Genomic DNA, 57671 nt, shown 5'->3' with positions numbered 1-57671 from the left:
GGCGCGCTCAACGGCGTTGGTGCCGCTCTCGTCGCGCTCATAGAGCGTGCGCTCCGAGAACCACACGTCAAAGGTGCAGTTGGCGTCGGCGCAGGTCTTTTTGATGTCGTCGAGCATGTGGGCGTAGCCGCGCTCGCGGAACTCGATAAGGCGTTCGTCCTCGTCGGCGCCGACCCAGCGGTCGCCGTCGTCGGCTACAAAGCGCGCGGCCTCGTCGATGATGTAGGCGCCGCCATAGGCGTTGCCGCCGAGCGTCTCGTTAAAGGCGGTGGCGTAGGGGTGCTCCTCGGGGTGTGCGCCCTCCTCGTCGTCCACGTAGGCGACGCGGTCGGCCTCGAGCGCCTCGTGGGCCTCGTCGAGCGATATGCCGCGGGTGCGCATGAGCTCCTCGAGTTGCAGGTAGCGGGTTACGAGCGAGCGACCAAAGACGTCCATCTGCGAGCCGTGGTCGTTGATGTAGAACTCGCGCTCGATGTCGTAGCCGGCATGCTCCATCACGCGGCAGAGCGAGTCGCCGAGCGCCGCCCAGCGCCCGTGGCCCACGTGCATGGGACCAACGGGGTTGGCCGAGACAAACTCAACCTGGCACTTCTGGCCGCCGCCCACGTTGGAGCGCGCAAAGTCGGCACCCTGTGCGCGAGCCTCCGCAAAGACGGTGCAGCGGGCGCCAACGGTGAGGTAGAAGTTGATGAAGCCAGGGCCCGCAACCTCAATATGGTCGATGATGTCGCCCTGCGGCAGATGCCGAACGATGGCCTCGGCCACGTTTCGGGGCGCGGTGTGGGCAAGCTTGGCGGAGCGCAGCGCCACGGTGGAGGTCCACTCGCCATGGCTCGTGTCGGCCGGGCGCTCGATGCCGCAATCGGGCACATCGAACTCGGCCAGCTCGCCGGCTTCCTGCGCCGCCTTGAGCGCAGCGCGCACCAGCTCCTCGATCTTCTCGGGCATGCATCCTCCTCGAGCATCGCAACCGCGAGCGGCCTTCCATCATTGGCAGTTGAATCCGCAGCTCGCAGCCTATATCCATACGCTCGCATACTCTAGCACATCTTGTGCGGAGCGCGTGCGCTGTGGCACGCCCGGAATGCCGGGAGCGCGGTGCGGAAGGTGGGTCTATGAAAGAGAAAGCGCAGCTCAAATGTGCGCAGAATGTGTAGCATATCATCAAAAGAGCACGTAAACGTGGTATTCTTATATGACTGAGCTTATGAGACGGAGGCAGCATGTTTTCAATCGGTGAGCACGTTATCCACCCGGGGCAGGGCGTTTGCACGGTCATGGGCTACGAAGAGGGCGGCCCCGCGCCGATGCTCGTCCTGGAGTGCCGGCAGGGACATGCCAAGACGCGCATGCTCTACCCCGTCGCGCAATCCGACCGGCTGCACCCGACCGTCTCGCGCGAGGAGGCCGAACGGCTCATCGAGGGGTACGACTCTATGGAGTGCGACTCCTTTACCGAGCGCAACAGCTCGCTCGAGGAGACGCACTTTAAGCAGCTCATCAAACATGGTATGCCCGATACGCTGCTGGTTGCCAAGACTATGCGCCATCGCATCCGCGAGGCCGAGCGCAACGCCAAAAAGCCGAGCAGCTACTACACGCGCGTCCTCAAGGAGGCGCATCGCCGCTCCGTAGAGGAGCTTGCCGTTGCCTTTGATTGCTCCGAGGAGGACGTTGAGGAGCGCTTTGCTTATCTGGTGGAGGAGCCGAGCGACAACTAGGCGTGTTGCTGGTGGGGCAAGAGTTCGCTCCAGCGGATTATTCGGCTGCCATTTGCCTGCTGTTCCTTTTCGGCTGCTCCTGTTGCCCCATTGTTGTTGTCCTGCGGTCCAGTTATTTCCGTCATTCCGCTGTCTAATTCCTACTACTAGATAGAATCGGTCGATTTGCCGCTGTTTTTCGACTGATTCTTTCTAGTAGAAAGAATTGGACCCCTGTTAGCAGAAGGAATCGGACGCAAGGGTTTGGGCGAGTTACGTGTTAGCAGAGGGAATCGGACAGAGCGATTGAAGCAAGGGGACCGCGGACAAAACGTTGGACGCCCCCGGCGTCCGGACGGGAGGTCCGCGTGCACGACAGGGAGACGGTGGGTCTGTACCTACGGGCCAGGGAGGGCGGCACGAGCGTCCGCCGGTCGGAGCAGGCCAGGCGCTAGGTGACAATCTGTGACAACGCCATCACCGCCCTCGCAGTTGCTGCGGATTGTCGCATAAGGAACCGCTGGGTGGTTCTCCGGGGAGCGCCCGATAATACATCAGCTTTTTTCTAGAAGCTTGTGGTACAATCGCCCAAAGTGCCCAAGCACCCCTGTTTACAGCCTAATCATCGCACCGCATCGTTGTGTATCTGTGTATCTATCGTACCAAGCGGGAGTCAGGTTGCATGAATTGGCGCGGGAATGCTCCGCGCTGCGGCGGTCTTGGGCGTGTTGCAGCTGTCGGCGGTTGCGCAGTGCAATACAGCCGACTGAGAGAAAGTAGAGCAGATACAAGTGGCAGACGAACACGAATCCACGCAGGTATCGGCTGAGGGAGCTTCTGCGCCCGCCCCGGTTGAGGGCACGCCCGCACCTGCCCCGGCTGCGCCTCGTTCCACCTCGCGTACGAAGGCAGCTCCGGCTGCCGCGGAGGGGGAGGCCGATGTTGCGTCGCACACGTCCGATGCAGCCGCGCCCGAGGCATCCGAGCGTCCGCGCCGCCGCGGTCGCAAGCCCGCCGCGGTCGCAAGCGCCGAGACCTCCGATGTGCCTCAGGCGGGGGATGACGCCAAGCCGGCGCCCAAGCGCACGCGTCGCACCCGGAAGGCAGCCTCTGCGGCCGATGCCTCCGCTGCCGCTCCCGAGGCCGAGCTCAGCCCCGAGGTTGCCCAGGCCCGCGCACTCGCGCAGGTGTCGCAGGCCTCGGTGGTGCGTCGCCAGCGCCGTGCGGCCGAGCAGGCTGCCGAGATGATCGCCGCGCCGACTCGCAAGAAGGCGGGGGAGCGGGCTGCCAAAGCGCCTGCCGCTGCCGACGCCGCTGCACCCGTGGCGCCCGTTGCTCCGGGCGAGATAACCATTCCCCTCGTCGATCCTGCGCTGCGCCCACACCGCCGCGGTCGCAAGCCCAAGGCCTATGTAGAGGCCGAGCGCGCCGCCGCTGCTGCGGCTCTCGCTGCTGCGCGCGCTCAGCAGGAGGCCACCGCGAATCAGGGCGAGGGTGATGCCAAGCAGCAGGATTCTGCCGCATCGGAGCGTACTCGCGGCGAAGACCAGGCTGCGCCAACGCCCGCGGCGGATGTTCGCCCGGGACGCGGCCGCCGCGCCAAGGCAGCCAAGGCTGAGCAGGCTGCCGAGGGCAAGGCGGCGGAAAAGCGGACCGACCGTGATGCCTCTGCCAAGACGGACGCCCCGGAGTCCCACCGCGAGCCCGCCTCGGGCGACGAGGGCAAGCCCGCCCAGGATGGTGCCGGCCACCGACGCGCCAATCGCCGCACGCACGCGGCGCAGGGTTCGCAGGCCGGCTCCGAGAATGCCGGCGCCGGCCATAACGATCGCCGCGACAAGCGCCAGCAGCGCAACGGCAAGCAGCGCAACAACCGCTACGGTGTGCCCACCGAGCCGAGCCTCTCGCGCGAGGACCTCGCGGCCATGAAGGTCGCCGAGCTTCGCGAGAAGGCGCGCGAGCTCGAGATTGACCCCACCGGCAAGAAGAAGCCCGAGCTCGTGGAGGAGGTCTACAACGCCAACGCTCGCGCCGAGGGCTTCCGCGACGTAGAGGGCGTGCTCGAGCTCGGCAATGAGGGCTTTGGCCACCTGCGCGTGCACGGGTACATGCCGAGTCGCGACGACGCCTTCGTTCCCGCCAACCTCATCCGCGCCGCCCGCCTGCGTCCCGGCGACTACATCGAGGGCACGGTGCGCCCCTCGCGCGCCAACGACAAGTATCCGGCGCTCGCCAAGATCCGTACGGTCAACGGCCTCGACCCCGAGGAGATCAAGGTCCGCCCCAAGTTTGCCGACCTCACGCCGATCTATCCCAACGAGCCGCTCAAGATGGAGCACGGCAAGGATTCCATCACCGGGCGCGCCATCGACATCGTGGCGCCCGTGGGCAAGGGCCAGCGTGGCCTCATCGTCTCGCCGCCCAAGGCCGGCAAGACCACCATTCTCAAGAAGATTTGCCAGGCCATCGCCATCAACAACCCCGAGGTGCACGTAATCTGCCTGCTGGTGGACGAGCGCCCCGAGGAAGTCACCGACATGAAGCGCTCCATCAAGGGCGAGGTCGTGGCTTCGACCTTTGACATGCCGGCCGACAACCACACCCGCGTGGCCGAGCTCGTGATCGAGCGCGCCAAGCGCATCGTGGAGCTTGGCGGCGACGTTGTGGTGGTGCTCGACTCCATCACCCGCCTCGCGCGCGCCTACAACCTCGCCGCACCGGCGTCGGGCCGTATCCTCTCGGGCGGCGTGGATTCCGCCGCACTCTATCCGCCCAAGCGCTTCCTCGGCGCCGCCCGCAACATCGAGAACGGCGGCTCCCTCACCATCTTGGCTTCGGCCCTTGTGGACACGGGCTCCAAGATGGACGAGGTGATCTTTGAGGAGTTCAAAGGCACGGGCAACATGGAGCTCAAGCTCGACCGCGACCTTGCCGACCGCCGCATCTTCCCGGCGATCGACCCCATTGCATCCGGCACGCGCAACGAGGACCTTCTGATCGACGAGCAAATGCGCCCGTTTGTGTGGGGTATCCGCCGCGTGCTCGCGAGCATGAGCAACACGGAGCGCTGCGCATCCGCCTTTATCAAGGGGCTGCGCGGCACCAACTCCAACAGCGAGTTCTTGATCCGCTCGGCCAAGCGCGCTCAGGAGCACGGGGAGTTGTAGTCTTCTGGGTGGCGCGGTCGCGCTTTGCACTGCTTGTGGAGCCGGGCTCTCGTCTGCCGTGTAGGGTGGACGGGGCCCGGCTCCTGCCGTTTGACGCCCCCTGGGCCGGGTGCGGCGCCGCCGAATGCGCGGGCGGGGAAGCGCCGTGCCTGCACCGCTTTTTGAGGCGTGCCTTCTGTTGCCTCAAATGGCACGCTGAGCTTGCATTTTGCAAAATCCTCTCGCATAATGGGGTCAATCGCGACGGAAAACGCAGATGAATCGAACCACATCCGTTGCGCGGGGGATTCCCGCAGCTTCATCAACCGTTTCTAGCGCGAGATCGTTTGGATCGTTCGTCCGGCTGCTGTCGGGCGGCGTGGTTGAAGGAGTGTCGCCATGGCTTCTCAATGCAGTCGCGTGCGTGCGGTCGCCGCTGGGCTCTCGTGCGGAATCGGCTTGGCGGTTCCGGCGCTCGCGTTTGCGGCGACACTGCCGTTTGACGGCGCGCACCGCGCCGTGGCGTCCTCGGCCCTGCCGCTCGCCGTCGGCATGCTCGCCGGCACGGGCGTGACCACGCTATCTGCTTGGGCGATCGAGCACCATGCGCTGCGCCGTGCCGAGGAGGAAGTCTCCTCTTCGGGCTTTGAGGCCGAGGCGACGCGGTCTGCGGATGACGATGATATCGAGCGCTTCTTTGGCGGGCATCGCGCGCCCAAGGGCGTGCCGGTGATTGCGCGCGCACAGGGCGCACCGCGCGAGGATGAGGCATGGGCCGAGATCGACGCGATGCTCGACGAGGATTCGCCCATCAGCTGCGACCCTCGTTATTCCAAGGATATCTACGAGATTGCCTTTGAGGAGCTTCGGCGCGAGAGTGCGCGGGGTGCCGGCGCCGCACAGGCAGGGGAGGCGGCGGCTGCCGCTTCGGCCGGCGCGGCGGCAGGCCCGGCATTGGGCGCACCGTCTGCTGCATCCATTGTGCTTTCTCCCGAGAGCGCGACGGCCGTCTTTATGGCGCTTGCGGGTGCAGAAGGGCCGGCTACGACTGCGGTGACGTCTGCGGTCTCCTTAGAGCCCCAGACGGCCGATCTTGCGGCCGACGAGCACGCGCTCGATACCGACGCCGCGCGTCGGGAGGCGCTCGCCTCGCTCGACACGCTCGACGGCGCCTCGCTCAAGCCGCAGGTTCCCGCGGCTGGCGATGCGGCGCCCGTGCCCGTGACGCCCATGCCGGTTATGTCTGCAGCTTCTGGTGTGACGTCTGCGGGCGCAGACGCGTCCGAGGACACCGGCACGGTGCCCATGCGCGACTACACCGGCCATGAGGACATGTGGGCAGCCGCCCTCTCCATCATTACTGAGGTTGAGGAGGCACCCGTGCAAGATGCGTATCCTGCTGCTCCTGCCTACGTGGGCAAGCATCTCCGCACGACTACTGCCATGACGCAGCCCACGCCCGTTCCGCCGAGCCCCGAGCGCGCGGCGGCTGTGGATGAGGGGGCGCGCGCCACCGAGCGCCACACCCATGTGAACGACCTCATCGAGGAGGAGTTCGACCAGGTGCCCTCTACGAGCGTGCGTCGCGCGAGCCATGAGTACCTCAAGGTGATCCAGGGCGGTACGGCCTCCATGCCGCGTCTGCGGGCGGAGGCGTAACCCGTGCGTCGCGTTTCGCTGCCGTGGGTTGTGGTTACGGTTGCCGTCATCGCGTTCATTTGGGGTAACTCGCTCGTCCCGGGGTCGGGGAGCGGCAGCCTGAGCCTTGCGGTCGTGGATGCGGTGCGGTCCTTTTTGGCGGGGTTAAGTCTGCCGTACGAGTGGGTGACGAACTTCTTGGTGCGCAAGACGGCCCACTTTAGCGAGTACTGTCTCTTGGGCATCGTGGCCACGCGCGCGCTCGACCGGAGGTACACCGGCGAGCGCCGGCGGCTTGCCGCGCTCGCAATCTTGCTCGTGCTCGTGCCCTCGATCGACGAGACTATCCAGCTCTCCGTGGCGGGCCGCTCCGGCCAGGTAACGGACGTCCTGCTCGATTGCTGCGGCGCAGCCACCGGCGTTGTTCTTTCGTATGTGGTAGCGCGCCTGTGGCGCCGTGGGCGCATCGCTGCGCAGCGGTAGAACTAGCCTGGCCCTTGTTTTGATGGCGATGCTGCCGCCCGTTTGAGTTGTTTTCGCTGGTCAGCATATGACTTTGACCACTCTGAAAAATTCTTTGAAATGAGGGGTTGCACCAAAGAAGAATCCCTGCCATAATAGCCTAGCGCAACGCGCACGGAGACATGGTGGGTGTAGCCCAGTTGGCTAGAGCGACGGGTTGTGGTCCCGTAGGTCCAGGGTTCGAGTCCCTGTACCCACCCCATCAGTTTCCGAACATAGTTGGACCGTTAGCTCAGCTGGCTAGAGCAGGGGACTCTTAATCCCAAGGTCCAGGGTTCGAATCCCTGACGGTCCACCACGAACTTTCAGCCCCTTCCGAGGGGCTTTATTTGTATCTGGTTACTTTTGAGCCCAATGGGATGGCGGCAGGACGACGTTTCGGAATGCCCCATCAGATGTGCATGCCTGCCCGATGCGCAGCGGAGTGCGGCTGCGCCCTGTACGTTATCGCGCGCAATGAACCCGAAAATGTACTGCTGAGGCCAAAACAGGGGGCATGGGTTCATTGCACGGAGAAATGTACGTCCCTCTACCTGTACTTATGACAGGTGCGCATTTGCGGGTTCATTACCGGGTTCATTGCGGCGCAAAACGTCCCGGGAGTCGGGCAACAGTCCGTGCAATGCGCCAGGCTGCGTGCACCGCCGGACAACGGGGGCGATTCGTGCGCAGAGGCACGGGTAAGAGGTCGGCAAAACTAAAACGCCGCCACACGGTTTCCCGTGCGGCGGCGCGGTGTTTCGAAATTGCCCGGGCGCCTCAAGACATGCTCAAGGCGGCAGGGCGTCCGAATCCCGAGGACGCGTGTTTACGCGTTGAGCGCGGCGTTGACGGCAACGGCGCAGGCGACGGTCGCACCGACCATGGGGTTGTTGCCCATGCCGATGAGGCCCATCATGTCGACGTGCGCAGGCACCGAGGAGGAGCCGGCAAACTGGGCGTCGGAGTGCATACGACCCATGGTGTCGGTCATGCCGTAGGAGGCGGGGCCGGCAGCCATGTTGTCGGGGTGCAGCGTACGGCCGGTGCCGCCACCGGAGGCCACGGAGAAGTACTTCTTGCCGGCCTCGAGGCGCTCCTTCTTGTAGGTGCCCGCAACGGGGTGCTGGAAGCGCGTGGGGTTGGTGGAGTTACCGGTGATCGAGATGTCGACGTTCTCGTGCCACATGATGGCAACGCCCTCGCGGACGTCGTCAGCGCCGTAGCAGTTAACGGCGGCACGCGGACCATCGGAGTAGGGGATGGTCTCGACGATCTTGAGCTCGCCCGTGAAGTAGTCGAACTGGGTCTTCACATAGGTGAAGCCGTTGATGCGGGCGATGATCTGGGCGGCGTCCTTGCCGAGGCCGTTCAGGATGACGCGAAGCGGCTTCTTGCGGGCCTTGTTGGCGTTGTTGGCGATGCCGATGGCGCCCTCAGCGGCCGCGAAGGACTCGTGACCGGCCAGGAAGGCGAAGCACTCGGTATCGTCGCCGAGGAGCATGGCGCCGAGGTTGCCGTGACCGAGACCGACCTTGCGGTCCTCGGCAACGGAGCCGGGCACGCAGAAGGCCTGGAGGCCCTCACCAATCATGGATGCGGCCTCAGAAGCGGTCTTGGCACCCTTCTTGATGGCGATGGCGCAACCGAGGGTATAGGCCCACTTGGCGTTCTCGAACGCGATGGACTGGACGTCCGCCACGATCTCGCGGGGGTTGACGCCCTTGTCGAGGCAGATCTGCTCGGCTTCCTCGAGGGAGGAAATGCCGTTCTCGGCGAGGCACGCGTTGATCTTGTCGATGCGGCGCTCGTAACCTTCGAAGCTAACAGCCATTATTCGTTCCCTCCCTTTCTACTCGTGAACCGGGAACACGGACTCGACGGAGTGGGTCTCCTCGTCGGTGCGCGGATCGATGTACTTGACAGCAGCGTCCCACTGGCCGTAGTGACCCATGGCGCCCTGGATGGCGTCCTCGGGGGTGGCGCCCTTCTTGAGGGCGTCGGTGAACTTACCGAGGTTCAGGAACTCGAACGCGATGATCTCGTTCTTGTCGTTGAGCGCCATGCGGGTGACGTAGCCCTGGGCGAGCTCGAGGTAACGAGCGCCCTTGGCCTTGGTGCCGAACATGGTGCCGATCTGCGAGCGCAGGCCCTTGCCGAGGTCGTCGAGCGAGGAGCCCACGGGCAGGCCGCCCTCGGAGAACGCGGTCTGGCTGCGGCCGTACACAATCTGGAGGAAGAGCTCGCGCATGGCAACGTTGATGGCGTCGCAGACGAGGTCGGTGTTGAGCGCCTCGAGGATGGTCTTGCCGGGGAGAATCTCGGAGGCCATGGCTGCGGAGTGGGTCATACCCGAGCAGCCGAGGGTCTCGACGAGGCACTCCTCGATAATGCCCTCCTTGATGTTGAGCGTGAGCTTGCAGGCACCCTGCTGCGGGGCGCACCAACCCACACCGTGCGTGAGGCCGGAGATGTCAGAGATCTCCTTGGCCTGAACCCAGGCACCCTCCTCGGGGATGGGCGCCGGGCCGTGGTATGCGCCCTTGGCAACGGGGCACATGTTCTCCACTTCTGCTGTGTACTGCATGCCTCTCCTCTCTTTCGTGGTAAACCCCGACAGCGTGGCGAGACACCGCCGGGCACTGACATGCAGGACCATTGTACCGCGACACGACGGATGTGGGCGGAACAAAGCGTTGTCCACTTTGCTCCGCATGGAGTAGCGGAGTGTTAGCTATACAAGCTTTGAGGAGGGGTGGCGTTGCGGCGCAAGTTCAGCCCTTGTTGCGTTTGTCACGCTTTTTGCCCTTGCCGCGCTGCGGCTTGTAGGAGATGCCCTGCGGGCGCTCGATACCGCTGCGGTCGCGGCGGATAAGGCGGCCCAGGTTGGCGCGCCAGCGCATAGCGCGATGGTAGATGCTCTCGCCCGAGGCGGAGCGCATGCCCATGCAGGGTGCGGCGATGAGCACGGGCAGCAGGTACTCGACGCTTCGCCAGATCACAAGCCCGGCGGAGAGGTGCCAACCGAACATGTTGCCAAAGAGGTACGTAAACCCCACCTCGGCGCCGCCTGCGCCTCCGGGCAGTGGAATGGCGTTTACCAGGAGTTCTACCAGCGAACCCGAGGCAAGGCAGATGAGGAGGTCGGCCTCTAGCCCAAAGGAGCGGAGCACAAAGTAGGGGAGGGCGTACATGCACCCGAGCTGAAGCAGGGTGATGAGCTCGGCGACGAGCATGACGCGCCAATGGGCGGCGCCATTGCGGAAGGCGCGCGCAAACGTGTCGACCTGCGTGTCCACGGTGTCGAGAAGACGCTGGTAGCGGTCTTCGTTGAGGACGCGCACCGTGCGACCCGCTCGCAGGCCGGCGTGCGCGATCACCTTGATGGGCCCGGGGAGCAGGCAGATGAGAATCGCCCCCGAGACCTGTACGAACTTGACGGCAAAGATAAAGATGCCGATCCAGGTCACGTCGAGACCGAGGATGCGCACGTCGGCAAAGGTCTTAAGGAAATAGCCGCCGCAGAACGCGAGCATGATTGCGGCAAAGATTCCCTCGCCCGCCTCGTAGAGCGTAAAGCGCACAGACTGCAGTGCCGTGGCGTCGGCAAACGAGAGACCGGCGCGCGTGAGGCGGTAGATCTGCGAGGGAATGACGCCTGCGCCGCCGGGGGTGAGGCGCATAAAGAACACGCCTGACGTCTCGACGCTCATGAGGTCACGGTACCCCACGGGAGAGTTGTGGTCGAGCGCGGCGAGAACTGCGAAAGCGAGAACGCCGAAAACGTAGTAGAGGAGGAAGCAGGCGATTCCGGCGACGATCCACCTGAGGTCCACGCCGACGAGCGCGCGGAAGAAGTCGTCGGCCTGGCCGCTTAGCACCAGGTAGACAACGTAGGCCACTGCGACCACGGCGAGGATGACAAAGGTGAAGCGCACCTGCTTGAGCGAGGAGCGGTCCGCATCGCGGTCGCGCGAAGACCACGCGTCGCCCACGTAGAGCTTGGGCGCGCCGGAGCGCCGCGGCTGCGATGCGCCGCCGGCGCGCTCGGTCTGCGCTTGATGTTCGTCGGTGGGGCGGGACACGGTGGCTTCCTGTCGCTTCGGTCTCTGGGGCAGTGTAGGCAGTGTACCCAAAAGCCCGGTGCAAAGCCCTGTCCCCCTGTGCCGGTATGGCGCCGGGGCAAGGGGACAGGGACTTCGTGCCTCCTAGGCGGCTGCGTCGAGGATGCCGTCGAGGGTGCGCCAGGCGAGCTCGGCGCACTTGACGCGCGCGGGCATGTGCGAGATGTCCTTCAGCTGCGCGGCTTCGTCGAGGTCCTCAAGATCCTCCTCGGAGAGCTTCTCGCCGCGGATCATGGCGAGGAAGAGTCCCGAGAGGCGGCGCGCCTCCTCGACGGTCTCTCCCGTGATGAGCTCGGCCATGATGTCGGCCGAGGCCTGGCTGATGGCGCAGCCGTGCCCCGTAAAGCTCGCCTCCTCGATGACATCCCCCTCCACGCGGAGCTGGAGCGTGAGCTCGTCGCCGCAACTCGGATTGATGCCGTCGTGGCTATGGGTGGGAGTGTCCATCTCGTACTTGTAGTCGGGGTGGGCGTTGTGCTCCATAAAGGTGGTGGAGCTGTAGATGTTGGCCATGGGGTCTCCAATCAGTGCCGCGCGGCGATGGCGGGGCGATGGGACAGGGGCTTTGCACCGTTAGGCGTGGAAGGTTTTCCAGACGGTCGAGAGCCCGTCGATAAAGCGGTCCACATCCGCGCGGTCGTTGTAGAAGGCAAGGCTCGCACGGCAGCAGGCGAGGTTCTCGCAGCCGAGCCAGGCGAGGAGCGGTTGGGCGCAGTGGTGGCCGGCGCGGACGCACACGCCCTCCATGTCGAGGATGCTCGCCACGTCGTGCGGGTGGATGCCGCGCACGTTAAAGCTGATGACGCCATGATGGCGGTCCCAGTAGATGGAGCCGAGGATATCGACCCAGGGAAGCTCCACAAGTCGGCTCATGGCGTAGTGCACGAGTGCCTGCTCGCGTTCGGCGATACGCTCGTAGCCCACCTGCTCGGTGAGGTAAGTGAGGGCGGTGCCCGTGGCGTAGATGCCGGCTGCATCCTGCGTGCCGGCCTCGAACTTCTCGGGGACGGGCGCCCAGACGGCGTCCTGCTCGGTCACCGAGTCGATCATCTCGCCGCCGGTGAGGAAGGGTTCTGCCTGGTCGAGCAGCTCGGCGCGCCCCCAGAGCACGCCCACACCCATGGGGCCGAGCGCCTTGTGGCCCGAGAAGGCGAGAAAGTCCGCCCCGATGGCGCGCACGTCCACCGGCATGTGCGGTATCGACTGCGCGGCGTCCACCACAAGGTAGCCACCGTGGGCGTGTACAGCGGCGGCCAGCTTCTCAAGTGGCAGGCGGCAGCCAAAGACGTTGGAGACGTGAGCGGCCGCCACGATCTTGGTGCGCGGGCCGATCTTGGCCGCGATCTCGGTGTCGGTGAGCTCTCCCGTCTTGGTGGGGTAGAGGTAGACGAGCTTGGCCCCGGCCGCACGGCACGCTTGCTGCCAGGGGATGAGGTTGGAGTGGTGCTCCATGATGGTGATGACGACCTCGTCGCCCGGGCGGAGCACCGTGGGGGCAAAGGCCTTCGCCACGAGGTTGAGCGATTCGCTCGTGTTGCGCGTAAAGACGATCTCTGCCGCTCGCGGCCGCTCAGCCTCGTCCACTGCTCCGATGAGCCGGGCGATCTGCGCACGCACCTGCTCGATGGCCTCGGTCGCCTCGACGGAGAGGCTGTAGAGGCCGCGCAGCGGGTTGGCGTTCATGGTCTCGTAGAAGCTGCGCTGGGCGTCGAGCACGCAGGCGGGTCGCTGTGCGGTGGCGGCGCTGTCGAGGAAGGAGATCTCGGGGTGCGCCACGAGGAGCGGGAAGTCCGCCTTATAGGGGTTCTCGTCGATGTTTATGCGCGGCCAGGCGCGCGACGCCTCGTCGGAGGCATCGAGAACGGGCGCCGTGGGCGCGGTGCAGGTATCGCAGCTAACATGCTCGGTATCGATCATGCGAACTCCTCCTCAAAGTCGTCGATCGCGCGCTCGGCAAGGCGGCAGACGGCGCGGCGCACCCGTTCGCTCGGCGCGGTGAGCGCGGCGTCCTCAAACTTGGCCCGCAAGAAGAGCGCTTCGGCATCTGCCTCGGAGACGCCGCGGCACATGAGGTAGAAGAGCTGGTCGGGGCGGACGTGGCCGATCGTGGCGCCGTGGTTGCCCGCCACGTCGTCCTCGTCGCAGAGGATGGTGGGGACGGTCTTGTTGTCCACGCCCTTGCTGGCGATGAGCACGGTCTCGCGCTCGGTGCCCTCGGAGCCCTTGCAACCGTGCACGAGGTCGATGGTGCCGCGCAGGGTCTTCTGGGCGGTGCCGGCGAGCACACCATTGGCGATGATGTTAGAGATCGTCTTCTTGCCGCGGTGGCGCACCGTGTAGGCAAGGTCGCGCCGTTCGGTCCCCCCGGCGAGGTAGCTCGTGTCGATATCGATGCGCGCGGTGTCGCAGCGCAGGTCGGCGGCAAGGCCCGTGGCGGTGGTGCCGCCTCCGAGCACCACGTGGCGCACGGTTACGCGCGCACCATCGTCGAGCACGTAGCCCTCGTCATCGAGCGCGACCGTGCCGGGGAGGGCGGTGGTGTAGACGGTCACGTTCACGCGGGAGCACGCACCGGCAAAGATGCGCATCGTGGAGCCGATGAGTGCGGGTGCGTCATCTGCTCCGCCGAAGTCGTCGGTTCCATCGAGCTCGAGTACAACGTCGAGGGTGCTCTCCGGCGCGGCAACGAGGTCCACGCTCGCCGCGGAGGCGCAGTCCGCCTCGGCGGCCACGCGTACCGTCACCTGCTCCGTTGCCCCCTCGGCGGTGCCGAGGACGATCGATTCGCCGGCAAGGAAGTTGAGGTAGGCGCGGGCATCGATGCCGATGCCCGTCTCAAAGGCGCGGGCCACGTCGCCGGCGAGCTCGTCGCGGACGGCGCGCTCCTGGTAGCTCGAGAGCGCCGGGATGTCGAGGTCGCCAAGATTGCCGTCGGTGTTCGCCGCATCGCTTGGGGCGGTAGCTGCACCCTGAACGGCGCACACACAGGCGCGGGTGTCCGGGGTGGTGTTGCGCGCGGCGTCAAGACGCTCCTGCAGCTCGGCCACGGCACCCTCAAAGGAAACCGCGGTGTCAAAGAGCGCCTGCGGAGCGTCGACCTCGGGAACATCGCCCCGCGCAAGCCCGGCGGGGATGTCGATCCGAGCGTCGTTCATCTTGAGCCAGCCCCAGGTGGGCGCCGGCATGGCGCTGGCGTGCTTGATTGCGAGAGCGTCCATCTATCCGATAGCCCCTTCCATCTCGAGCTTGATCAGGTTGTTCATCTCTACGGCGTACTCGAGCGGCAGCTCCTTAGAGACGGGGTTCGCAAAGCCGTTGACGATCATGGTGCGCGCCTCCTCCTCTGAGATGCCGCGGCTCATGAGGTAGAAGACCTTGTCGTCGCCGATGCGCCCGATGGTGGCCTCGTGGCCGATGTCGACATTCTTGGCGCGCACGTCCATGGCTGGGATGGTATCGGAGCGGCTCTCGTCGTCGAGCATGAGCGACTGGCACGAGACCGTCGCCTGCGCGCCCTCGGCCTCGGGCGTCACCACGATCGAGCTGCGGAACGTCTGGATGCCGCCGCCCTTGGAGATGCCCTTGGTCTCCACGCTCGCCGAGGTGTCGGGCGCGGCGAGCACGACCTTGGTGCCGGTGTCGAGGTTCTGGCCCGCACCCGCAAAGGTGATGCCGGTGAAGCTCGAGCGGGCGCGCGCCCCCACGAGCACGCTCATGGGGTAGAGGTAGCCCACGTGGCTGCCGAACGAGCCCGAGATCCACTCGATCTCACCGTCCTCCTCAACACGGGCGCGCTTGGTGTTGAGGTTGTACATGTTCTTCGACCAGTTCTCGATGGTCGAGTAACGCAGGTGCGCTCGCTTGCCCACAAAGAGCTCAACGGCGCCGGCGTGGAGGTTGGCCACGTTGTACTTGGGGGCCGAGCAACCCTCGATAAAGTGCAGGTCGGCGTCGTCCTCCACGATGATGAGCGTGTGCTCAAACTGCCCGGCGCCCTTGGCGTTAAGGCGGAAGTAGCTCTGGAGGGGGAAGTCGAGCTTGGTCCCCGCGGGCACGTAAACAAACGAGCCGCCCGACCACACCGCGCCGTGGAGCGCGGCAAACTTGTGATCCTTGGGCGGGATGAGCGTCATGAACTTCTCGCGGATGAGCGCCTCCCACCTGGGCTCGTGGAGCGCCTCCTCGATGCCGGAGTAGACGATGCCCATCTTGGCGGCGGTGTCTTGCATGTTGTGGTAGACGAGCTCGGAGTCGTACTGGGCGCCCACGCCGGCGAGGTAGCTCCGCTCGGCCTCGGGGATGCCTAGGCGCTCAAAGGTGTTCTTGATGTCGTCGGGCACCTCGTCCCACGTGGCGGCCTGGTCGGTGTTGGGCTTTACGTAGGTGGCGATGTGGTCCATGTCGAGCCCGGCGATGGAGGGGCCCCAGGTGGGGTTGGGGAAGCTCCGGTAGATCTCGAGCGACTTCAGGCGAAAGTTGAGCATCCACTGGGGCTCGTCCTTGCGACGTGAGATCTCGGTCACGATCTCGGGCGTGAGGCCCTCGTCGAGCCGCTCAAAGCCCTCCTCGGAGTCTTTGAAGTCGTAGAGGCTGCGGTCGATGTCCGCGACCTCGGTGCGCTGCTTTGCCATGTCGCCTCCCTAGCGCTCGACAACGGCGGAGAGGTCGGCGGCGCTGAGGGCGGGCTCGGCGGAAGCGTCCTCAGACGGGGCGTCTGCGGCCGTACCCTCAAAGCTCTCGAAGCCGTTCTCGTCGATCCAGCCGATGAGGTCGGCCGTGTCCTCGCGGACGACGCGGCCCTGCACCATCACGTGCACGCGGTCGACATCGAGGTGCTCCAAGATGCGCGTGTTGTGGGTGATGATGATGAGCGAGCCCTGGCAGCGCGAGCGGTAGAGCTCGATGCCGCGCGAGACCACGCCGAGCGCGTCGACGTCGAGGCCGGAGTCGGTCTCGTCGAGGATGGCGAGCTTGGGCTCGAGGAGCAGCAGCTGGAGCATCTCGACCTTCTTCTTCTCGCCGCCCGAGAAGCCCACCCCGAGCTCGCGGTTGAGGTAGGCGGGATCCATGTCGAGCTCGGCGCAGAGCTCCTTTACGCGGCGGCGGAACTCCTTGCCCTTGAGCTGCTTGCCCGGGCGCGCAGCGAGCGTGGCGCGCAAAAAGCTCGAGAGCGGCACGCCGGGAATCTCCACCGGCGCCTGGAAGGAGAGGAAGAGCCCGGCGCGCGAGCGCTTGTCGGGCGTAAGGTCGGTGAGGTCCTCGCCATCGAAGGTGATGGTGCCGGCCGTTTGCGTGTAGACCGGGTCGCCCATGATGACGTGGCCGAGCGTGGACTTGCCAGCTCCGTTGGGGCCCATGAGGACGTGCGTCTCGCCGGCGGCGACGCTAAGGTCGATACCGTGGAGGATCTCTTTCTCGTCTACGGCGGCCGAAAGGCCCTCAATGCTGAGCAGGGGGTTTGATGCAGGCATGGTGACTCCTTGCGTGCGAGGATGCTAATCCTAGGAATTCTCTCGGAATAAAGATAAGATGAATACCGTTGAAGTCAAGATAAAATCCGACTAATCCACTAGGATTTCTAAGTGGCTCATTTGGGGACGGGGTTGTTTTGCGTCATCCGCCCCGTGGTGCTTGGCGGGGCGGGTGTGCGGTACCGTGCCTAGCCGGCGGTCTTTGCAGAAGGGAGCGGGCGCGTGCTCATATCGTCTAGAGGGCGCTATGCGTTGCGCCTCATGATTTACATCGCCGCCTTCGGGCGCGAGGACGGTCACAAGGTGGCCCTGCGCGAGGTGGCGGCGGGCGAGGACATTTCGCTCAAGTACCTGGAGCAGCTCGTGCGGCCGCTCATGCAGGCGGGGCTGCTGCGGAGCGTGCGCGGCAAGGGCGGCGGCTACGTGCTCGCGCGCCCGGCGGACGAGATTCGCGCGGGCGACATTCTGCGCGTGGCGGAGGGCACCACGGCACCGGTTGCCTGCGAGGGGATCGAGGGCGCATGCTACCGCGCGGGGTTGTGCTCGACAGTCAAGTTCTGGCAGGGCCTGGACGACGTCATCGAGCGCTACGTGGACGGCGTGACCCTGGCCGAGCTCGCCCGCGTGCCCGAGATCAAGCTCGAGCTCGAGCCGGGGGAGTAGCGGCCGGCGGGGGCGAACGGCTTGCCCCGAAAACGCCGGGCCCCACGCTTCAAGCTGAACTTCAACCTTAATCGAATTGCGTGGGCGTAGGGTGATTCGCTTGACCCTTGCGTAACGCGCTTGCAATACTGGGCTTCCTACGGTCTGTGACCTGTACCTTAACCGCGGTTGCTCTTTAGAGCCGCAGATTGGAGCGACATGAAGCCCCGTCACCTCGCCGTTGCCGCAGGACTCGCCCTAACGCTCTCCCTTGGTGCCGCGCAAGCGGCCGCGCCCGTCTACGCCGAGGAGGCGCCCGTCGAGCATGATGCCGACGCTGCGGCGCAGCCGGAAGCCGCGTCGTCCGCCGATACGGATGTAGCCACCGCCGAGGACGAGCCGGCGGTGACCCTGCCCGCGCCGAGCGATTACGACAAGACCGACTTCTGCGAGGATGCCGCTGTCGCGTCGACGCTCTCTGCGCGCTCCTTGGCCTCGAGCCTCTCTTCGGTGAGCGTCTCTGCCGAGATGAAGTACTTTACCAAGTACGAGAGCCACAGCAACTACCGCCAGGGTTTTGGGTCGGGCGACGGCTATAACGCACTCGGATACTACCAGTTCGATCGGCGCTACTCGCTCGTTCCGTTCCTGTCCGCTGTGTACAGCACGAACCCCTCAAAGTATGCGATGCTCAAGGTGATTGTTGACCGCGGCTCTGAGATTAAGAGTGCGGCCTCTATGTATGACAAGACCGCCGGCACGCTTACAGAGCTTGGGCGGACCGTGCAGAACGCCTGGTACGCTGCGTACGACGCCGATCCCGCGGAGTTCTCGGCGTTTCAAGACGCGTACGCGTACAACAGCTATTACCTTCCCACGGAGCGCTGGCTCAAGAGCGAGCTTGGCATCGATATGTCGGGCCGCTCCGATTGCGTGAAGGGGATGGTCTGGGGTCTCTCCAATCTGTGGGGCACGGGCGGCGTTAAGAAGGTCCTGCGAGGGGCGAACCTTCGCAACGACATGACGGACCGTGAGTTTGTGACGGCCTTGGCAACCCAGATGACGGACAACATCGCGCAGTACAGCTCGCAGACGCAGTACTACAAGGGCTGGAGGAACCGCTATCGCAACGAAATGAACGACTGCCTGGCCTACATCTCGCTGCACGAGACGAATGCCGGGAGCTCTGACGCGCCGGCGGACGACGCGGGCGCTGGTGAGGGGAGTGCCGGGTCGGCGGGTGATACGGCCGGCGGGATTGCTCCGGAGAACGATGCGGTGAGTGATGGCTCTGCTTCTGGCGGGCAGAGCGGTTCCGGCGACTCTGCCGGGTCGGAAGATGATGCGGTTGTGGATGACGCGGTGCAGAGTGACGCGGCCGGCAATGGTGGGTCTGGGGATGGTAGTGCGTCGAATTCGGCGAACTCCAATTCTGGCGTGAACAACATTCTCACGGAATCTGCGCCCGCTGGTGATGCTGGGGAGGCGGATGAGGAGGAGAGCGCCTCTGATGAGGTGGTGCGTCCGAGCGTGACGCCGTCCCAGCCTGCTCCCGCGCCGAGCGCGCCGTCGGGTAACACCACGACTGAGGGGTCGGATGTGCCGTCTGCCGATGACGCGGCGGATGTTGACGGTGCGTCTGACGAGGACGCCAAGGTTGATGAGCAGGCTAACGGTACGCAGGGCGCTGAGGGATCGGTTGAGGCGACCACCGAGAGCCAGGATGAGGAGCAGGAGGAGACGTCCTCGCCGAGCGACGAGGAGGACATTCGATCGGGCGGCGACGAGGCGACGGGGGAGAAGCCCGACCCCGCGCAGCAGACGGTGGGCGGCGACACGAACGACGATGCCTCGAGCGCTGGCGCGAAGCAGGCCAACAAGCCGACTGGCAACCTGCCGCAAACCGCTGACCTCGCGCTCGTCGCAGGCTTTGCCGGTGCCTCTGCCGCGGCCTTTGGCGCCACGTTTGTCTACGCCGGCAAAACCGGCCTCATCAAGCGCAAGGACCGCAAGTCTGAGTAGCTGCTGACTAACATAGCGTTTCTTCCTAAGGGGCACATGCGGACGATCCGTACGTGCCCTTTTTGTATCGTGCAACGCTGCCAATGGGCCCCATCACTTTGCGGCCTGACGCCACCGAGAATCCGTAGAGCCTTCGGAGCTGACGATTCGTTCCTGTTTCAGTCTGGATTTCCAACGATATTGCGGATGGCCCAAGGCGTATAATTATGGAGACTCTATGTGTCCGAGGGATGGAGGATGCATGAATGGCTTTTTTGCAAGTCGTCGTAGGAGCGTTGCGTTACTGGCCGAGACTGTAGCTCTCGGTATGTTGGCCGGGGTGCTACTATTCTCTCCCCTTTCAAGCTATGCACAAGATGCTGCATCGCAACCAATGAGTGAAGTCCCTGCAGCCGCGGATGCGGCCGACCACTCTGATCGGGATAGTGTCAACTCTACTGACGCTGCAACGGAGCAGGGGGAGAGTCCGGCTCTTCCTTCGGGGGACGGGGAGACCGACGGACAGGATGAATCGGCCGTGCCGGCGGATCCCCCCGCCGAAGCTGATGATGGATCGAACGAGCTTGAACCGACTGCGTCGGCGGATAACAACGCAGCGGATACTCCGGACTCCACTTCGGAGAGCACGCCTCAGCGTGGTGGCGACATCCAGCAGGAGGAGGCTGCACCATTGTCCGCTGCGGACAATTCTGTAGAGGCCCAGAGCAATTCTGCAGCCAAGCCCTCGCTCGGCATTGAGGCGCATGTGCAGAATCTCGGTTGGCAAAATGCGGTTTCGCTGGGGAAAACAGCGGGTACAGTCGGCAGGAACCTCCACTTGGAGGCGCTAAGAATCTCGTTGGTCGGATTTCCTGATGGTTCGGGCATCTCGCTCCAGGCACATGTTTCCAATTTGGGCTGGATCAACTCGGTGCAGGCTGGCCAAGTTGCCGGCACGGTTGGCAGGAACCTCCCTATTGAGGCACTGAGGCTGAGTCTCACCGGTCCAATTGCTGATCAGTATGACATCTGGTATCGGGTCCACTCGGCTGATTTTGGCTGGGGAGGTTGGGCCAAAAACGGCGAAAGTGCGGGTTCGCAGGGATATGCCAAGGCTGCCCAGGCGGTTCAGATTCAGCTGCTTCCCAAAGGATCATCCGCTCCCGGCTCGGTAAAGAATGCGTTCAGAGTGTTTTACATCGGGTATCAGGCTCACGTATCAAACATTGGCTGGCAAGGAAGGGTGACTGATGGTTCTGCTGCCGGTACGACGGGGAAGAACCTTGGGATTGAGGCCTTGAGCATCTCCCTCGGAGGTGCGGTTTCCTCGGGCGGTGTTCAGGTGCGAGCGCATGTTAGCAATATCGGCTGGCAGGGCTGGACTTCTGGTACGGCTGGGACCACAGGAAGGGGGCTTTCCATCGAGGCACTCCAGATAAGGCTTACGGACTCCGCAGCCGAGTCGTACGACATTTGGTACCGCGTTCACGTAACGAATCTTGGATGGCTTGGCTGGACATCGAACGCTTCTCCGGCGGGCACCACCGGTAAGGCGTGTAGCATTCAGGCGGTCCAGATACAGCTTGTGCAAAAGGGTAAGGGTGCTCCCGGGTCTACCACCAATAGTTATGTTGGGGCTGAGGAATCGCTTACACTTTCGGGAATCACGCTGAGTGGGGCGAAAACTTCAAGTTCAAGAGCTTCGTCCGTTGCCATCGGGAGCACCGGGTCGTCGAATCCGCTGCAATCGTTCTCGGTATCGGTTAATAACAAGATCGCCGAAGGCTCTTTGTCGTACCGTGCGCTTTTGACGTATAGCGGCTGGCAGGGTTCTTGGACTGGCGAAGGAACCCAGGTTAATACTGGGAATAATGGGCTTGCGATGAGCGCGGTCGCGCTGAAGCTTTCGGGTGATTTGGCATCGAAATATGACATTTGGTATCGGGTATCGGTTGTGGGTCGCGGTTGGCTCGGCTGGACCTCGAACGGTGCGTCCGCAGGTGTTAACGGATTCTCGGACGGAATCAATGCGATTCAGGTTGCATTGACCAAGAAGGGCTCGTCTGCGCCGGGTTCGATTGCGGGGCCATTCGTCGAGCCAAGCGCTGGATCTACGCGGGTTGTGTATCAAGCCCATAGCTCAAACGTCGGATGGGTGGCAGCAGTGACCGATGGTGCCACTGCGGGTACGACCGGCAGAGGGCTTGCGCTCGAAGCGTTGCGGGTGTCGGTGCAAAATGCAAAGGCGTCCGGAACTGTTCAAGTAACCGCTCACGTTGCCGACGCGGGCTGGCAGTCTGCTGCTGCAGCACCTTCTTTTGCCGGGACAACGGGTAAGAACCGTGCAATTCAGGCCGTGAAGCTGCAGCTGACCGGGGATCTGTCCAACTCGTACGACATCTATTACCGTGTTCACAGCTCCGGGTATGGCTGGTTGGGTTGGGCCAAGAACGGGGAAGTTGCCGGAACAACCGGCCTTGCCGTGCAGGCTGAGGCCGTTCAGATCAAGCTGGTGCCAAAGGGCACGGCTGGACCGACATCATCGGTTCCTGCGAGCGTTTGCATTCCAACCCTTGCGCTGCAAACTCATGTTCAGGACTTGGGATGGACGAGTACGGTGGGCAATGGAGGTGTCTCGGGAACCACCGGCAGGGCACTCAAGATCGAAGGCGTAAAGCTCTCGGTGTCTTCACAGATTTCTGGTGGCATTTCCTACCGGGCGTATGTGCAAGATGTTGGTTGGCAGAAAGAAGTCTCTAACGGGGCTTTGGCGGGAACAACGGGCCAGAACAAGAGGATCGAGGCTGTGCAGATCCGGCTCACCGGTCAGCTGGCAAACTATTTCGATATCTGGTATCGCGCTCACGTTGAGGGGTACGGATGGCTTGGATGGACTAAAAATGGTTCTACGGCGGGCACGGCCAAAATAGGGTATCGCGCCGAGGCGCTTCAGGTAATAATCGTGGCAAAGGGTGCCCCGGCGCCCGGAAGCACAACTATGTCCTATACCGAAAAACCCCTTGTGCCGGCGGATCAGCTTGCCATGACGAATCGGATTCAGGGTATCTCGAGTGCAACGGGCTATCTCCTCGCCGTGGATACCGCTACGTGTCGAACGGGGGTGTTCGTCGGTGGTCGAGGCCACTGGAGTCTGCTCTATTACTGGCCGTGCGGACCGGGAAAACCGTCAACGCCAACCGTGAAAGGCCAGTACACGGTACAGGCAAAGGGCTACGTGTTTGGGCACGGCTACAGCTGCTACTACTACACGCAGTTCTACGGCGACTACTTGTTCCATTCGATTAAGTACAATCCGGGGACGTTTAACGTTCAGGATGGTCGCCTGGGTGTGCAGGTCTCCGAAGGCTGCGTACGGCTTGCCCTCGAGAATGCCAAGTGGATCTACGACCATATCCCGCGTGGGACGAAGGTCGTAATCTGGTAACTTGATGAGCGTTACGCAATTCGTCGTCCGCGCGAAGGTGTGTGGGCGGCGGATTGATGGGGAGAGGATGGGTTCGACATGCTCAGAAAGAAGGCCACGCTACTTGCCGTTGTGGGGCTTGCGTTTTTGCTTGCGGCCCCTCACGTCGCCTGGGCGGTAGATACCGTTGAGCCCTCTGAGGGTGGGGCGGTGTCGTCGGAGTTTGATCAACAGAAAGTCAACACCCCGCCGGACTCGCCTTCCGTTGACGTGGAGAGCGGTGCGACGAGCGATGAGAACGTTGCAGACAAGCCCGCTGAGGACGTCGCTGATTCAGATGTCGTTGCACCTTCTGCTGACTCAAGCACGGTAGAGACATCTGCCGCATCTCCGGCATCGCGCAGAGAGGAAGCGACAGCCGGTGTCGCCGATGATTCGGCGATTGCTGAAGAACTGCAGACTCTTGACGCTGCGCCCACGGCTGCTCCGACGCTTTCCATACAGCCCCATGTGTCGAATCTTGGGTGGAGGCCTGCGGTGGGTCTTGGCGAGACCGCGGGAACAACGGGGCGGAATCTTCCTCTTGAGGCGTTGCGCGTTCAGCTTAAAGGGGCTCCCGCGGGTTCGGGCATTCTGGTCCGCGCGCACGTCTCTACTATTGGTTGGCAGGAGTGGGAGACCTGCGAGACGGGCACAACAGGTCAGGCCCTATCTATCGAGGCCATTCAGCTTAAGCTAACTGGCACCATCGCCGATAGCTATGATATCTGGTACCGTGTCCACTCCGCCGATTTTGGATGGCTCGGATGGGCGAAGAACGGTGAGAGTGCCGGTTCCCAGGGATACGCGAAGGCAGCTCAGGCGATTGAGGTTCGCCTGTACCCTAAGAATGAAGCGGGGCCGTCGAGCGATGCTCCTGCGTTCCGCATACCGCTCATCACATATAGCGCACACGTGGCAGATATCGGCTGGCAGGGAAGCGTCGATGATGGTGCCGTGGCGGGCACGACGGGACGGAACCTCCAGATGGAGGCACTTCGTGTATCGTTGGGCGCTGGTGCCGGAAGCGGCGGTGTTCAGATGAGGGCGCACGTCTCCAATGTTGGCTGGCAGGATTGGACTACGGGCGGAACGATTGGCACCACGGGCCGTGCGCTTGGCATCGAGGCAATCTCACTTAAACTCACCGGAGATGTTTCAAAGTCGTACGATATCTGGTACCGCGTCCATTCAGCTGAATTCGGTTGGCTCGGCTGGGCAAAGAACGGCGAAGATGCAGGCAGCAGCGGGTGGGCCCGTTCGGTTCAGGCCGTCGAGATTTTCTTGCTGCCCAAGAATGCCGAGGCACCCGGCCCGGTCGATGACCACTTTGTACCAAATCTGGCCGAGACTACGTTCTCCCAAGTAGGTGAGTCCACAACGGTTGCAATCGCTCCCGCCACAGCTGCGCGGCTCCGTGCCGCCGGTGCGACTGAGATGCGCGTCACGGCCACGATGAGCTACAACGGAAAGACCACGAGGTCGGTGAGCGGCAGCTGCGCGCTCGCGCAGATTCCCAGCGATGGGTATCGGCTTAACTTTGGCACGTATGGTCCGTTCTCGGTCACGGTCTCGTATCGCAACGGCAGCCGTGTGGTGGCGAGCGTCACCAAAGAAGTGGGCGTTACCGCAAGCGAGTACAATTTGGCACCGCTTTCTGCATCGTTTCCCGTGGTGCTTTTCTCTCTGTCGTATTGGGATATCAACACGAGTACCGCTGGATCAAGTATTCCGACCATCGTGATGCTCGATCGCCCGTCCGCATACAATTGGGACAGTCTGCCCTCTGGGATGTACGGCATGCCATACCTTACCCAGAGCGCCATCAAGACCTCGAGCAATTACCAGGCTTTTGCGGATTATGTCGGCGCGCTGTATCGGCTCAATCCCAACTCGAAGTTCAACCTCTATATCAATGACATCACCTGCACGCTTATCCACCAGATAATCTATGCCAACAAGATTCCTTCGGGGCAGTACCGCATAACCATGCTCTCCGATGGGTCGGCGACCTATGTGTTTACCAACGAGGCTTTTGCGATATCGAACCCGCAGGCCAAGCAAGATCAACTAATTGCCTCGTGGAATGCGGCAAAGAGCCAAGCGTACGCAACGGGGCGTGTTTCGGCCGGCTACGGTTTTCATGAGCACTGGGACTCAATGTACGCGGTTCTTGCCTGCGAGCCGGGTACCGAATGGTGGATGACCAGGACCAATCTCTTTACTAGTGGTGACGGCAATGCGTTTGCGGGCAAGATTTCTTCCAACCCGCAGGTTAAGGCAAAGAACATCGCCAGCATGTTGAGCGACCTGCAGAGCAAAGGCTCCTCAACGGTCAACGCGCTCAAGAAGCTGTATAGCCTGAGTGATGGGTACTTTACCGAAGCCGAGGAGCAGGGCAAAACGCCGATGATCCTTCTGGGCACCTATGTGACGAGTGAGCAGTATTTTGAGGAGTACGCTGATATCACTGAGATTCTCTACGGCGACGAGTACGCCTATTACTACAAAGGTCACCCGAACACCCCAACTGACATGTATCCGCAGAAGCAAGAGCAGCTGGATAGGCTCGGTATCACCGATGTCGATTCCTCCGTTGCGGCGGAGCTCATTCTGTTCTTTAATCCTGAGGTTCATCTTTCTGGTTACGGATCGAGTACGTTCAACTCGGCAACGTCAGAGATGGCGTGTGGCCTCTTTGGCGCGACAAAGGACGAGGCCCTTTCCCCGGATAGTTCGATTGACTATTCCGGTATCGACTGGTTTGCCACTCCGGTGACCTCTTCTGCCGCTGCAGATATACGGGCGCTGTGCCCCACGGGTCGGACGTGCTTCTTGATTGAGTTCTCAGATCAGGCAGCTGCTCAAGATGGCTATGCCGTCGGCATCTACAGTAAGGAGGATGCGGCCGTCACTCTTTATTCCCGTACAAATGGTGGCTATCACAAAGTCGGCGTTAAGCGGGCGGGAACTTCGGTGGCTGCGGAGGCGCATGTCTCCGACCTTGGCTGGCAGCAGGTTGTTAAAAACGGCGGTGTTGCCGGAACAACCGGACAGGCAAAGTCACTCGAAGCGCTCAAGCTGAGCCTTCAGAATGCTCCCTACAGCGGATCGATTCGCTATCGTGCCCACGTGTCCGAAATCGGCTGGCAGGGTTGGGCTAAGGATGGTGTCCAGGCGGGCACGACTGGACGTGCGCTGCCGATTGAGGCGATTCGTGTTGAGCTTACTGGCGAGATGGCGCAGCACTACGACGTGTGGTATCGCGTGCACGTCAGCAATATCGGTTGGATGGGATGGGCGAGCAACGGAAGCATGGCGGGAACTTCTGGTCGCGCGCTTCCTGTCGAGGCCATTCAGGTTATTCTAGTGGAAAAAGGGGCCCCGGCTCCTGGTGACACCTCCCACGCATCTGAGGTTGCATAAGACTTCCGGCATCGTGGCTGAGGCTACGGAATTGCGTGCATGGTCAAGCGGGGTGCGGTGCGGGTGCCGCGCCCCGCTTCTGTATCAAGGTGGGGATGCGGTGGAGGTATACTTAACTCCACGGAGAGACCACAATCTGTCTCAACGGTGCTAGATGGGGAGGAGTGCCATGAGGGGAATAAAGAGACTGTTGGTGGGCGTAAGTGCGTCCGTATTGGCTATCGCACTTGTGACGATGCCCTTCTCTCTTGCATTTGCTGGAGAGGATGGTGCAGCTTCTTTGCATCCTCTGGCTGAGTCTGCTGAGCAGGCTGAGAAGGACGTTGAGGAGTTACCGGGGGATACATCGTCAGGCTCGCCAGAGAGTCCCATTGATGACTCTGAGGGCCTGGCATCATCTTCTGCAGATGAGGTAGATACTAATACAGGCTCCGGCTCGGCAGATGTGAGCGCGCCTGAGGAGACCCCCTCTTCTCCGGAAGCTCCCTCGGGGCCCTCCGAGGACCAGAATCAAGATTCTGCTACTGCCGCACCCGACGCTTCTCCTAGCGAAGTTACTGGTGAATCTAAAGATGAGCAGAGGGAGGTTGAGGGCGCTGCTAATCCTGAAATACTTAGCGAGCAGGAGCCATCTGCTACAGGTAGCGACGGGGATTCCGCAACGAAAGCTTCCAAGCCTGCTGTTCAGGTTGAGGCTCATGTTCAGAACCGCGGTTGGCTCAGGCCGGTGGGCGAACAGGCGGTTGTCGGGACGGTCGGCCAAAATCTCAACCTTGAAGGACTGCGACTTCATCTTTCGGGCGCCGATGGCTCCGATATCCAGGTAATGGCCCATGTTCGCAATATCGGTTGGCAGGATTGGGTTTCCTCAAACGGCGTTGCGGGGACAGTTGGCAAGAACCTCCCTATCGAGGCGATAAAAATACGGCTGACGGGCGAGCTTTCGAATAGCTACGATGTGTGGTATCAGGTCCATTCTGCCGACTTTGGTTGGTCCGGTTGGGCAAAGAATGGCGAGAGCGCAGGCTCGCAGGGCTACGCCAAATCTGCTCAGGCGGTGCGTGTCGTCTTGCTCCCCAAGAACAGTTCTGCTCCGGGTTCCACTGCCAATGCCTTTAGAACCTATGCCATTGGGTATAGCGCCCATGTTCAGAATATAGGTTGGCAGGGCAAGGTGGCCGATGGCGCTCAAGCGGGAACGACCGGCAAAAACCTCAATCTTGAGGCATTGACGATTTCGCTCGGAGGTTCCGCAGGTTCGGGCGCCGTACAGGTTCGTGCTCATGTTCAAAACATCGGCTGGCAGGGTTGGACATCGGGCCAAGCGGGGACAACGGGCAGGAATCTCCCCATCGAGGCCTTGCAAATCAAGCTTACCGGTGATGTCGCCAATTCTTATGACGTTTGGTATCGGGTACATTCCGCGGATTTTGGCTGGGGCGGATGGGCCTCTAACGGCGCAAGTGCGGGATCGCAGGGCTACGCCAAAGCTGCTCAGGCGGTTGAGATCCAGCTTGTTGCCAAGGGGAAGGGTGCTCCGGGTTCCACGGCGAACGCTTTCCGTTGTCCGACGGCCATTTGGAGTGCGCACATTTCCGAAATTGGATGGAGGAGCTCCAAGTCCTCATCGTCTACTCCTTCGTTTACACTTGGAACGACCGGTCAGGCGAAGTCTCTCGAGGCGTTCACGCTTTCTCTGCCGGGATTGGGCTCCGGGTCGGTGAGCTATTCTGCTCATGTTTCAAATATCGGCTGGCAGAAAGCCGTGAGTGACGGCGCAACAGCTGGAACGACAGGTCGCGGTCTGCCTATAGAAGCGGTCAAGATTAGCTTGAATGGCTCCCTTGGCGATACGTATGACATTTGGTATCGCGCCCATGTCCGCAACATCGGATGGCTCGGATGGACCAAGAACGGGGAGCCTGCCGGTTCTGAAGGGCTGGCAAGCCCGGTTGAGGCTATTGAGGTCAGAGTGCTCAAGAAAGGGTCTGCGGCACCTGGTGCAGGAACTGCATTTCTGGCCAAGCCAACGATTTCCTACAGTGCATATTCCGTAGGTAAAGGTTGGGGCGCTGCAACTTCTAACGGTGGTACTGCGGGTGCCACGGGTCAAAACCGTGCTGTCGAGGCCTTCAAGGTTTCCTACGGCGGTGCCGTGTCAGGTGGTGTAAGTTATAAGGCTCACTTGGCAAATGTGGGCTGGCAGGGTGCTGTGACCAATAACGCTATCGCCGGCGCCGCGGGCAAGGGAAACGACCTGCAAGCCATCTCGATCTCGCTTACTGGGGATGCGGCGAAGTACTTTGATGTCTGGTATCGCGTCCATGTTGAGAATTACGGATGGCTCGGTTGGGCCAAGAATGGCGCCTATGCTGGTACGACCAAACTGAACCTTCAGGTAGAGGCGATTCAGGTAACCGTTACAGGCAAGGGTTCCGCTGCTCCGGGCTCCACTACGCGTTCGTACTTTGACCACTATGTCTATATCGGATGGCAGAACCCCTCACAATATCCCCAGGTGAGCTGCAACACGGTTAAGCTTCCCGATTACTGCAAGGGTGAGTTTACCTATGTAACACCCTCTCGCATTCCCTACAACGCCACGCGTGAGGATTGCATCAACGCGTTTATCCAGCGCGCCTACGAGTATCTCGGTACGCGCTACATCGAGCCGTACTCGACGGCGCCTGGAGGAGCGGTGGACTGCTCGGGTCTGGTGCTTCAGTGCCTGTACGCTACCGGCATGGATTTGGGCTGGTACAACCCGTATAACCATCGCTGGCTTCCTGAGCAGACGTATAACTCGACCAACTGGTATCGTAACAACACGTTCATGCCGGTGAGCGTCTCCTCCATTAAACGTGGCGACTTGATCTACTATCGCGGGCACGTGGCAATCTATATCGGCAACGGTCAGATTATCGATTCGTGGCCTGGTAGGGGCGTGACGATTCGCGGCATTAACGCACCCGGTACGGTTATCGGGGCGGCACGTCCGTTTGTGGGATAGCAGGGGCGATCATCGGTGTGAGAAGGCTACCTCCGGCCTATTGCCGGAGGTAGCCTTCTAGAAGAGAAGTGGGTTGAGTATGAGTAGACGGGGATTGGCCAAGGCGGTAGCTCGCTGCCTTTCGGTAGGAGCGTTGAGTGCTCTGCTGGCGATATCGTGTCCGCTGGGGCCCGTTTCGGCATACGCATCAGTTGCAGCCTCAACTGCATCTCAGGAGGTAGGGTCCTCGTCGACGTTCATAGCCGAGAGCAATATTGGAGAAGACGAATACTACGCAGACAGCGCTGACGTCGATATGGCTGACGGTAGTTCTCAGGACGCCGAGGGAGATGCCGCAGTGCCCGTTGCCCCTTCAGGAGATTCTGAGGAAGAGGGGGGAGAATCTGCTCAAGGGTCTACTGGCGAGAATGGCGTTACAGGGGTTCAGCCCGGTGATGATGGCGATGGGTCGCAAGATGTGGCCAATCCCGAAGCCGATAGCGACTCCGACCCTAGCGCCCCTGAACCTGACAACGGGGAGGGGGATTCCGGCCAGTATCCTCCCGACCAGGATTCGGGTATTGGCGAATCCGGGGGGAGTGCCCTGGACGGATTCACTGACGCTGCAGGGCAGCTTACCAGCGATGCGGGGTTGGATGAGTCGGCAGATGAAGGCTCCGTTGAGGAGGAGACAGAGGGCGCGGGGATTGAGTCGGAATCGCTTGAGTCTGCTCCCACTGAGGCGTCTACCCTCACGCCCGAGCTTTCCTATGCCGCTCATGTTTCAAATATCGGTTGGCAGAACCCTGTAGCCAATGGTGTGCAGGCGGGGACGACGGGGCGTGCCCTGGCGGTGGAAGCGCTGCGATTCACGCTCAAGGGTGCCCCCGTCTCGGACTTAGTCATTCGAGCTCATATTTCTGACCTCGGCTGGCAGCAGGAGGTTTCGAGCGATAAGGTCGTAGGAACTACCGGTCAAGCAAAGTCTATCGAGGCGCTCAACATCAAGCTTAAGGGTGAGCTGGGCGCGCAGTATGACGTTTGGTACCGGGTTCATGTGGCGAACTTTGGATGGCTCGGATGGACCTCGAACGGTCAAAATGCGGGATCTGTGGGATACGGCAACGCGGTCGAGGCTGTACAGATCAAGCTGGTGAAAAAGGGAGAGGGTATCGACGGCTCAACGTCGACACCCTTTAAAGACCGCGCTGATGAACCGCCATCGGTAGTATATCGCGCGCACGTGCGCAATATTGGCTGGAAAGAGAACGTTTCAAATGGTGCGACCGCCGGAACGACGGGACGAGCGCTGCCTGTTGAAGCCGTTTCCGCCTCCATCTCGTGGTACGGGCATAGCGGAACTGTGAGCGTTCGCGCTCACGTGCAAGATATCGGGTGGCAGAACTGGTCTACGGGGACTGGCGGCACAACCGGCAGGGCTAAGCATATCGAGGCCATACAGTTACGCCTTTCTGGTGAGGTAGCAAATGACTGGGATATCTGGTACCGAGTTCATGCTGCCAATATCGGTTGGATGGGCTGGACGTGCAACGGAGCTGCTGCGGGAACCACGGGGAAGAATTACGCAGTTGAAGCTGTGCAGATCAAGCTTGTCAAGAAGGGCGGTTCGGCTCCCGGCCCTACGGCAAACAGCTACGCGGGAGTAAGTGAATCGCTTGCCAGCGTCGCGTATGGCGTGACGGGCTCATCTGTCAGCGTGAGCGGGTCAAACCCGTTGAGCATCGGATCGACGACAGGGGGCAACGCGCTCCAGTCTTTCTCGCTCGTGGTGAATAATCAGATCCGTACCGGCACGGTTGAATATCGGGTCCGTAGGCAGTTTGGCTCTTGGGAAGGGTCGTGGCATGCCAATGGCGCCCAGACTTCCTCGTCGCGAGATGGCCAGCAAATCGAGGGGGTTCAGATTAAATTATCTGGGGAGCTCTCGACTGCGTACGACGTCTGGTATCGGGTGAATACGGCGTCGTGGGGTTGGTCTGGCTGGGGCTGCAATGGAACCTCCGTTGGGTCTGAAGGCAGTGCGTCCGGTGTCCGAGGACTTCAGGTTCAGCTGGTTAAGAAGGGCTCCGGCGCGCCCGGCTCTATTTCCAACGCTTATCGTAAAAATTCCGGCTCCCCTGCGCTTGTTTACCAGGCCCACAGTCGCGATATCGGCTGGCAGGCGCTTGTGCCGAGTGGCAAAACCGCCGGAACAACAGGGAAGGCAAAGTCGATAGAGGCGTTGCGGGTTGGTTTTAGCGGCTCGGTGTCCGGCTCCGTTGAGGTATCTGCGCACGTGTCGAACATCGGCTGGCAGGGTTTTGTGGGCACGGGTGCGCTTGCAGGCACGACGGGCAGAGCCCTTTCTGTTGAAGCGGTCAAGATAAAGCTTTCGGGTGCTGTTGCGTCTCAGTATGACGTTGTGTATCGAGTGCATAGCTCAGAATACGGTTGGCTCGGCTGGGCACGCAACGGGTCGGTTGCTGGTACTACCGGTTTAAACCGTCCTATTGAAGCCATTGAAGTCAAGCTGGTGGCAAAAGGTGCGAGCACCCCTTCGTCTTCGGTGCCCGCCTACATCCCTGCTCCAGCGGTATCGTATCAGTCGTATCTTTCGAGCGGTGGCTGGCAGAAAGCTGTCTCTAACGGTGTTTTGTCGGGCACGACGGGCCAGGCTCGCGCGATTACGGGCGTTCGCGTGACGTACGGTTCGGCTTCGCAGGTCCCCGGAGATGTTTCCTACAGTGTTCACGTGCAAGATATCGGTTGGATGTCTGATGTTTATTCGGGAAAGGATGCGGGTTCTCAAGCAAAGGACAAACAGATCGAGGCCATCAAGATTAAGCTGACGGGTCAGGCGGCAACCTACTACGACATCTGGTATCGCGCCTATGTGGAGAACTACGGCTGGCTGGGTTGGACCAAAAACGGTGGTCAGGCGGGCACCGGCACCATTGGGTACCGCATGGAGGCGTTTCAGGTTGTCATCAAGGCTAAGGGGTCGGCCGCGCCCGGCTCTACGGCAAATGCCTATCGCGACAAGCCGTATTCCGTAAACGCGGCTCTACTCAACGTGCCGTGTCTCATGCAATATCCCGAGCTTCCCACAGGGTGCGAGTCGGTTGCCCTGACTAATGTGCTCAACTACTACGGCTATGGTTTGGCAAAGTCTACGATTGCCGATTCATATCTTCCGCGTAGTTCGTCTAATTTCGTGACGGCATTTTGGGGTAATCCCCATAGCTCGTCGGGCAATTGCACTTCTGCGCCGGGGATTGTAAATGCGGCCAATTCGTTTTTATCGCAACACGGAGGGGCACGTCATGCGTATGATGTCTCGGGCGTCTCGCTCGAAGGCATGTATTCCCACCTGCAAAACGGGAATCCGGTCATCGTGTGGTCGACCATTCGCCAGGCGAACATCGGGGCCGTGTACGCAAGGCAGTGGTACAACGGAAAGCAGTACTTCACGGTTACGAATTCGCACACGGTGGTGCTTCGCGGATTTGACCGCGCCCGGAATGTCGTGTACCTCTCCGATTCAATTTCTGGATATGTGACCATGGATGCCAGCAGGTTCTATCTTCTATATAGCCTGCGTGGTTCCCAAGCTGTTGTCGTACGCTGAGGCTGCGTAATTTGGGCAGCAAAAGATGATGCGAACCGGTTCTGGCTGCGACGGCCGGTCCTGGTTCGCATCGCTATTCTTTTGTGTTGTCCGACTGCCGAGCGTGCCTATTCATGTTGCTTCGTGCATACTTTCGAGAGTATGGCGTTTCGAGGATGCGGAGGGGGTTATATGGCTGAGCCACGTGTGCTGGTGATTATTCCCGCATATAACGAGGAAGAGAACATCGTTGCCACGGTATCGAATGTGGTTGCTGCGGGATATGATTACATCGTGGTCAACGACGGCTCGCGCGATGGCACACTCGACGTATGCCGCAAACGAGGACTACGGGTTCTTGATTTGCCCCAGAATCTCGGAATCGGTGGCGCTGTTCAGGCTGGGCATAAATTTGCCCAACGTCACGGATACGATATAGATATTCAGTTTGATGGCGACGGGCAGCACGATGCCTCATATCTTCCCGAATTGGTAGAGGGCGTTGTCGCTGGAGCGGATTTGGCGATCGGCTCGCGCTTTATCGAAGAGACCGAAGGCTTTAAATCGACTTTTATGCGGCGCGTGGGTAAGACGTGGCTTTCAGGATGCCTGCGCGCGTTCGCGGGGGTTCGCGTCACCGATCCCACATCGGGGTTTCGCGCATGCGGCAAGCGTGCGATTGCGTTGTTTTGCGAAAGCTACCCGATTGATTACCCTGAGCCGGAATCTATCGCTGTCGCCGCATGTCGAGGCTTTGCGATTCGGGAAGTTCCTGTGGTCATGCACGAGCGCCAGGGCGGCGTCTCGTCAATCAATGCGCTTGCAAGTGTTTACTACATGATCAAGGTCTCTCTGGCCATCATTATCGCCTGTATTACGCATCGCAAGCGGGGAGAGTAGTCATGTCGATAGTTCTTCAGGTCATTGTTATCGTCTTTTGCGTTGCCCTGACGTGCTATGTTTTTAGGCTGGTTGCCAAGGAGCAATTGCTGCTCAAGTATTCGCTCTTGTGGCTGGTGCTTGCTGTTGCGCTGCTGGTAAGCGCCGTGTTTCCTGATGCGCTCTTTACCCTTTCCAACGTACTTGGGTTTGAGACGCCTTCTAATTTCATCTTTTTCGTCGGTCTGTTTTGCCTGCTTGCCATTGCGCTTTCGCTGAGCGTTATCGCCAGCAAGCAGACCATTAAGATCAAGAATCTCACGCAGCGTATCGCGCTGTTGGAGTTTGATGAGAATACATCGCGGTCACTTCATGATGACGAGGAGGGGGCAGAGTGAGGATGAGCACGAGATGGACCAGTCGGATATTGGTCGGGCTGCTGACGGGTGTTCTAGCGTTTACGCCCGTTGTGCAGCCTATCTCCATCTATGCGGAGACAACTGCTGGTGCCAACCTGGCTACGGTCGATGATTCGGCGGCGGAACAGGATATTACGGCTGATTCTGAATCGATCGAGGGTCTTGCTGCTGACCAGACGGCAACCTCGGATAAGGTTGATCAGCCCGAGGACACCGAGCTGTCAGATTCAGCGGATTCGGCCGTGTTGGGCGCCGAAGCCGCCGATACCGATACGGCAGATTCTGACGCATCTTCTCTGGGCGGGAGGCCCGAGCTGTCGGAGCAGGATCTTACGGAAGATTCCACCTCTGATTCCGGCCAAGATGCGGTGGACGTCCCGGTCTCCCAGGTTGAGTTTGTCTATGTTGACCAGAGCATCGTCTCCATAGGAGAAGAGCAGAACATCGCTCTCGGCCTGACAGGCGTTGACGGCACGATTTCAAGTGCTCAACTTGAGCTGATTAGTTCTCAGGGGGAGTCGACGTTTGTTGATGCGGCTAATATCGTGGATAATGCGGTTCTTTTTACCGTTTCGTACACTGACGATAGCCAGGTTAATGCATACACGCTCGCGCGCCTAACGTATGGCGTTGATGGTTTGGGCCAGCAGTTCGTTATCGATTTCTCAGAAGACTCAAACGACGCGAATGACTACACCTATGAGGTTGTTTCGTCCGAGCTTGTTGACGCGCTGGATGCCAGCGGGTCCGAGGACGGTATCACCGCTCTGACAATCGGTGAGGACGGTGAGCTTAAGCCTGCGGATTCGGTGGAAGATGCCATTGAGGCAGCGGATGCCGAGGGTGTTGCCGAAAGCGAAAAGAATGCCACCGCTCCGAGCGTTGCTGCGTCTCGTGCGCGCGCGGCGGTCACCTCTACGCGTGAGGACTACCTCGTTGTGGCCATCGATCCGGGGCATGGCGGTTCAGACGGTGGGTCGAGTGGAAATGGGCTGCAGGAAAAGAATGTAAACTGGTCGATTGCCAACGCCTTCAAAAACGAGCTCGATACCTATACCGGCGTCACGGCATACCTGACGCGCTCTGAGAACGAATGCCCGAGTCTCCAAGAGCGCGCCGACCGCGCGGCGACAGTGGGTGCTGATGTGTTTGTAAGCGTGCATTGCAATGCGGGCGCTGATGTCCGCGGTGCCGAGGTGTGGGCTCCCAACAGCAGCTCCTATAACAGCAGTGCGCATCAGGTTGGCACGGAGCTTGGTAACAAGGTTCTTGCTCAGCTCGAGAAGCTCGGTCTGCATAACCGCGGCGTTAAGTTCCGCGATTACGGTGACGGCGAGAATGGCTCGAACCTCTATCCCGACGGCAGTATGGCCGATTATTACGGCGTGATTCGCAACTCCCGTAAGCACGGTATCCCGGCCATCATCGTGGAGCATGCCTTCATTTCCAATGCCGCCGATGCCTCTATTCTCGCCTCGAAGCAGACCCAGCTTGGCCAGGCGGATGCAACGGCCGTTGCACAGCAGTACAACTTGGGGAAGAATAGTACGGCTAAGTCCCAGGCATCGGTTGCCGTGACGTCCCATGTGAGCAATATCGGCTGGGAGGATACGGTCTACGACCATAAGGTTTCCGGCACAACGGGCAAGAACTTCAATCTCGAGGCCTTCAAGGTTAATCTTCTAAATAGTGCCGCCTCTTCTGGAGGCATTCAGTATCGCGCCAATGTGGGCGGCTCGTGGCAGGGCTGGGTCTCAAATGGTGGCCAGTCGGGCACCACGGGTCAGAACAAGGCCGTTCAGGCGGTTCAGCTGCAGCTTACGGGTGGCGCTGCGAGTAAATACGACGTGTATTATCGTGTTCACGTTGCCAACATCGGTTGGCTCGGCTGGGCCAAGAACGGTGCGAGTGCCGGCACCTCGGGTTACGGCTACGGTGTCCAGGCCATCGAGATCGTTCTGGTCAATAAGGGCGGTGCTGCACCGGGCTCGACGTCCGATGTGTTCCGCGATAAGAAGAACGAGCCCACCTCTGTTACCTATCGTGCGCATGTGCGGAATATCGGCTGGCAGGGTTGGACGTCCGGTACCGCGGGCACTACGGGTAAGGCTCTTCCCATCGAGGCGCTGCAGATTAATGTGCAAAACGCTAAGATTTCTGGCGGCTTGAGCGTGCAGGCGCACGTGATGAACATCGGCTGGATGGATGCCGTGGGTGCCGGCAAGACAGCGGGCACGACTGGTCGAGCGCTCCAGGTTGAGGCTGTTCGCATCAAGTTGACGGGTGAACTCGCCAATCAATACGACATCTATTATCGCACCCATGTTGCCAACATCGGCTGGCTTGGCTGGGCAAAGAACGGCGCGAGCGCGGGTAGCCAGGGTTATGCCTACGGCGTCGAGGCTCTTGAGATTAAACTCGTTGCGAAAAACGGCAAGGCACCCGGTTCCACAAGCGACGTGTTCCGAACGAAGTATGTTACCTATCAGGCCCATGTCTCCAATATCGGCTGGCAGGCTACGGTAAATGATGGGGCTACGGGTGGTACCACGGGGCGTAATCTGCCTATGGAAGCGCTCAGGGTCTCGCTCGGTAGCGGTGCTGGATCCGGTGGGGTGCAGGTTCGTGCCCATGTGAGCAACATCGGCTGGCAGGGCTGGACAACAGGTACGGCCGGTACGACGGGGCACGCTCTTCCTATCGAAGCGGTTCAGATTAAACTTACGGGAGAAGCGGCCAAGAAATACGACATCTACTACCGCATCCACTCCGCCGATTACGGTTGGCTCGGTTGGGCCAAGAATGGTGAGAGCGCCGGCACTCAAGGCTATGCCAAGGCGGCTCAGGCCATTCAGATCAAACTGGTTGCTAAGAATGGTAAGGCGCCAGGCTCTACGGCAGGAGCTTTCAAGAACAATATCGATCAGCCCATCATGGGGTCCTCGCAGGTGCAGAAGGCCCAGATGGTCAAGCAGTACAAGAAGTACGCCACGTACCCGTCCGGTACGTATGCCGCTAAGGGTGCTGACTCCATTGAGAAGTTTGTGGACATCATCATCTCTGAGGCCAATGATGAAGGGGTTCGTCCCGACGTGGTGTTTGCACAGGCCATGCACGAGACCAATTGGCTCAGGTTTGGCGGAGATGTCTCGGCAGAGCAATGCAACTTCGCCGGCATCGGCGCAACGGGCAATGGGGCAGCAGGTGCAACGTTTAAGGATGTGAGAACGGGCATCCGCGCACAGGTTCAGCATCTCAAGGCGTACGCCTCCACCGCCTCTCTGAAGCATGAGGCTGTTGATCCGCGTTTCTCATACGTAAAGCGGGGGAGTGCCACCACGATTCTCGCCCTTGGCGGCAAATGGGCAACGGGCAGCAGCTATGGTGAGGCAATCATCAACTACATCAATGAGGCTAAGAAACTATAACTTTCTCCGTAACAGCTAGAGTTAAAGTTGCGGGTGGTGTACGGCTAGCATACCGCCCGCAAGTTATTACTCGTTGTCTATTTGGGCGCTGTGCACGATAAAGAACGTCGAGAGCGCGATGGCAATCAGGCATCCGCCGATTACCGAGAAGTTGATTCCGTTCATGCCCCACTGTGCGGTGAGGGGGAGGGCGAGCGCCAAGGCAGCGACAAGAGCAACGAGGTTGCAGGCGAGCATAACGGAGTTCCTTCGGAGCACGACGAGCACATCGTTGGTGTAGAACAGTATGCCAACGCATGCCGTGGCAATGAGCACAAAGGGAAAGAGATATGTATACGGCGCAATTGATGCGCCAAACACCAGCTGCAATGCCCAATTGCCCACAAAACTGAGAGCCACGATGAAAGCTGCAAGGACTCCCAGAATGAGTGCCATGATGACAAAGAATCGCTTGAGGAAGGCCTGCTTTCCGTGCTCTCGCAGCGTTTCTGCCAAGGATCCGATCATGGGGCTATACAGGTAGGTAGCTGAGACTTGGATAAGAACGGCGGGAGTGGCAACGCTTGCGTAGATACCAAGGGCCTCGCTGCCATACGTGATGCCGTAATACTGACGCACCAGGGAGACGATGCCGTTTGCGCACAAACTGCCTACCATGGCGAGCAGACAGGCTCGTCCGAGTGAAAACATGCGCCTGCGATTCCATGCAGGGTGGATATCGTCAAGTCGACGTGCATGGGGGATATCGTAGAGCACGGTGACTGCCATGCATCCCACGGCCATTCCCAAGATGCCTGCAACAAGATTGTCAAGAAGGTGGAGCGGCAGTGCAAACCCAACGAGTGACAGCACACCGCGCATGAGCTGAGATTTTCCGATATAGTCCATGCGATATGCCCTCTGGTCAATGCCATAGAGCACATCCGAAAAGACCTCATCAGACTTAAAGACAAGATAGGCTACTGACGCTCCGAGCAGTTGCGTGTTGCTTGAGCATGAAAGGGGAAGGTAGATTGCCGCCCAAATAAGGCCAAGGCCGATGGTCGCAAAACGAAAGGCCACATAGTCCCGGGATGAGTATTCGCCCGTTACGTCGGATACCTGAAAGGTTCGAATCTTGTAGAGGCCGATAGACGCAAAGATGATGCCATTTGCCATGGCAAAAGCAAGGGCACCCGAGTTTTCGTAATCCGAGGAAAGGCGTACAACGAGAACGGTGGTAAGCCACTGGCAGCCGAGATAAAAGAGGCAGCCGACAGCATTCCAGAGAGCATTAGCGCGTAGCGAGAGCGGACGCATGTCCTTAGGTAGAGTATTCATAAGCCAAGAGTTTATATCACGGTGTGGCTGCAGGGCTTCGTTGTGCAGCCAACCTCTAGGACTTCCATATTTTGCCTGGGAAGTGAGGTTGATGGCCGTTGCGTTGACTATGACGGGCCAGCTTTATGTCACTTGTGTTGTCAGCTACAATCTCTTGCGTGTTGCATGCGTTGAGTTCTGATTGGAAGATGCCGTGTTCACTCGGGATGATCATACCTTTGCCGTTTGCGCCTATGGGAGCTCTCCCTATTTGGAGGAGTGTCTGAAGTCGCTTCAAGCTCAATCGGTTCCTACGCGGGTGCTCATCTCGACGTCGACGCCTAACGAGCATATTGAGCATTTGGCCCATGAATACGGCTTCCCGCTTTACGTGAACGATGGCGAGCCCGGGATCGCCCACGATTGGAACTGCGCCATCGGACATTGTGACACCTCCCTGGTGACGATTGCGCACCAAGACGATGTCTACCTTCCGGCTTATGCCGAGGCGATGCTGTCTATGGTGAATAAAGAGGAGAGGCCTCTCATCTTCTTTACCGACTACGGGGAGCTGCGTGGGACGGTGGAGTGCGACGACAGCAGACTGTTGAACGTGAAGCGGCGTTTGCTGGGGCCGCTCAAGAATCGGGCAAACTTCGGCAAGCGTGGCGCAAAGCGGTGCGTGCTCTCTTTGGGGTCGGCAATCTGCTGCCCGTCGGTCACGCTGTGCCGTTCGAACCTGCCCGATCCCGTCTTTCTGGACGATATGAAATGCGACTTGGATTGGGAGGCGTGGGAACGCTTTTCGAAACTCGAGGGCTCGTTCATCTACGCTCCCGAGATTCTGATGCGCCATCGTATCCACGAGGGCTCCGAGACGACCGCGCTCATTCGCGATGAAACGCGGACGAGAGAGGACCTGATTATGCTGAAGAAGTTCTGGCCCGCGCCGATAGCCCACCTCATCAACAAGGTGTACTCGGGAAGCCAGAAGAGCAACGAGCTGTAATCATCATAATTGCTAAGTCAGAAAGGATTGGGATGCAAGAGGTTCTCGAATCTCGGTTGGATGGCAAAGCAAAGAGCACCATTACTTGGGTTGTGCTTGGCGCACTCTGTGTGATTATTTACTCCATTTACCTTTTTTCTAGGTGCGACTCCCTTGTCGTCCTATTACTTGCCATTTTTTCTGGCGTTATTGCCTTAGTGGCTTGCTTTGGTATCTGGCACTTGATGAAGGAGGATCAGAATTTCATTTGGTTTGCAAGTATTTTTCTAGTGCTGGGTATCGCCTTTTGCTTCTTGTTTCCCCCGCTTGCGGCTCCTGACGAGCATTATCACTTTATGGCATCATATTGGACGTCAGATTACCTTATTGGGCAAGCATCCCCATTCGACTCCTCTTCCTTCCCTGTACGGGAGGAAGATCTTCTCATATTTGAAAAGGGCAACGATGGGGTTGCGAATAGGGATAGTTATGAATGGATTACTCAGTCTTTTTCATGGGGCTCGAACAACGATGCCTTATCTTTAGTGGAGGACTATAGCTTCGACTTGGGATCGAATCCCTTTTATATCAAATTACCTTCGGCCTGCGGAATATTGCTGGGTAGGTTATTGGGCCTTGGAGCATTTCCGACATTCTACCTCGGAAGGCTGTTTAACTTATTATTTGTAGCGTGTCTTATCACTATCGCTATCAGGATTACCCCAATAGGGAAAAGCGTGTTCATGGCGGTTGCCCTGCTGCCCATGGTGTTGCATCTATCTTCAACATATTCTTATGATGGGGGTGTTATTGCTCTTGCCTTTCTGTTTCTAGCGCTAATTCTTAGAGCTTTAAAGCTGCAGCACCCTCTTACTAAAGGAGAACTTGCGCGCATTGCAATAGTGGGAGTTCTAGTTGCTCCGTGCAAGGCTGTATACTCTGCACTGGCAATTTTCCTCCTACTGGTTCCAAGTGAGCGCTACGGTTCAAAAAAGAACAAGGTGCTGTACTGTGCATCGCTGATATTGTTGATGTGTGTTGCCATCATTGTTCTTAGGATGCCGACCTTTCTCTCGATGGCAAGCGCATCTTCAATTGGTGTTGAACGTGGAGACTCTGCGGGTGTCTATTATTCACTCTCTGATATCCTTTTGCATCCGACGAGGTCCATTCTTATGCTGCTTCGAACGCTCTTTTTGAAAGCGGACTTTTATTGGACCACGCTCATCGGTAGCTCGCTCGGGTATTTTCAATCGAGTATTGCGGCGCCCATGTACCTCGTTGTGGGCTATCTTCTTGTTCTCATTGTCGCTGCTCAGCGCAGCAAGGTTGATGACCTAGTTTTGCCGGCATCGGTCCGCCTTAGCATGATTGGGCTTTCATGCTTAGCATTTTTAGGCATTATTTTATCGATGTGGTTGGGCTGGACTTTTACGACTGAAACCATAATCGAGGGGGTTCAAGGGCGATATCTTCTTCCGCTCTTGCCCACTATTCTGCTTGCATCCCGAAGTCGTGCTGTCTATATCGACAGAGAAGCTGATCGGATTGCACTAAGTAGTCTCAGCTTGTTGAATTATATATATCTATACTACATTTTAATGAATGCCCTGATTTCCTAATTGCCGCATCCTCGATGTATTGGAGTGTATCCGCATGAGAATCAAGCAGCTGCTGCACAATGCCAAGTTTACCTTTCAAGAGGATGGTATCTATGCGTTTACGGATCGCATCAAGGTCCATCTGGATCAGGTGAAACCATTCCGTAAGAAGATTGATCCGCTCGACACGTTTGTTGACGTCCTCTTCATTAATGGCTGTGCCTACTCGGTCCCTCATCCAATTAGATACCGCGTCGACCATCAAGTGGAGCAGTGCATCGCTTACGGTTTGTCCGCACGTAAAGTAGATGAGTGGAATCTTAAGCTAGACGAGGTTCGTACGGCGCGAACATTTGTTATTTTTCGGTGTCCCTATAATGATCGGGTCGGAGAGTTTATTCGCGAGGCAAAGCGGCTTAATAAGACCGTTCTATATGACATCGATGATCTTGTAATTGATCGAAAATATACCGATCAAATTAAGTTTCTTGAAACGATGTCTGCTGAGGAGCGAGCAGGATACGATGCCGGTGTTGACGCCATGCAAAAGACAATGCTTCTCTGCGATGGCGTAATTACGACTACTGAGGGCATGGCTGAAGAGCTCAAGAAGTATCTTCCGGTAGTTCACATTAATCGCAACGTTGCGTCTGAAGGTATGGTTTTTCAATCTAAGAAAGCGCTTGAGGAGCGCGATGTGCTTCCTTTCATGCAGGAGAATGAGGTTTCCTCCCGTGATAAGAAGCGTTGGAAAAATGCTGTTCTACGAGCCCAACATGAGGATCGCTCTCTTGTTCATATTGGGTATTTCAGTGGAAGCATCACGCATAACGAGGATTTTCAATTTATCATTCCGGCTCTTGAAAAGCTCATGGACAGATGTGCGGAGGTTCGTCTTCACATTGTTGGAGAGCTCGATGTCCCGAAGGAGCTTGCTAAATACAAAGATCGCATCATTGCCGAATCGTTTCTGCCTTGGCGCCGCTTACCCAAGCTCATTGCCTCTATGGATATCAACATCGCTCCTCTGGTCGACTCTGTCTTCAACCGCGCTAAGTCGGAGAACAAGTGGCTCGAGGCTTCGTTAGTGAAAGTTCCGACTGTTGCAAGTAACGTGGGGGCATTTGCTCATGAAATAGAGCATAACGTTACGGGTCTTTTGTGCGATACAGCCGATGATTGGTTTAATGCGCTCTATGATCTCGTCAGGGATTCGGTCCTTCGAAAGAGAATTGGTACTGCCGCCTATGAAGTGTGCATGAATTCTAAAACTACGATCTCTGGCGGATGCGGGCTTGTTGATTTTATAAAGCAAGTGAGCTCGAATAACATCGCGCTTGCTGTGCCATCCCTCGATATCAGTGGTGGAAATCTTGTGACGTTCCGTCACGCACAGATTCTGCACGATGCCGGTTATGACGTTACCCTTTTGGACGGTTTCGGTGAGAACTCATGGTTTACGGTGGGGGACGTACGCCTTCCTGTCCTCAACCGGCGGGTGCTGCCGGCCCAGATAGATGATTGCCCATTATGCGGAAGATTCGACAAACTGGTTGCCACGTTTTGGGAGACGGAACAGTTCGTTGCCCGATATTGGAACGCCGGCAAGAAATACTATTTCGTGCAGAACCAAGAGCAGGGATTTTACGGACCTCTTGACTGGCATCGTTTCCAAGCTTCGGCTACATATCGAGATGATGTACAGCACATCACAATATCTCAATGGTGCGAGAATTGGCTCCGAGCGCAATATGGGAAGTATGCCCGTTATGCGCGGAACGGCATCGATTGCGATTTGTTCAAGCCGTGCCCGCGCGATTACTCCGGTAAGATCAGAATTCTCATTGAGGGAGACTGTAGCGTTGATTATAAAAACGTTGATGAGAGCTTTCGGATAGCAAATGCGCTCGATCCAGAACGCTTTGAGGTATGGTATCTCTCTTACAAGGGAAAACCAAAACCCTTCTATCGCGTTGACAAGTTCTTGCACTCAGTTCCTCATGAGGAAGTTGCGGATATCTATCGGCAGTGCCATATTCTGCTTAAAACGAGCTTGCTAGAAAGTTTTTCGTATCCTCCTTTGGAGATGATGGCGACAGGCGGGGTTTCAGTTGTCTTGTCTAACCCGGGAAACGCCGAGTATCTTGTTGATAGAGAGAACGCTTTGCTGTTCGAACGTGGTCAGGAAGAACGCGCCGTTTCTTTGATTGAAGAGGTTGCATCGAACGAGGAACTTCGTAGTCACCTGATTGAGAACGGTATTGCGACTGCTCTTTCTCGTGACTGGAGTAGTCTGACGAGCGAAATCCTTTCTCTGTATAGTTAATCGTAAGATTGTATGGGGTGTCCATGTCTTCATTCGACTTGTCGATAATCTGCGTTTACAACAATCTCGAGCAGTATGGGAGGCTCGTAGAGTCTATCGGCTGTTTAGATTGTCAGGTTGAGCTAGTCGGACTCGACAATCGGAATAACAAGTGGAAGTCCGCCGCATCAGCTTACAACGAGGGCGTTCGTCTCGCTCATGCACCGGTGCTCCTCTTCTCGCATCAGGACATAGTTTTTTTGGGATCCTCCTTTGTTTCGGATTTTCTGAAGCGAGCCGGTTCTAATGAATCTGAAATCATTGGTGTAGCGGGCGCACGACTAACCGATGATGGTCATGGGCGATTCATGTGCTCGGGAATGTATCAGGGCTCTAAGCTTTGGCGGCATCATACGGCTCTCGTTCCGACTTCTGCCCAAACGTTGGATGAATGTCTATTCGGGTGCAGCGCAAAGGTATTCGATTGTCTTTCGTTTGATGATGAGGCGTGCGATGGCTGGCATTTCTATGCTGTAGATTTTTGTCTACAGGCTGGTTTGGCCGGTATGGCTGTTACCGTGTTGCCGGCGGATGTGATTCATGAGTCCGGCGGTACTCGTGATGCTAGCTACTACTTAGCTCAAGAAAAGATCAAGGAGAAGTACGCTTCGGTGTTTGAGGCGATTCCCACGACCTGCGGCTGGACTCGTACCCGTGATATAGATCCGTATCGTCCCATAATCGACGACGAGCTTGCTGCGCTCCAAAATGCAGGGTGTTCATATCATCTCAATTTCTATCTTTCCCTGCTTGAAGCTTTTGATTTACATAACACCTTCTTTTTCCCCTCAGTTGCCGCAATACGGGGGGCCGCCTCTTACAATGCATGTGAGGAAGATGTTCCCTTCTTGGAATACGTAAGATCTGGCTCGAGTATTTCTGAGGCAATAGAATTTGCTATTTCTATCAATAACTTTATAGCTGACCGTCGCTGGTTGTATGCAGATCTTATTGATTTGAAGCTAGACTATCCAAATGCGATGTTGGAAAAATACACGTCTTCTCGGGCATACCGTTTTGGTCATAAAGTATTTTTTTGGGACAAAACAGAAAAAAGAATAGCCGCAGAGCTTAAGAACCAAATTGAAGGGCGTGATGAACATCCGCTTGCCAAGCAAAAAGGAAACTCTTGTGCGTTTAACGTTCCGACTGAATACTCTTTAGACGCAATTTCCGCCTCATTTGATAATGGCATCGAGCTTTTTCGCGAATATCTATTACAAGGATGCACGAATTTCATTCAAGAAGTTTCGTCTGATTCCAAGGCGGAAGAGATTGTAGTGGCCATACTGAATGGAATGAAACAATCCATCGAGGCAAGCGACGCACTCCAGTCGCTTTTTCTGCTTAAAGAGAAGAGCGATGAGCTAGACTCGCGTGCGGATTGGGTTCGAATGACATTCGAGCATTCGGCAGCATATCGATTGAGCGCGAACTTGAGAAAGGTTTTGAGCGTGCTGCCTCACGTAGGAAGTTTAAACTTATAGAGCTGTAAACCTGACGATAACTTCGGGCAATGCTACAGAAAGTGGTGCATGGACATCCCCTCAGAAGCTCTGATATGCCAAACTTACGTCGCCAGATTTTCTGCGTCAAGCCCCGGGGGCCCAGCGATCATCGGTCGTGTCTTCGATAGCTGTCTCGCTGGTCTGTAGCGGGGCGATTCCTGTTCGGTTCTACGTTTCTTTATCGCCGTGGGGTCTTTGTATATTCAGCTCGACCATTCCTCAGATGCCTTGCGGCGGTCCGTGCCAAGCGGGTAGAGTAGCGCGATCTTTGAGGGGTACCGTCAAGATTCTTGCGCACTTTCCGACAGCCCATAGGCCCGCCCTCCGGTACGGCTACTCGTCCAGCAGCGTCACGTCCAGATAGCGCCTCGAGCCCCACTCGCTCTCGGCCACGTACTTGAGCCTGGCGGAGACGAGCATGAGCGCGGACCTCCCGTCGGGGAAGGTGCCGACCACGCGGGTGCGCCTGCGTATCTCCCTGTTCAGGCGCTCTATTGCGTTGTTGGTGCGTATGCGCCGCCAGTGCTCGCGCGGGAACCTCGTGTAGGTCAGGGTCTCCGCGTAGCCGTCCCTCACGGCCTTGGCGGCCTCCCCGAGCTTCATGCCGTCGAGGCCGGCGGCCACCTCCAGCGCCTTGGCCTCGGCGGCTTCGCGGGACTCCATGGCGTGAATCGCCTTGAGCATGGCCGCGACCTTGGCTCGCCTGGATTTGGGCACCCTGGCGAGAACGTTGTGGTAGAAGTGCACGGTGCAGCGCTGGTAGGCGGCGTCGGGAAAGACCTCGGCGATGGACCCCACCATGCCGGCGGCCTTGTCCCCGGTGAACATGCGCACGCCGCGGAGCCCCCTGGACTTCAGCCACGAGAGGAGCTCCCACCAGCACTCGGCGGACTCGGTGAACCCCTCGGCGGCGCCGATGACCTCGCGGTAGCCGTCGTCGTTGACACCGATGGCGACCATGACGGCGACGTTCCCGTGGGAGCCTCCCCATGATCTCTTAAGGTAGATGCCGTCCACGCAGGCGTAGGGGTACGCCCGGTCGAGCGGCCTGTTCCTCCAGGCTTCAACCGACGAGAACGCCTTGTCGTTGAGGTTGGAGACGGTGGCCGCGGACACGCTGGAGCCCCAGAGGATCTCGGAGATGTCCTCGATCCTGCGCGTCGAGACGCCCGCCAGGTACATCTCGATCATGGCCTCCTCGACCGAGGTCTCGCGGCGACGGTAGCGCTCGATGATCGCCGTGGTGAACCTCATGCCCTTGAGCTTGGGCATATGGATCGTGACCTCGCCAGACGACATGGTCAGGCTCCGGTCGCAGTGGCCGGCGCGGTACGCCTCGCGCCCGGCGGCGCGCTCGTACCGCTCGGCGCCGACGAGGTCCCTCGCCTCCTCCTCGAGAAGGCCGTTCAGGGTGTCCTCGACGGTCCTCCTCACCAGCTCGCGCAGGTCAGTCTTCAGCGATTCCTCGTTCAATGTTACGATGGGCTTGGGCATGGTCTACCTCCAGCATGTTTCTTGTCTCGACAACTCGAACCATACCGGGGCGGGCCGTACCCTCCTTCCTATCTGGACGCTATTCCGCTGTCAAAGTGCGCAAGAAATTGTACGTTACCGAGCCTGGCCCAGTGGGCTCTCGAGAACCTGCTTTCCGCAGCTCGTCGGGACGTTTCAGAGGAGTCCACAACCCGTCTTTCGATAGACGCCTTCAATGAGTTCAAGAACGCTCTCGATGCCGGTATGCCCGAAGAGGCGCGCCGGCTTCCAACGTGATCCGGTATGGAAATGAGCTGCTTCTCGGCGCCTCGTAAGCTCTTGGAGTCAGACGCTGTAATCGATTTCACCTCTGGTGTTGATGTGGTGGATGCATGGGTGCGTCGCCGTGCGCACCGGAGCATGAGGCAAGGGACTGCGGTCGTCTACGTTGTCTACAGCGGGCGAATCATTGCGGGGCTCTACGCGTTGAGCGCGCATTCCGTATTGCGCACCGATGTCGAGGGTGGCTGGCTGAAACGCAATACCCCCTGAGCACATACCTCCGATACTTCTGGGGATGCCGGGCGTAGATGTTCATTTTCAGGGCCAGGGGCTGGGAGCCTCCATTTTAAGGGACGCTATACTGCGTTCCGTCGAGGTGTCTGGTCAGATAGGAGCCCGAGCGCTTCTGGTCGATCCGGCAAACAGCGAGGCTTCTGCCTTTTATCGTCATTTTGAGTTTAAGGAACTGGGGGGACAACCAGGCTCTTCCTGCCGCTCTGCTAGCTGATTTGTCTGGCGTATCGAAGCGGTTCTTCAATTCGATGGAGAGTGGGGTGACGCGCGTGGCGCCGCCCTGTGCGCTTTGCCTAGAGACGTCCCATCCGGCTCGCTCGCGCCCGCATGACGCGCTAGAATCATCTCCAGCATAGGCGACTCAAGAAAGGGCGCTCATGAAAGGCATCATCCTCGCCGGCGGCTCGGGCACGCGCCTCTACCCGCTCACCACGGTCACGAGCAAGCAGCTCCTGCCCGTCTACGACAAGCCCATGATCTACTACCCGCTCTCCGTCCTCATGATGGCGGGCATCCGCGACATCCTCATCATCTCGACGCCCGCGGACCTGCCCAACTTCGAGCGGCTCCTGCGCGACGGGTCGGACTTCGGGATCTCGCTCTCCTACGCCGTCCAGCCCTCGCCGGACGGCCTCGCCCAGGCGTTCCTCATCGGCGAGCGCTTCATCGCGGGCGAGCCCTGCGCGCTCGTGCTCGGGGACAACATCTTCTTCGGCAACGGCCTCTCGCGGCACCTGCGCCGCGCCGTGGCAAACGCCTCCGAGGGCCGCGCCACGGTCTTCGGCTACCACGTGGACGACCCCGAGCGCTTCGGCGTGGTGGAGTTCGACGGCCAGGGCCGGGCGGTCTCCATCGAGGAGAAGCCGGAGACTCCGAAGAGCTCCTATGCGGTCACCGGCCTCTACTTCTACCCGGGCGACGTGGCGGCGCGCGCCGCGCGCGTGCGGCCCTCGTCCCGCGGCGAGCTCGAGATCACCGACCTCAACCGCATGTACCTCGACGACGCCCTCCTCGACGTCGTGACCCTTGGGCGCGGCTACGCCTGGCTCGACACCGGCACCATGGAGTCGCTCTACGAGGCGGGCGAGTTCGTCCGCGCCGTCGAGCGCGCGCAGGACACGCCCGTCTCGGTGCTGGAGGAGATCGCCTACGAGAACGGCTGGATCGACCGCGCCACGCTCGAGGCCTGCGCCGAGCGCTACGGCAAGTCCGTCTACGGACAGCACCTCAAGAAGGTCGCCGACGGCGTCTACCGCGACCGCCCGTCGGCCTACTAGGCCCGCACCGAGACAGATTCCGAGAGGGGAGACACATGTCCGACACCTTCGAGCCCGCCAACATCATCGTCACCGGCGGCTGCGGCTTCATCGGCAGCAACTTCGTCCACTACGTCGTCGACAACTGCCCCGGCGTCCACGTGACGGTGCTCGACAAGCTCACCTACGCCGGCAACCCGGAGAACATCGCGGGGCTGCCCGCCGACCGCGTCGAGCTCGTCGTGGGCGACATCTGCGACGCGGGGCTGCTCGACCGCATCGTGCCGGGCCACGACGCCGTCGTCCACTACGCCGCGGAGTCCCACAACGACAACTCCATCGCCGACCCCGAGCCCTTCGTGCGCACCAACGTGGAGGGCACCTTCCGCCTCCTCGAGGCATGCCGCAAGCACGGCGTCCGCTACCACCACGTCTCGACCGACGAGGTCTACGGCGACCTCGCGCTCGACGACCCGGCCCGCTTCACCGAGGAGACGCCCTACCGCCCGAGCAGCCCCTACAGCTCCACCAAGGCATCCTCCGACATGCTCGTGCGCGCCTGGCACCGCACCTTCGGCGTGCGCGCCACGATCTCCAACTGCTCCAACAACTACGGCCCCTACCAGCACGTGGAGAAGTTCATCCCCCGGCAGATCACCAACCTGATCGACGGCGTCCGCCCCAAGCTCTACGGCGACGGGCGGAACGTCCGCGACTGGATCCACACCGAGGACCACAGCTCCGCCGTGTGGACCATCCTCACGAAGGGGCGCATAGGGGAGACCTACCTCATCGGCGCCGACGGCGAGCGGAGCAACATCGACGTGCTCCGCGCGATCCTCGGGGCGTTCGGGCGCGACCCGGACGACTTCGACTGGGTGCGCGACCGACCGGGCCACGACCGCCGCTACGCGATCGACCCGACCAAGCTCCGCCGCGAGCTCGGCTGGGAGCCCGCCCACACCGACTTCGCCGCGGGCCTCGCCGAGACGATCGCGTGGTACCGGGAGAACGAGGCCTGGTGGCGCCCGGCTAAGGAGGCCACCGAGGCCAGGTACGCCGCCCAGGGCCAGTAGGCGGGCGGCCCCGGCGCGCGGCGCGGCCGGGATGTAGGACGACGACGGATTTCGGAGGGTGCGCATGGCGCTCGAGTACGAGAAGGAGCTCAGGGCCGAGGAGACCGGCATCGCCGGGCTCACGGTGGTGGAGCTCCCCGTCCACGGGGACAACCGCGGGTGGTTCAAGGAGAACTGGCAGCGCGCCAAGATGGTGGCGCTCGGCCTCCCGGACCTCTCCTGGGTCCAGAACAACATCAGCTACAACCTCAAGGCGGGCGCCACGCGCGGCATCCACGCCGAGCCGTGGGACAAGTTCATCTCGGTCGCCACGGGCAGCGTCTTCGGCGCGTGGGTCGATCTGCGCGCGGGCAGCCCCACCTACGGCGAGGTATTCACCTGCACGCTCGACCCCTCGCGCGCCATCTTCGTGCCGCGCGGCGTGGGCAACTCCTACCAGGCGCTCGAGGACGGCACCGCCTACACCTACCTCGTGGACGCGCACTGGTCGGCCGAGCTCAAGAAGACCTACACGTTCGTGAACCTCGCCGACCCCGAGCTCGCCATCGCGTGGCCCATCCCGCTCGAGCGGGCGGAGCTCTCCGAGGCCGACCGCAACCACCCCTTGCTCGCCGACGTCGTCCCCATGGAGCCCAGGCGCACGCTCGTCACCGGCTGCAACGGCCAGCTCGGGCGCGCCGTGCGCGCGCTCGCCGAGGAGCGCGGCCTCGCGGGCTTCGACTACTGCGACATCGACACCTTCGACCTCTCGGACCCGGTCGACTACGCCAAGTACGACTGGTCCCTCTACGGCACGGTCATCAACTGCGGCGCCTACACGGCCGTCGACCGCGCCGAGACGCCCGAGGGCCGCGTCGCCTGCTGGGCGGCCAACGCGGCGGGCCCCGCGCTCATGGCGCGCACCTGCGCCGAGCACGGCATCGCGCTCGTCCACGTGAGCTCCGACTACGTCTTCGACGGTGTCGCCGAGGCGCACGCGGAGGACGAGCCGCTCTCGCCGCTCGGCGTCTACGGCCAGTCCAAGGCCGCGGGCGACCTCGCCGTGGCGGGGTGCCCCGCGCACTACATCGTGCGCTCGAGCTGGGTCATCGGCGACGGGAGGAACTTCGTCAAGACCATGTGCGCGCTCTCCGACCGCGTGGCGGACTCGGGCGACGCGCTCTCCGAGGTCACCGTGGTGGACGACCAGATCGGCCGGCTCACCTTCACGCGCGACATGGCCGAGGGCATCCTCCATCTCCTCGGTTACCGCGAGGGCTCTACGGTGCCGGTGGCCCCCGCCGCCTACGGCACCTACAACCTCACGGGGGAGGGGCGCGCCGCCAGCTGGGCCGAGATCGCGCGCGAGGTCTTTGACCTCGCTAACGGCAACGGCGATGCCGTGCGCCCCGTGTCGACCGCGGACTACTACGCCTCCGCGGTCGGCCCCGTCTCGCCGCGCCCGGTCCACTCCGCGCTCGACCTCTCCAAGATCGAGGCGGCGGGCTTCACCCCGGGCGACTGGGAGCGCGAGCTCGAGGAGTACGTGCGGGCGCTGCGGGGGTAAACTCTCAGAAACAAGCTTCGCTCGATAGCGGGCGGACCATGGCTGATGCATTGTGCATCCGCTGCGGTCCGTCCGCTTTGGTAGAATGCCATCAGTTGGTGTTCGACAAGGGGACGGCATGGCATCTGTGCTTAATTTTGCAAAACGGTCCGCGAGATTTCTGAGACGGCATCTCAATCCGCCGCAGAACGATTTTCCCATCGACGCCTGGACGCAGCAGAAGGAGTACGCTGCGTGGTTTGAGGCGCATCGTGCAACACCGCAGCAACTCGAGGATCAATGCCGGCTTTCGGGGGACATCGCGGATGCCCCGCTTTTTAGCTTTATCGTTCCGTTGTATAAAACGCCAACTGAGTACCTGCATACCATGGCAGACTCAGTGCTTGCTCAAACCTATCCAAAGCTCGAGCTTGTGCTGGTAAACGCTTCACCGGAGAACGCCGAGCTCTGTGACGAGGTGAACGCCTACGCGCGTCGCGACAAGCGCGTAAAGGTGGTCACACTTGATGCAAACCACGGTATCACCGAGAACACCAACCGAGGCATTGAGGCGTCGACTGGCGAGTTCTGCTGCTTTCTCGATCACGATGACTTCGTTGAGCCCGATGTGCTGTTTGAGTACTTCAAGGCGTTGCGGGAGAATCCCGCAATCGACGTTTTGTACTGTGACGAGGATTTAGTGGTGCGTGAGAACGGCACCTTTGTGCCGCGGCATCCGCTGTTCAAGCCAGATTATTCCCCCGAGCTCCTGCTGTGCACGAACTACATTATTCACCTCATGACGGTGAGGCGGTCGCTGATTGATGCTATGCCGGTGCGCGATGCCCGGTACGATGGTGCGCAGGACTACAACATGGTTCAATTTGCGACTCTGCATGCGCGAGTTGTTCACCATGTGCCAAAGGTTCTCTATCGGTGGCGTATCAGCGAGGCGTCTACTGCGGTTAACCCCGATGCAAAGCCATATGGTCAGAAGGCATCGCGCATTTCTGCGTATAATCGCGTTCAGGCGTGTGCACCGGGCGCTCGCATCATCGCCTCTGGTATCGTGAGCACGCATAACCTCTGGTTCTCACGGCCGGCCAATCAGTCGGTGTCGGTTATCGTCGACTGCGCCGGTGACACGTCCGATGCTGCGCTTTTTTTGGAGTTCTTCCGCCAAAACAACAGCTTCGAGTCATGCGAGATCGTGCTTGTTGCACCTGAAGGTGTGGACGTGTCCGCCGATGTCTTCTCTGATTTATGCATCTGCGTGGTTGAGGTCGCGCAGGGGACGGGTGTCTTTGCGCGGCTGAATGCTGGAGCCCGGACGGCGACGGGGGACTACCTTGTCTTTGCCGATGCGGGGAGCTACTTCATCACCCCTGAGCCTCTCGAGCAGCTCGTCGGCCTGTGTGCGCTTGAGGGCGTGGGCGTGACTTCCCCCAAGACGCTCTATGCCAATGGCGCGAATCGCATGTTTGGCATGGCGGTAACAGATGAGGGCATTATCCCGCTCTATCGCGGCTATCCCGACGATTTTCCGGCGTATCAGTGCAACCTTCGGGCGTTTCAGAACGTGAGCGCCGCGAGTGTCGAGGGCATGTGCGTAAGCAGGGCGCAATTTAACGAGCTCGATGGCTTTGACGAGATGTATGAAGGTGAAATCGGCGCCGCAGACTTCTGTCACCGCGTCATCGCTGCCGGTTCGCGTGTGGTAACAACACCGACCGTCAAGCTGCAAACCGCCGCCACCTGCCCCGAGCGACGTTATGATCTCGCGACGAATGCGCCCGAGTTCACCCAAGAAGACCTCACGAGATTCGATATAAAATGGCCTTCGGTTCGTGCGGCGGGCGATCCCTATTTCAATCGCAACCTCGATCAGCGTTCTGGGTACTTCCAAGTTGCCGGTTCGTCAGATACGTAACAGTTCGGAGAATCTATGACTACCGATTATAAGCTGGCCAACGTTGTCTTGCGGGTAGACGCTCATGCAGAGCACCACCCCGAGCTCTACTATCGTGCTCAACGCGGTGCAGTTTGCTACGACGCAGAAGCCGAAGCGCTCGAGGTAACAGGGGAGGCCGACTTTCTTACCTACATCAACGGGCTCTCTGCCGGCAAGTGGCATAAGTATACGGAGCTTACTGCCGTGACGCTTCGGATCGCTGTCTCTGGATCGGGAGAGGTGCATTTGGTCGGCGTCCCCGAGGGTGAAGACGCCGCGTGCGAGATCGCCTCTCGAACCGTGGACGCACTGGAATCTCCAGTGACGCTGGAGATTCCGTTTGAGCTGACGGGCTACGACCTCATCGGCTTCGTTTTGGACCCTCATCAAGACTCTTCGCTAAAGATGTTTGAGGCGTCATGGCGAGCCGAGGTTGAGGAGGACCGCATTCGCCCAATCTCGCTTGCTATTGCCACAACGACCTTTAACAACGAGCGTTACATTCTCCCTAATATCGAGCTTGTTAAGTCGGGCATCTCGGCTGAGTCCGGCCCTATCTCCCGTAACTTTCATATGTTTGTGGTGGACAACGGTCGCACGCTCAATGTTGAGGAGCTCTCGGATGAACTCGTGACCGTTCTGCCTAACCCCAATGCGGGCGGTTCGGGCGGTTTTGCGCGCGGCATGATGGCGGCAACGGAGACTCCCGGTATCTTTACGCACGTTATTGTTATGGACGATGACGTGCGTATCATGCCGGAGAGCATCATCCGCGTCTACAACCTCCTGTCGCTTGCGCGCGGACGGTACCGCGACGCATTTGTAAACGGCGCCATGCTCTCACTGGAAGAACCCACACGGCAGTACGAGGATGTGGGCCGTGTGGTAGAAAACGGCGTGTATCGGCGCATCAAAAAGGATATCGACGCTGGAACGCTCGAGGGAATGCTTAAAAACGAGCGTACCGACGTTGAGATTCCGCGTGCTTACGGTGCATGGTGGTTTAGCTGCATTCCGGTTTCGGCCATTGAGAAAAATGGGCTCCCCATGCCGTTCTTCATTCGGTGCGACGATGTCGAGTTTGGCATGCGCAATAAGCCGATTTATATGACGATGGACGGAATCTGCGTTTGGCATGCGAGCTTTGAGGGGCGTTTCCGCCCCTCGGTGGATTGCTACCAGTACACGCGCAATTTCATGACGATGATCGCCGTCGACGACTGCGCTTCGGAGCAGAAATTCGTACTGCGCTTTAAGCGAAGCATCCGGCTTGCGCTTCGGGATCTTGACTACGTTGCCGCTGAGCTTACCCTCGATGGTTTTGAAGATTATCTCAAGGGCCCTGAGTTCTTGGCGCATGCGGATGGCTCACTGCTTATGAAAGAAAACGGCGCAAAGAACGAGAAGCTCCTTCCCGTGGATGAACTCGATGCTGATGTGTTGGCGCGCGCGGGAATCACCCAAGAGGTGCTGGCAAATGTCGATTACGTGTTTCATCCGCAGCCGTTCATGAAGGTCTGGCGCTTTCTTCCTTACGATAAGCACTATCTTCCCAATGCGCTGTTGAGACGAACGCCCTCTTATGTGGTCAAAAACGGCGAGACGACGCTTGAAGGGTCGTCGGTGCGCAGCCGTGTGCTCGTCTATCTTGATCCGACGCGCGAGAAGGGCATTGTGCGCCAGATGGACCGTGAGCGCTTTCGCGCCATCCGCAAACGCGAGGCGGAGTTGATGAAACGCTATCGGAGGGAGGGCGCAAACGTCCGCGCAGCCTATAAGAGCGCGCTGCCGTATCTGACCTCGCGCGAGTTCTGGGCCTCGTATCTGGGACTCGGTCAATAGGGGCAATGCGACGCGATGCGGTTGCAACGTGCGATGTCTATATTAACCATGGGAAAGGGGTGACTCCTGGTGGAGTCGCCCCTTTCGGCACTATGCCGTCTGCCGGTTTTGTGCCTCTACGCGCGCGAGCGGCGTCGCGCAATGGCCCCGATAAGGACATAGAGCGCAATTACGGCCACGCCCGCAAGGGAGATGGCGGAGCTGTCTAGCACGCGTTTTTAGTACCGGCGTTCCTCGGGGGCGGTACCGACCCTCCGGGGAGACGGTACCGCCCTTCCGCCTATCGGGTACCGGGCGTCAGTCCCAGTAGCCCTTCTCCGCTTGCGCCTTGAGATCGGCGGTGTATTCGCGCATGTTCGGTCCCTTGATATCGAGGGTCCTGGCGTGCTCCACGGCCCGGTTCAGTATCGAGTCGGCGCACAGCTCCGAGTTGATCCTCAGGTACCACTGGTCGGGCTCGAGCTGCGACGCGAACATCGTCGAGCCGCGGCCCTCCCGGGCCTCCAGAATCTCGAACAGGTCGACCGCGTTGAGCGGGTTCTCGATCGGCGTCGTGAAGAAGTCGTCCAGGATCAGCAGGTCCGGCTTCGAGAACCGGTCGAGCGCGTCGTAGACGCGGCCCTCGCTCCTTGCCACGTTGAGCTCGCGGAACATGTCGTTGAGCCGCGCGTAGCGCACCGACATGAGGTTCCGGCAGGCGGCGACGCCGAGCGCCTGCGCGATGTAGCTCTTGCCCCCTCCGCTCTCCGATAGGATCACGAGGTTCTCGCGGGCCTCGACCCACGCGCAGGACGCGAGCCTGGCGATGCGGTCGCGGGTGAGGTTCCTTTCGGGGAGGTAGTAGATGTCCTCCACGCATGCGCCCTTGATCTTGAAGCGGGCCGCCCTCACCGCCTTGTCGATCTTCCTGCTGTCGCGGGCCTCGAGCTCGGCGTCGATGCACGCCCCGATCTTGTCCTCGAAGGTCATGTCGTCGAACGCCTCGTCCTCGCAGATCTCGCGAAGCTTCCTCCCGAAGGCGCCCACGCGCCATTTCGTGAACAGGGCGAAGTCCTCCTCACTGAGCATCGGAGCCACCCCGCCTCCTGCGGTAGTACTCGGCGCCGCGGACCCTGCCGGCGTGCTCCGCGCGGTCGACGACCTGTCCCGTCGGCTGCCGAGCGGACGGCGCCGATGCGGCCTCCGCCCTCAGCGCCGCCATGGTGTTCTTCACGCGCGTGTAGGTCGCCGTGCCCCCGGAGGCGTTGAGTTTCGCGCACGCCGCCTCGAGCTCGGCCGTCCGGCCGCGCCTGGAGAGGGACAGGATGTTCGAGCACGGGACGTAGCCCTGCGCCTCGATGGGGTGCGCGTCGAGGACCGACCCTATCAGCCTCTTGGTCTCGGGGCCGACCTCGCCGGCGCGGCGCTCGAACCATTCGCGCGTCCACAGCGACTGCGCCTCGAGGTGCTCCGTCGGCATGTGCGCGGGATCGGTCGAGTACTGGCCCTTGCGGCCGCGCAGGCGCCGGTGCTCCGCGACGGTCTCGCCGCCGTCCAGGATCGCGACGGAGGCCGCGCCCAGCCGCACGTCGACGGTCCTGCCGACGAGGCGGTGCGGCACCGAGTAGCGCATGTGGTCGCACTGCACGTGGTAGTCCGGAGACACCTTGCAGCGCCTCCACTCGTACAGCTCGAACGGCGCCCCGGGCAGAGGGTTCAGCGCCGCGCGCTCCTCGCCGAAGAACGCGTCGTCGCGACTGCCCTCGGCGCGCTCGCGGGCGTTGAGGGCGTCGACGAGCCTCCGCACCTCGCGGTTCAGCTCGTCGAGGGACGTGAGGCGCTCGTCGGCGAGCGGTGCGAGCACCCACATCTCGCACAGGTCCACCGCCTTCTCCACCGCGCCCTTGTCCCTCGGTTTCCCCTCCCTGGCCGGCACCACCGCGCACCCGTAGTGCTCGGCCATCTCGAGGTAGGCGTCGTTGACCTTCACCGGGTCGGACCTCCTCCTGCGGTCGGTGGCGGTGGCGCAGTTGTCCGGCACGAGGACGTCGGGGACCCCTCCCGCCGCCTGGAACGCGTGCACGTGCGCCTGGATCCAGGACCGGCTGCGCATGTCGGCGAAGCACTCGGCCCATATCCAGCCCGACCAGGGGAAGACCGCGACGAACAGGTAGGCGGGCGACCTCCCGCCCGTCACCGGGTCGAAGACCGATGCGGTGAGGCCCGCCCAGTCCACGTGCATCGTCCTGCCGGGCTCGTGCGCGATGCGCGCCGCGAGGCCGCGGGCCCTCGCGTACTCGCCGACCTTCTTGCAGAACTGGGAGTATTGGTAGAGCCTCTTGCCGCCCGGGTTACAATCGAGGTAGCGCGCCCACTGCAGCGAGAGCGTCATCTTCGGCACCCTCGCGAGCTGGTCGCAGACGCGCTCGTAATCGGGCTCGAGGTACTCTTCGCCGCGCTTCGACCTGCCGTCGGCGAAGAGGCCCGAGACCTCCGCGTCGGTCATCGACTCCAGTCTCTCCGAGTCGATCCGCCCCTCGTCCATCTTGGCGGCGCACTTCGCCACCGTCGCCTTGCTGCACCCGAGCGACCTCGCCGCCTCGTTCCAGCTCACCCCCTTCAGCAGCTGGCGCATTATCTCCTTCTTCGTGGCCATGCGGGCCTCCTTTCGACGGGTCGGGGGCACCCGGGCGGCGCCCCCTCCTGAGGAAAGGCTATTCGGTTGGGGCCGGTACCGCGTGCGCGGAACGCCGGTACTCGGTAGGCGGAACAGCGGTACTATTTACGCGTGCTAGACA

Annotated in this window: 35 protein-coding genes and 2 tRNA genes (1 of these 37 running past the window's edge); 24 read left to right on the top strand and 13 right to left on the bottom strand. The window is 60.2% G+C overall.

The features are described from left to right. Positions 1-948 carry the 5' portion of an arginine--tRNA ligase gene (locus B5G20_RS06775; RefSeq protein ID WP_087356110.1) on the bottom strand. 894 nt of this gene lie to the left of the window's left edge, so 948 of the gene's 1842 nt are visible here — the first part of the coding sequence; the start codon lies at positions 946-948; the stop codon falls past the left edge of the window. Between the two features lie 275 nt (positions 949-1223). Between B5G20_RS06775 and B5G20_RS06770 the strand changes: the two genes are divergently transcribed. The 6 genes from B5G20_RS06770 (at position 1224) to B5G20_RS06750 (ending at position 7304) form a co-directional block, all read left to right on the top strand. After that, positions 1224-1721 carry a CarD family transcriptional regulator gene (locus tag B5G20_RS06770; RefSeq protein WP_087356108.1) on the top strand — a complete coding sequence of 166 codons (498 nt, stop codon included), beginning with the start codon at positions 1224-1226 and terminating at the stop codon, positions 1719-1721. Between the two features lie 770 nt (positions 1722-2491). Continuing rightward, positions 2492-4867, top strand: a complete 2376-nt coding sequence (gene rho, locus B5G20_RS06765) for a transcription termination factor Rho (protein ID WP_087356104.1) — start codon at positions 2492-2494, stop codon at positions 4865-4867. Between the two features lie 378 nt (positions 4868-5245). Beyond that, a complete protein-coding gene (locus tag B5G20_RS10470) occupies positions 5246-6505 on the top strand; it encodes a hypothetical protein (protein ID WP_204207696.1) in 1260 nt (419 codons plus the stop codon). A 3-nt stretch (positions 6506-6508) separates the two neighbouring features. Continuing rightward, positions 6509-6967: a VanZ family protein gene (locus B5G20_RS06760; RefSeq protein ID WP_204207694.1), complete on the top strand. Its 459-nt coding sequence runs from the start codon at positions 6509-6511 to the stop codon at positions 6965-6967. Between the two features lie 164 nt (positions 6968-7131). After that, positions 7132-7208: transfer RNA gene (locus B5G20_RS06755), tRNA-His, on the top strand. 19 nt (positions 7209-7227) lie between these two features. Beyond that, positions 7228-7304: transfer RNA gene (locus B5G20_RS06750), tRNA-Lys, on the top strand. Between the two features lie 510 nt (positions 7305-7814). Here B5G20_RS06750 and B5G20_RS06745 read toward each other — a convergent pair. The 8 genes from B5G20_RS06745 to sufC form a co-directional block, all read right to left on the bottom strand. After that, positions 7815-8819: a GGGtGRT protein gene (locus B5G20_RS06745; protein ID WP_087356102.1), complete on the bottom strand. Its 1005-nt coding sequence runs from the start codon at positions 8817-8819 to the stop codon at positions 7815-7817. 18 nt (positions 8820-8837) lie between these two features. Further along, complete coding sequence (locus tag B5G20_RS06740; RefSeq protein WP_087356100.1) at positions 8838-9572, bottom strand: hypothetical protein; 735 nt, start codon at positions 9570-9572, stop codon at positions 8838-8840. A 187-nt stretch (positions 9573-9759) separates the two neighbouring features. Beyond that, entirely contained in the window at positions 9760-11070 is a 1311-nt protein-coding gene (locus B5G20_RS06735) for a lysylphosphatidylglycerol synthase transmembrane domain-containing protein (RefSeq protein WP_087356099.1), read from the bottom strand. A 123-nt stretch (positions 11071-11193) separates the two neighbouring features. Then, positions 11194-11622: a Fe-S cluster assembly sulfur transfer protein SufU gene (gene sufU, locus B5G20_RS06730; RefSeq protein WP_087356098.1), complete on the bottom strand. Its 429-nt coding sequence runs from the start codon at positions 11620-11622 to the stop codon at positions 11194-11196. A gap of 60 nt (positions 11623-11682) precedes the next feature. After that, positions 11683-13026: a SufS family cysteine desulfurase gene (locus B5G20_RS06725; protein WP_087356096.1), complete on the bottom strand. Its 1344-nt coding sequence runs from the start codon at positions 13024-13026 to the stop codon at positions 11683-11685. Next, on the bottom strand, positions 13023-14327 hold the full coding sequence (locus B5G20_RS06720; RefSeq protein ID WP_087356095.1) for a SufD family Fe-S cluster assembly protein: 1305 nt from the start codon (positions 14325-14327) through the stop codon (positions 13023-13025). Before B5G20_RS06720 ends, B5G20_RS06725 begins: the two co-directional genes overlap by 4 nt. Continuing rightward, on the bottom strand, positions 14328-15740 hold the full coding sequence (sufB, locus tag B5G20_RS06715) for a Fe-S cluster assembly protein SufB (RefSeq protein ID WP_087356092.1): 1413 nt from the start codon (positions 15738-15740) through the stop codon (positions 14328-14330). A 9-nt stretch (positions 15741-15749) separates the two neighbouring features. Then, positions 15750-16580 carry a Fe-S cluster assembly ATPase SufC gene (gene sufC, locus B5G20_RS06710; protein ID WP_087356090.1) on the bottom strand — a complete coding sequence of 277 codons (831 nt, stop codon included), beginning with the start codon at positions 16578-16580 and terminating at the stop codon, positions 15750-15752. 222 nt (positions 16581-16802) lie between these two features. Between sufC and B5G20_RS06705 the strand changes: the two genes are divergently transcribed. The 9 genes from B5G20_RS06705 to B5G20_RS06665 all read left to right on the top strand — a co-directional run bounded on the left by B5G20_RS06705 (position 16803) and on the right by B5G20_RS06665 (position 37434). Then, positions 16803-17243: an Rrf2 family transcriptional regulator gene (locus tag B5G20_RS06705; protein ID WP_087356088.1), complete on the top strand. Its 441-nt coding sequence runs from the start codon at positions 16803-16805 to the stop codon at positions 17241-17243. A gap of 198 nt (positions 17244-17441) precedes the next feature. After that, the gene (locus tag B5G20_RS06700) at positions 17442-19244 is read left to right on the top strand and encodes a hypothetical protein (RefSeq protein ID WP_087356086.1); all 1803 of its coding nucleotides are present in this window, start codon (positions 17442-17444) and stop codon (positions 19242-19244) included. Between the two features lie 241 nt (positions 19245-19485). Further along, a complete protein-coding gene (locus tag B5G20_RS06695) occupies positions 19486-22668 on the top strand; it encodes a L,D-transpeptidase family protein (protein WP_158094416.1) in 3183 nt (1060 codons plus the stop codon). Positions 22669-22746: 78 nt separating this feature from the next. Then, positions 22747-26112 (top strand): hypothetical protein, encoded by a 3366-nt coding sequence (locus tag B5G20_RS06690; protein ID WP_087356083.1) that lies wholly within the window; start codon positions 22747-22749, stop codon positions 26110-26112. Positions 26113-26281: 169 nt separating this feature from the next. Beyond that, complete coding sequence (locus B5G20_RS06685) at positions 26282-29122, top strand: NlpC/P60 family protein (RefSeq protein ID WP_158094415.1); 2841 nt, start codon at positions 26282-26284, stop codon at positions 29120-29122. Positions 29123-29459: 337 nt separating this feature from the next. Continuing rightward, positions 29460-32729 (top strand): C39 family peptidase, encoded by a 3270-nt coding sequence (locus tag B5G20_RS06680; RefSeq protein WP_158094414.1) that lies wholly within the window; start codon positions 29460-29462, stop codon positions 32727-32729. 171 nt (positions 32730-32900) lie between these two features. Then, positions 32901-33608, top strand: coding sequence for a glycosyltransferase family 2 protein (locus B5G20_RS06675; protein ID WP_087356077.1), 708 nt, complete (start codon positions 32901-32903; stop codon positions 33606-33608). Positions 33609-33610: 2 nt separating this feature from the next. Further along, positions 33611-33985, top strand: coding sequence for a DUF2304 domain-containing protein (locus B5G20_RS06670; protein ID WP_087356075.1), 375 nt, complete (start codon positions 33611-33613; stop codon positions 33983-33985). A gap of 29 nt (positions 33986-34014) precedes the next feature. After that, positions 34015-37434: an N-acetylmuramoyl-L-alanine amidase gene (locus B5G20_RS06665; RefSeq protein WP_158094413.1), complete on the top strand. Its 3420-nt coding sequence runs from the start codon at positions 34015-34017 to the stop codon at positions 37432-37434. Positions 37435-37500: 66 nt separating this feature from the next. On the opposite strand, the gene B5G20_RS06660 is transcribed toward B5G20_RS06665, so the two are convergent. Further along, entirely contained in the window at positions 37501-38733 is a 1233-nt protein-coding gene (locus B5G20_RS06660; protein ID WP_087356071.1) for a hypothetical protein, read from the bottom strand. A gap of 214 nt (positions 38734-38947) precedes the next feature. On the opposite strand from B5G20_RS06660, the gene B5G20_RS06655 reads away from it, so the two are divergent. Genes B5G20_RS06655 through B5G20_RS06640 form a run of 4 tightly spaced genes read left to right on the top strand, consistent with a single transcriptional unit; the run spans position 38948 to position 45174 of the window. Continuing rightward, positions 38948-39742, top strand: a complete 795-nt coding sequence (locus B5G20_RS06655) for a glycosyltransferase (protein ID WP_087356069.1) — start codon at positions 38948-38950, stop codon at positions 39740-39742. Positions 39743-39774: 32 nt separating this feature from the next. Then, positions 39775-41343 carry a DUF2142 domain-containing protein gene (locus B5G20_RS06650; protein ID WP_087356067.1) on the top strand — a complete coding sequence of 523 codons (1569 nt, stop codon included), beginning with the start codon at positions 39775-39777 and terminating at the stop codon, positions 41341-41343. Between the two features lie 34 nt (positions 41344-41377). Beyond that, positions 41378-43648, top strand: a complete 2271-nt coding sequence (locus B5G20_RS06645; protein WP_087356065.1) for a glycosyltransferase — start codon at positions 41378-41380, stop codon at positions 43646-43648. 23 nt (positions 43649-43671) lie between these two features. Beyond that, the gene (locus tag B5G20_RS06640) at positions 43672-45174 is read left to right on the top strand and encodes a glycosyltransferase (protein WP_087356063.1); all 1503 of its coding nucleotides are present in this window, start codon (positions 43672-43674) and stop codon (positions 45172-45174) included. A gap of 354 nt (positions 45175-45528) precedes the next feature. On the opposite strand, the gene B5G20_RS06635 is transcribed toward B5G20_RS06640, so the two are convergent. After that, the gene (locus tag B5G20_RS06635; protein ID WP_087356062.1) at positions 45529-46689 is read right to left on the bottom strand and encodes an IS256 family transposase; all 1161 of its coding nucleotides are present in this window, start codon (positions 46687-46689) and stop codon (positions 45529-45531) included. A 932-nt stretch (positions 46690-47621) separates the two neighbouring features. Here B5G20_RS06635 and rfbA point away from each other — a divergent pair. The 5 genes from rfbA to B5G20_RS06600 all read left to right on the top strand — a co-directional run bounded on the left by rfbA (position 47622) and on the right by B5G20_RS06600 (position 54894). After that, on the top strand, positions 47622-48521 hold the full coding sequence (gene rfbA / locus B5G20_RS06620; RefSeq protein WP_087356058.1) for a glucose-1-phosphate thymidylyltransferase RfbA: 900 nt from the start codon (positions 47622-47624) through the stop codon (positions 48519-48521). Positions 48522-48556: 35 nt separating this feature from the next. Beyond that, positions 48557-49576, top strand: a complete 1020-nt coding sequence (gene rfbB, locus B5G20_RS06615) for a dTDP-glucose 4,6-dehydratase (RefSeq protein ID WP_087356056.1) — start codon at positions 48557-48559, stop codon at positions 49574-49576. Between the two features lie 64 nt (positions 49577-49640). Then, the gene (locus B5G20_RS06610) at positions 49641-51122 is read left to right on the top strand and encodes a sugar nucleotide-binding protein (RefSeq protein WP_087356054.1); all 1482 of its coding nucleotides are present in this window, start codon (positions 49641-49643) and stop codon (positions 51120-51122) included. Positions 51123-51240: 118 nt separating this feature from the next. Continuing rightward, on the top strand, positions 51241-53031 hold the full coding sequence (locus B5G20_RS06605) for a glycosyltransferase (protein ID WP_158094412.1): 1791 nt from the start codon (positions 51241-51243) through the stop codon (positions 53029-53031). A gap of 15 nt (positions 53032-53046) precedes the next feature. Next, a complete protein-coding gene (locus B5G20_RS06600) occupies positions 53047-54894 on the top strand; it encodes a glycosyltransferase (RefSeq protein WP_087356050.1) in 1848 nt (615 codons plus the stop codon). 297 nt (positions 54895-55191) lie between these two features. Here the strand turns inward: B5G20_RS06600 and B5G20_RS06595 are convergent, their stop codons facing one another. After that, a complete protein-coding gene (locus tag B5G20_RS06595) occupies positions 55192-55962 on the bottom strand; it encodes an ATP-binding protein (protein ID WP_239286923.1) in 771 nt (256 codons plus the stop codon). Then, complete coding sequence (istA, locus tag B5G20_RS06590; protein WP_087356047.1) at positions 55952-57529, bottom strand: IS21 family transposase; 1578 nt, start codon at positions 57527-57529, stop codon at positions 55952-55954. The genes B5G20_RS06595 and istA overlap by 11 nt, the downstream gene beginning before the upstream one ends. Between the last annotated feature and the right edge of the window lie 142 nt (positions 57530-57671).

It is taken from the genome of Collinsella sp. An7, assembly GCF_002159335.1.
Lineage (GTDB): Bacteria > Actinomycetota > Coriobacteriia > Coriobacteriales > Coriobacteriaceae > Coprousia.
The sequence above is the reverse complement of the archived record's forward strand: the minus strand, read 5'-3'. Positions and strand labels throughout refer to the sequence as shown.

What these genes read in the sequence shown, in the direction of transcription:
- B5G20_RS06770 (WP_087356108.1), top strand. Translation starts at nt 1,224, where the DNA reads ATGTTTTCAATCGGTGAGCACGTTATCCACCCGGGGCAGGGCGTTTGC.
- B5G20_RS10470 (WP_204207696.1), top strand. Translation starts at nt 5,246, where the DNA reads ATGGCTTCTCAATGCAGTCGCGTGCGTGCGGTCGCCGCTGGGCTCTCG.
- B5G20_RS06745 (WP_087356102.1), bottom strand. Translation starts at nt 8,819, where the DNA reads ATGGCTGTTAGCTTCGAAGGTTACGAGCGCCGCATCGACAAGATCAAC.
- B5G20_RS06740 (WP_087356100.1), bottom strand. Translation starts at nt 9,572, where the DNA reads ATGCAGTACACAGCAGAAGTGGAGAACATGTGCCCCGTTGCCAAGGGC.
- sufU (WP_087356098.1), bottom strand. Translation starts at nt 11,622, where the DNA reads ATGGCCAACATCTACAGCTCCACCACCTTTATGGAGCACAACGCCCAC.
- B5G20_RS06725 (WP_087356096.1), bottom strand. Translation starts at nt 13,026, where the DNA reads ATGATCGATACCGAGCATGTTAGCTGCGATACCTGCACCGCGCCCACG.
- B5G20_RS06720 (WP_087356095.1), bottom strand. Translation starts at nt 14,327, where the DNA reads ATGGACGCTCTCGCAATCAAGCACGCCAGCGCCATGCCGGCGCCCACC.
- sufB (WP_087356092.1), bottom strand. Translation starts at nt 15,740, where the DNA reads ATGGCAAAGCAGCGCACCGAGGTCGCGGACATCGACCGCAGCCTCTAC.
- sufC (WP_087356090.1), bottom strand. Translation starts at nt 16,580, where the DNA reads ATGCCTGCATCAAACCCCCTGCTCAGCATTGAGGGCCTTTCGGCCGCC.
- B5G20_RS06700 (WP_087356086.1), top strand. Translation starts at nt 17,442, where the DNA reads ATGAAGCCCCGTCACCTCGCCGTTGCCGCAGGACTCGCCCTAACGCTC.
- B5G20_RS06695 (WP_158094416.1), top strand. Translation starts at nt 19,486, where the DNA reads ATGAATGGCTTTTTTGCAAGTCGTCGTAGGAGCGTTGCGTTACTGGCC.
- B5G20_RS06690 (WP_087356083.1), top strand. Translation starts at nt 22,747, where the DNA reads ATGCTCAGAAAGAAGGCCACGCTACTTGCCGTTGTGGGGCTTGCGTTT.
- B5G20_RS06685 (WP_158094415.1), top strand. Translation starts at nt 26,282, where the DNA reads ATGAGGGGAATAAAGAGACTGTTGGTGGGCGTAAGTGCGTCCGTATTG.
- B5G20_RS06675 (WP_087356077.1), top strand. Translation starts at nt 32,901, where the DNA reads ATGGCTGAGCCACGTGTGCTGGTGATTATTCCCGCATATAACGAGGAA.
- B5G20_RS06670 (WP_087356075.1), top strand. Translation starts at nt 33,611, where the DNA reads ATGTCGATAGTTCTTCAGGTCATTGTTATCGTCTTTTGCGTTGCCCTG.
- B5G20_RS06660 (WP_087356071.1), bottom strand. Translation starts at nt 38,733, where the DNA reads ATGCGTCCGCTCTCGCTACGCGCTAATGCTCTCTGGAATGCTGTCGGC.
- B5G20_RS06650 (WP_087356067.1), top strand. Translation starts at nt 39,775, where the DNA reads ATGCAAGAGGTTCTCGAATCTCGGTTGGATGGCAAAGCAAAGAGCACC.
- B5G20_RS06645 (WP_087356065.1), top strand. Translation starts at nt 41,378, where the DNA reads ATGAGAATCAAGCAGCTGCTGCACAATGCCAAGTTTACCTTTCAAGAG.
- B5G20_RS06640 (WP_087356063.1), top strand. Translation starts at nt 43,672, where the DNA reads ATGTCTTCATTCGACTTGTCGATAATCTGCGTTTACAACAATCTCGAG.
- B5G20_RS06635 (WP_087356062.1), bottom strand. Translation starts at nt 46,689, where the DNA reads ATGCCCAAGCCCATCGTAACATTGAACGAGGAATCGCTGAAGACTGAC.
- rfbA (WP_087356058.1), top strand. Translation starts at nt 47,622, where the DNA reads ATGAAAGGCATCATCCTCGCCGGCGGCTCGGGCACGCGCCTCTACCCG.
- rfbB (WP_087356056.1), top strand. Translation starts at nt 48,557, where the DNA reads ATGTCCGACACCTTCGAGCCCGCCAACATCATCGTCACCGGCGGCTGC.
- B5G20_RS06610 (WP_087356054.1), top strand. Translation starts at nt 49,641, where the DNA reads ATGGCGCTCGAGTACGAGAAGGAGCTCAGGGCCGAGGAGACCGGCATC.
- B5G20_RS06605 (WP_158094412.1), top strand. Translation starts at nt 51,241, where the DNA reads ATGGCATCTGTGCTTAATTTTGCAAAACGGTCCGCGAGATTTCTGAGA.
- B5G20_RS06600 (WP_087356050.1), top strand. Translation starts at nt 53,047, where the DNA reads ATGACTACCGATTATAAGCTGGCCAACGTTGTCTTGCGGGTAGACGCT.
- B5G20_RS06595 (WP_239286923.1), bottom strand. Translation starts at nt 55,962, where the DNA reads ATGCTCAGTGAGGAGGACTTCGCCCTGTTCACGAAATGGCGCGTGGGC.
- istA (WP_087356047.1), bottom strand. Translation starts at nt 57,529, where the DNA reads ATGGCCACGAAGAAGGAGATAATGCGCCAGCTGCTGAAGGGGGTGAGC.